The 57,671-nt window shown below is 35.2% G+C and carries 49 protein-coding genes, 3 other RNA genes and 2 riboswitches (2 of these 54 only partly in view); of the genes, 44 read left to right on the forward strand and 8 right to left on the reverse strand.

Annotated elements, in window-relative coordinates:
- The 7 genes from dinG to BGI23_RS07870 all read left to right on the forward strand — a co-directional run.
- A protein-coding gene (gene dinG / locus BGI23_RS07840; RefSeq protein WP_070805628.1) for an ATP-dependent DNA helicase DinG crosses the window boundary here: on the forward strand, window positions 1-386 show its 3' end. The gene continues 2,419 nt to the left of window position 1, outside the view; only the last 386 of its 2,805 coding nucleotides appear in the window; the start codon falls outside the window, past its left edge; its stop codon occupies window positions 384-386.
- 251 nt (window positions 387-637) lie between these two features.
- Window positions 638-808: a YpmA family protein gene (locus BGI23_RS07845; protein WP_000358352.1), complete on the forward strand. Its 171-nt coding sequence runs from the start codon at window positions 638-640 to the stop codon at window positions 806-808.
- Window positions 809-815: 7 nt separating this feature from the next.
- Complete coding sequence (locus tag BGI23_RS07850; RefSeq protein ID WP_070805629.1) at window positions 816-1,319, forward strand: cell wall elongation regulator TseB-like domain-containing protein; 504 nt, start codon at window positions 816-818, stop codon at window positions 1,317-1,319.
- Window positions 1,320-1,337: 18 nt separating this feature from the next.
- Window positions 1,338-2,525 carry an aspartate transaminase AspB gene (gene aspB, locus BGI23_RS07855; RefSeq protein WP_000761548.1) on the forward strand — a complete coding sequence of 396 codons (1,188 nt, stop codon included), beginning with the start codon at window positions 1,338-1,340 and terminating at the stop codon, window positions 2,523-2,525.
- A gap of 121 nt (window positions 2,526-2,646) precedes the next feature.
- Complete coding sequence (gene dnaD, locus BGI23_RS07860) at window positions 2,647-3,354, forward strand: DNA replication protein DnaD (RefSeq protein ID WP_000728538.1); 708 nt, start codon at window positions 2,647-2,649, stop codon at window positions 3,352-3,354.
- Between the two features lie 15 nt (window positions 3,355-3,369).
- Window positions 3,370-4,017, forward strand: coding sequence for an endonuclease III (gene nth / locus BGI23_RS07865; RefSeq protein WP_000933023.1), 648 nt, complete (start codon window positions 3,370-3,372; stop codon window positions 4,015-4,017).
- 3 nt (window positions 4,018-4,020) lie between these two features.
- Complete coding sequence (locus BGI23_RS07870) at window positions 4,021-4,539, forward strand: YpoC family protein (protein WP_000442681.1); 519 nt, start codon at window positions 4,021-4,023, stop codon at window positions 4,537-4,539.
- Between the two features lie 24 nt (window positions 4,540-4,563).
- Here BGI23_RS07870 and BGI23_RS07875 read toward each other — a convergent pair whose 3' ends face one another.
- Together BGI23_RS07875 and recU are read right to left on the reverse strand one after the other, a co-directional pair.
- The gene (locus BGI23_RS07875; protein ID WP_070805630.1) at window positions 4,564-7,260 is read right to left on the reverse strand and encodes a PBP1A family penicillin-binding protein; all 2,697 of its coding nucleotides are present in this window, start codon (window positions 7,258-7,260) and stop codon (window positions 4,564-4,566) included.
- 65 nt (window positions 7,261-7,325) lie between these two features.
- Window positions 7,326-7,928, reverse strand: coding sequence for a Holliday junction resolvase RecU (recU, locus tag BGI23_RS07880; protein ID WP_000155592.1), 603 nt, complete (start codon window positions 7,926-7,928; stop codon window positions 7,326-7,328).
- Between the two features lie 103 nt (window positions 7,929-8,031).
- Between recU and BGI23_RS07885 the strand changes: the two genes are divergently transcribed.
- On the forward strand, window positions 8,032-9,057 hold the full coding sequence (locus BGI23_RS07885) for a DUF2515 domain-containing protein (RefSeq protein ID WP_070807282.1): 1,026 nt from the start codon (window positions 8,032-8,034) through the stop codon (window positions 9,055-9,057).
- Between the two features lie 123 nt (window positions 9,058-9,180).
- Here the strand turns inward: BGI23_RS07885 and BGI23_RS28360 are convergent, their stop codons facing one another.
- The gene (locus BGI23_RS28360; RefSeq protein ID WP_002020884.1) at window positions 9,181-9,357 is read right to left on the reverse strand and encodes a hypothetical protein; all 177 of its coding nucleotides are present in this window, start codon (window positions 9,355-9,357) and stop codon (window positions 9,181-9,183) included.
- A gap of 85 nt (window positions 9,358-9,442) precedes the next feature.
- Between BGI23_RS28360 and BGI23_RS07890 the strand changes: the two genes are divergently transcribed.
- Window positions 9,443-9,685, forward strand: a complete 243-nt coding sequence (locus BGI23_RS07890) for a hypothetical protein (RefSeq protein WP_001252039.1) — start codon at window positions 9,443-9,445, stop codon at window positions 9,683-9,685.
- 15 nt (window positions 9,686-9,700) lie between these two features.
- Window positions 9,701-10,045 carry a YppE family protein gene (locus BGI23_RS07895; RefSeq protein WP_070805631.1) on the forward strand — a complete coding sequence of 115 codons (345 nt, stop codon included), beginning with the start codon at window positions 9,701-9,703 and terminating at the stop codon, window positions 10,043-10,045.
- 24 nt (window positions 10,046-10,069) lie between these two features.
- On the opposite strand, the gene BGI23_RS07900 is transcribed toward BGI23_RS07895, so the two are convergent.
- Window positions 10,070-10,261 carry a YppF family protein gene (locus BGI23_RS07900; RefSeq protein WP_000242664.1) on the reverse strand — a complete coding sequence of 64 codons (192 nt, stop codon included), beginning with the start codon at window positions 10,259-10,261 and terminating at the stop codon, window positions 10,070-10,072.
- A gap of 177 nt (window positions 10,262-10,438) precedes the next feature.
- Here BGI23_RS07900 and BGI23_RS07905 point away from each other — a divergent pair, with 177 nt between their 5' ends.
- The 13 genes from BGI23_RS07905 (at window position 10,439) to pbuX (ending at window position 21,921) form a co-directional block, all read left to right on the forward strand.
- Window positions 10,439-10,909, forward strand: a complete 471-nt coding sequence (locus BGI23_RS07905) for a YppG family protein (RefSeq protein ID WP_000487707.1) — start codon at window positions 10,439-10,441, stop codon at window positions 10,907-10,909.
- Window positions 10,910-11,064: 155 nt separating this feature from the next.
- Entirely contained in the window at window positions 11,065-11,490 is a 426-nt protein-coding gene (locus BGI23_RS07910) for a CotD family spore coat protein (RefSeq protein ID WP_000546265.1), read from the forward strand.
- Between the two features lie 56 nt (window positions 11,491-11,546).
- A complete protein-coding gene (locus BGI23_RS07915; RefSeq protein WP_000862920.1) occupies window positions 11,547-12,101 on the forward strand; it encodes an SLOG family protein in 555 nt (184 codons plus the stop codon).
- Between the two features lie 97 nt (window positions 12,102-12,198).
- Window positions 12,199-12,537, forward strand: a complete 339-nt coding sequence (gene gpsB / locus BGI23_RS07920) for a cell division regulator GpsB (protein ID WP_000622430.1) — start codon at window positions 12,199-12,201, stop codon at window positions 12,535-12,537.
- Between the two features lie 87 nt (window positions 12,538-12,624).
- Window positions 12,625-13,015, forward strand: an RNA gene (gene rnpB, locus BGI23_RS07925) — RNase P RNA component class B.
- A 180-nt stretch (window positions 13,016-13,195) separates the two neighbouring features.
- Window positions 13,196-14,335, forward strand: a complete 1,140-nt coding sequence (locus BGI23_RS07930) for a THUMP domain-containing class I SAM-dependent RNA methyltransferase (protein ID WP_000521234.1) — start codon at window positions 13,196-13,198, stop codon at window positions 14,333-14,335.
- Between the two features lie 61 nt (window positions 14,336-14,396).
- Complete coding sequence (locus BGI23_RS07935) at window positions 14,397-14,579, forward strand: DUF3921 family protein (protein ID WP_000376892.1); 183 nt, start codon at window positions 14,397-14,399, stop codon at window positions 14,577-14,579.
- 137 nt (window positions 14,580-14,716) lie between these two features.
- Window positions 14,717-16,654 (forward strand): ATP-dependent DNA helicase, encoded by a 1,938-nt coding sequence (locus BGI23_RS07940; protein ID WP_000493701.1) that lies wholly within the window; start codon window positions 14,717-14,719, stop codon window positions 16,652-16,654.
- 100 nt (window positions 16,655-16,754) lie between these two features.
- Complete coding sequence (gene ypwA / locus BGI23_RS07945) at window positions 16,755-18,272, forward strand: carboxypeptidase (RefSeq protein WP_070805632.1); 1,518 nt, start codon at window positions 16,755-16,757, stop codon at window positions 18,270-18,272.
- A gap of 45 nt (window positions 18,273-18,317) precedes the next feature.
- Window positions 18,318-18,791: a GNAT family N-acetyltransferase gene (locus BGI23_RS07950; protein WP_070805633.1), complete on the forward strand. Its 474-nt coding sequence runs from the start codon at window positions 18,318-18,320 to the stop codon at window positions 18,789-18,791.
- 138 nt (window positions 18,792-18,929) lie between these two features.
- The gene (locus BGI23_RS07955; protein WP_000628426.1) at window positions 18,930-19,676 is read left to right on the forward strand and encodes a type I methionyl aminopeptidase; all 747 of its coding nucleotides are present in this window, start codon (window positions 18,930-18,932) and stop codon (window positions 19,674-19,676) included.
- Window positions 19,677-19,792: 116 nt separating this feature from the next.
- Window positions 19,793-19,894: riboswitch (purine riboswitch) on the forward strand.
- A 107-nt stretch (window positions 19,895-20,001) separates the two neighbouring features.
- Complete coding sequence (locus tag BGI23_RS07960; RefSeq protein ID WP_000866490.1) at window positions 20,002-20,595, forward strand: xanthine phosphoribosyltransferase; 594 nt, start codon at window positions 20,002-20,004, stop codon at window positions 20,593-20,595.
- A 3-nt stretch (window positions 20,596-20,598) separates the two neighbouring features.
- A complete protein-coding gene (pbuX, locus tag BGI23_RS07965; RefSeq protein ID WP_070805634.1) occupies window positions 20,599-21,921 on the forward strand; it encodes a xanthine permease PbuX in 1,323 nt (440 codons plus the stop codon).
- Window positions 21,922-22,383: 462 nt separating this feature from the next.
- Here pbuX and BGI23_RS07970 read toward each other — a convergent pair whose 3' ends face one another.
- Window positions 22,384-23,547: a DUF418 domain-containing protein gene (locus BGI23_RS07970; RefSeq protein ID WP_070805635.1), complete on the reverse strand. Its 1,164-nt coding sequence runs from the start codon at window positions 23,545-23,547 to the stop codon at window positions 22,384-22,386.
- A gap of 549 nt (window positions 23,548-24,096) precedes the next feature.
- Between BGI23_RS07970 and BGI23_RS07975 the strand changes: the two genes are divergently transcribed.
- Window positions 24,097-27,756 (forward strand): dynamin family protein, encoded by a 3,660-nt coding sequence (locus BGI23_RS07975; RefSeq protein ID WP_070805636.1) that lies wholly within the window; start codon window positions 24,097-24,099, stop codon window positions 27,754-27,756.
- Window positions 27,757-27,759: 3 nt separating this feature from the next.
- On the opposite strand, the gene BGI23_RS07980 is transcribed toward BGI23_RS07975, so the two are convergent.
- Window positions 27,760-28,014: a DUF3931 domain-containing protein gene (locus BGI23_RS07980; protein WP_000369740.1), complete on the reverse strand. Its 255-nt coding sequence runs from the start codon at window positions 28,012-28,014 to the stop codon at window positions 27,760-27,762.
- 72 nt (window positions 28,015-28,086) lie between these two features.
- Here BGI23_RS07980 and BGI23_RS07985 point away from each other — a divergent pair, with 72 nt between their 5' ends.
- The 5 genes from BGI23_RS07985 (at window position 28,087) to ssrS (BGI23_RS08005) (ending at window position 30,188) form a co-directional block, all read left to right on the forward strand.
- Window positions 28,087-28,554, forward strand: a complete 468-nt coding sequence (locus BGI23_RS07985; RefSeq protein ID WP_044790378.1) for a GNAT family N-acetyltransferase — start codon at window positions 28,087-28,089, stop codon at window positions 28,552-28,554.
- A gap of 21 nt (window positions 28,555-28,575) precedes the next feature.
- Window positions 28,576-28,848, forward strand: a complete 273-nt coding sequence (locus BGI23_RS07990) for a YpbS family protein (RefSeq protein ID WP_000451811.1) — start codon at window positions 28,576-28,578, stop codon at window positions 28,846-28,848.
- 2 nt (window positions 28,849-28,850) lie between these two features.
- The gene (locus tag BGI23_RS07995) at window positions 28,851-29,684 is read left to right on the forward strand and encodes a sulfurtransferase (protein WP_070805637.1); all 834 of its coding nucleotides are present in this window, start codon (window positions 28,851-28,853) and stop codon (window positions 29,682-29,684) included.
- 116 nt (window positions 29,685-29,800) lie between these two features.
- A non-coding RNA gene (gene ssrS / locus BGI23_RS08000) (6S RNA) lies at window positions 29,801-29,983 on the forward strand.
- A gap of 21 nt (window positions 29,984-30,004) precedes the next feature.
- Window positions 30,005-30,188: non-coding RNA, 6S RNA (gene ssrS / locus BGI23_RS08005), on the forward strand.
- Window positions 30,189-30,242: 54 nt separating this feature from the next.
- On the opposite strand, the gene BGI23_RS08010 is transcribed toward ssrS (BGI23_RS08005), so the two are convergent.
- Window positions 30,243-30,692 carry a hypothetical protein gene (locus BGI23_RS08010; protein ID WP_001235515.1) on the reverse strand — a complete coding sequence of 150 codons (450 nt, stop codon included), beginning with the start codon at window positions 30,690-30,692 and terminating at the stop codon, window positions 30,243-30,245.
- 83 nt (window positions 30,693-30,775) lie between these two features.
- Here BGI23_RS08010 and BGI23_RS08015 point away from each other — a divergent pair, with 83 nt between their 5' ends.
- The 15 genes from BGI23_RS08015 (at window position 30,776) to BGI23_RS08085 (ending at window position 45,457) form a co-directional block, all read left to right on the forward strand.
- Entirely contained in the window at window positions 30,776-31,087 is a 312-nt protein-coding gene (locus BGI23_RS08015; RefSeq protein WP_000169020.1) for a hypothetical protein, read from the forward strand.
- A gap of 3 nt (window positions 31,088-31,090) precedes the next feature.
- Window positions 31,091-32,326 (forward strand): glutathionylspermidine synthase family protein, encoded by a 1,236-nt coding sequence (locus tag BGI23_RS08020; protein WP_070805638.1) that lies wholly within the window; start codon window positions 31,091-31,093, stop codon window positions 32,324-32,326.
- Window positions 32,323-32,709 (forward strand): DUF350 domain-containing protein, encoded by a 387-nt coding sequence (locus BGI23_RS08025; protein WP_000606864.1) that lies wholly within the window; start codon window positions 32,323-32,325, stop codon window positions 32,707-32,709. The genes BGI23_RS08020 and BGI23_RS08025 overlap by 4 nt, the downstream gene beginning before the upstream one ends.
- A gap of 183 nt (window positions 32,710-32,892) precedes the next feature.
- Window positions 32,893-33,058, forward strand: a riboswitch (M-box (ykoK) riboswitch).
- 343 nt (window positions 33,059-33,401) lie between these two features.
- Window positions 33,402-34,127 (forward strand): P-type ATPase actuator domain-containing protein, encoded by a 726-nt coding sequence (locus tag BGI23_RS08030; RefSeq protein WP_070805639.1) that lies wholly within the window; start codon window positions 33,402-33,404, stop codon window positions 34,125-34,127.
- 130 nt (window positions 34,128-34,257) lie between these two features.
- Window positions 34,258-35,124 carry a 5'-3' exonuclease gene (locus BGI23_RS08035; protein ID WP_070805640.1) on the forward strand — a complete coding sequence of 289 codons (867 nt, stop codon included), beginning with the start codon at window positions 34,258-34,260 and terminating at the stop codon, window positions 35,122-35,124.
- 513 nt (window positions 35,125-35,637) lie between these two features.
- The gene (locus tag BGI23_RS08040; RefSeq protein ID WP_044790374.1) at window positions 35,638-35,772 is read left to right on the forward strand and encodes an FbpB family small basic protein; all 135 of its coding nucleotides are present in this window, start codon (window positions 35,638-35,640) and stop codon (window positions 35,770-35,772) included.
- Between the two features lie 326 nt (window positions 35,773-36,098).
- Window positions 36,099-37,292: an acyltransferase family protein gene (locus BGI23_RS08045; protein WP_000376426.1), complete on the forward strand. Its 1,194-nt coding sequence runs from the start codon at window positions 36,099-36,101 to the stop codon at window positions 37,290-37,292.
- Window positions 37,293-38,036, forward strand: coding sequence for a YveK family protein (locus tag BGI23_RS08050; protein WP_000806895.1), 744 nt, complete (start codon window positions 37,293-37,295; stop codon window positions 38,034-38,036).
- Entirely contained in the window at window positions 38,023-38,643 is a 621-nt protein-coding gene (locus BGI23_RS08055) for a CpsD/CapB family tyrosine-protein kinase (protein ID WP_041184092.1), read from the forward strand. The genes BGI23_RS08050 and BGI23_RS08055 overlap by 14 nt, the downstream gene beginning before the upstream one ends.
- An 18-nt stretch (window positions 38,644-38,661) precedes the next feature.
- Entirely contained in the window at window positions 38,662-39,300 is a 639-nt protein-coding gene (locus tag BGI23_RS08060) for a sugar transferase (RefSeq protein WP_044790373.1), read from the forward strand.
- A gap of 37 nt (window positions 39,301-39,337) precedes the next feature.
- Complete coding sequence (locus BGI23_RS08065; RefSeq protein ID WP_000533790.1) at window positions 39,338-40,774, forward strand: oligosaccharide flippase family protein; 1,437 nt, start codon at window positions 39,338-39,340, stop codon at window positions 40,772-40,774.
- A 3-nt stretch (window positions 40,775-40,777) separates the two neighbouring features.
- A complete protein-coding gene (locus tag BGI23_RS08070) occupies window positions 40,778-41,992 on the forward strand; it encodes an O-antigen ligase family protein (protein ID WP_070805641.1) in 1,215 nt (404 codons plus the stop codon).
- On the forward strand, window positions 41,967-42,767 hold the full coding sequence (locus BGI23_RS08075; protein ID WP_000237688.1) for a glycosyltransferase family 2 protein: 801 nt from the start codon (window positions 41,967-41,969) through the stop codon (window positions 42,765-42,767). The genes BGI23_RS08070 and BGI23_RS08075 overlap by 26 nt, the downstream gene beginning before the upstream one ends.
- Window positions 42,764-43,816, forward strand: a complete 1,053-nt coding sequence (locus BGI23_RS08080; protein ID WP_001023695.1) for a glycosyltransferase family 4 protein — start codon at window positions 42,764-42,766, stop codon at window positions 43,814-43,816. The genes BGI23_RS08075 and BGI23_RS08080 overlap by 4 nt, the downstream gene beginning before the upstream one ends.
- Before the next feature lie 93 nt (window positions 43,817-43,909).
- Window positions 43,910-45,457 (forward strand): glycoside hydrolase family protein, encoded by a 1,548-nt coding sequence (locus BGI23_RS08085; RefSeq protein ID WP_070805642.1) that lies wholly within the window; start codon window positions 43,910-43,912, stop codon window positions 45,455-45,457.
- Window positions 45,458-45,568: 111 nt separating this feature from the next.
- On the opposite strand, the gene BGI23_RS08090 is transcribed toward BGI23_RS08085, so the two are convergent.
- On the reverse strand, window positions 45,569-57,671 hold the 3' portion of the coding sequence (locus tag BGI23_RS08090) for a DUF7507 domain-containing protein (RefSeq protein ID WP_070805643.1). The gene runs 2,951 nt beyond the window's last position; 12,103 of the gene's 15,054 nt are visible here — the last part of the coding sequence; its start codon lies beyond the right edge, outside the window; its stop codon occupies window positions 45,569-45,571.

Consider the following 57,671-nt stretch of genomic DNA (forward strand, 5'->3'; position numbering starts at 1 on the left):
TTGATAAATCAATTTTATTAGGAACAAGTAGTTTTTGGGAAGGGATAGATATACCTGGAGATGCCCTTAGTTGTCTTGTTATTGTCCGCCTTCCCTTTACGCCTCCTCATCAACCGATGATGGAAGCAAAAGGAGAGTGGTTAAAAAATCAAGGAGAGGACGTATTCGCTAAGTTAGCACTCCCGCAAGCAATACTGCGTTTCAAACAAGGATTTGGTCGTCTTATTAGAACAAGTACAGATACCGGAACGGTGTTTGTATTAGATCGTCGTTTGACAAGCGCTTCCTATGGAAAACGTTTTTTACAATCAATTCCAACTGTTCCGCTTTATGAAGGCCCTCTAGAAGAATTGTTAGAACAATTAAAGGAACGGCCAATTGAATAAAATTGGAAGGAAAAACACGCCTGAAGTGCATGTAAACTTCAGGCGTAAAAAATGTGGGTAGGAGGAATTTTATTTTTCTTACTTCTTGTATACAAAATGTATTGGTTTTCGACTTGAAACCTTTTTTTGCTGTACATGTCCTGCTATAATAGATGGGTGATGAAGCAGGGGTTGTAAAGAATGTACTCTTATTGTAACCGCATTGCGTTCTTCTATAATTAGAAATTTTTGTGTAACGGAGGAGTTTTTTCATGGATAAGAAAATCGAAGTCCTATCAACGACGCGTATTAAATATTCGTCTGACTTGTATAAAATCGTTGATAGTTTGAATCGTACGTTAAAAGAGCAGGACCTCATGTTCGGATTAGCATTAGACGAAAAAGATAAAGAAACAGCTGTATTTACGATTTACAGAACGTAGTGATACAATGAAAAAGTGGATCTTTGCAATCGTTATCGTAATCGTTGCTAGCGGAATATATGGGGCGTATGTTTATAATAAAGCAATGGAAAAGAAAATCCCTAAAGAGGCAAAATCTGTAGAAATTGCAAAAGAAAAAGCAAAGCTTATAAAAGTAAAATCTGTGGATTATTATAACGGAGAATCTTCATATACTGTCGTACAAGGTACAGATGAAAAAGGAGAACAACTTATCGTTTGGGTGCCTGAGAAAAAAGGGGAAACTATAGTAAGGAAAAAGAGTGAAGGTATTTCTGAAAAAGAGGCTTTACAAAGAACGATTGAACAAGTCGGAGATGACAGTAAAGAGCACAAAAGTAAGCCTAAAGAAATTTTAAAAATAAAATTAGGCTTTGAAAGCAATATACCATTATGGGAAGTTACATATATTGATGATGAAAATCGTTATAGTTATTACTATCTTGCATTTAAAGATGGGCAGTTTTTACGACGATACAGCATTGAAAAATAGATGTAGGGGGAACTACAAATGAAATTAGCAAAGCGAGTAGCTGCTTTAACACCATCTGCAACTTTAGAAATTACAGCAAAGGCACAAGCATTAAAAGCAGAAGGTCATGATGTAATTGGATTAGGGGCAGGAGAACCTGACTTTAATACGCCAGAACATATTATGGATGCTGCACATAAAGCGATGTTAGAAGGACATACGAAGTATACACCAACAGGTGGGTTACAAGCGTTAAAACAAGAAATTGTGAAGAAGTTTACTCGCGATCAAGGAATTGCGTATGATCCGTCTGAAATTATTGTATGTAACGGCGCAAAGCATGCATTATATACATTATTCCAAGTGTTACTTGATGAAGGTGATGAAGTTATCATCCCTACGCCATACTGGGTAAGTTATCCGGAACAAGTAAAGCTTGCTGGTGGTAAGCCAGTTTATGTAGAAGGCCTTGAAGATAATGAATACAAAATTACAGCGAAGCAGCTGCGTGAGGCAATTACAGAGAAAACGAAAGCAGTTATTATTAATTCACCGAGCAATCCAACAGGAATGATTTACAGCAAAGAAGAATTACAACAGCTTGGAGAAGTATGTTTAGAACACAATATTTTAATCGTTTCAGATGAAATTTATGAGAAATTAATTTATGGTGGAGCAGAATATACTTCGGTTGCCCAGCTTTCTAATGCATTAAAAGAACAAACACTTATTATTAATGGTGTATCTAAATCTCATTCTATGACAGGATGGCGTATTGGATATGCAGCAGGAAATAAGCAGCTTATTAAAGCGATGACGAACTTAGCGAGTCATAGTACGTCAAACCCTACTTCAATCGCTCAATACGGCGCAATCGCGGCATATGCAGGCTCACAAGAACCTGTAGAAACAATGCGTCAAGCATTTGAAGAGAGATTAAACATTATTTATGATAAATTAATTCAAATCCCTGGCTTTACTTGCATTAAACCACAAGGTGCATTTTACTTATTCCCTAATGTAAAAGAAGCAGTAGCTTTATCAGGATACGAAACTGTTGATGATTGGGCAAAAGCTCTATTAGAAGAGGAAAAAGTAGCTCTTGTACCAGGTACAGGATTTGGTGCTCCAAATAACGTTCGTTTATCATATGCGACATCTCTTGAACAAGTGGAGAAAGCATTAGAACGTATTCATACGTTTATGAAAAGTAAAGTGCAAGCTTAATTGTATATTTTATTAATGTAATACAAAAACCTTCCTACATAATAGGGAGGTTTTTTTTGACGAATTGTGGCAAAAAGAAATAGCGAAAGGTGTGTTATACTAGAGAGCGAGGTGTTTGGTGATGAAAAAGAAAATGATGTTACAGTGGTTTGAGCAGGGAAGCATTGCAATTCCAAAATTACTTATGATGCATTATAAAAAATTAGGGTTAAATGAAACGGAATTTATGGTTGTACTTCATGTACATACATTTTTAGAATCGGGCAATTCGTTTCCGACTCCGTCAGAGATTTCAGAACGGATGACGATTACCGAAATGAAATGTATGGAAGTCATTCAGGCATTGATTCAAAAAGGTTTTTTATCACTAGAAGGTGGACAAAAATCAGAAGCGATGATGTGTGAAAGTTATTCTTTACAACCGCTATGGGAAAAAATATTGCATTTCTTAATGAATGAATCAATAGAGGAAGAACAAAAAGAAATAAAGCAATTGCAAGTAAATTTATATACAGTATTTGAAAAAGAATTTGGAAGACCACTTTCTCCATTTGAATGTGAAACGTTGGGAATGTGGGAAGATCAAGATCAACATCATCCGAATTTAATTCAAGCGGCCCTCAGGGAAGCTGTAATGAGTGGTAAGCTTAATTTCCGATATATTGATCGTATTTTATTTGAATGGAAAAAGAATGGTATTAAAACAGTAGATCAAGCCCTAAACCAAGGACGGAAATTTAGAGCAAATCAACAACGAGCGCAGCAAACGACAAAACAAGAGACGAAATTTACTGGAAAAGTGCCTTTTTATAATTGGTTGGAGCAGTAATGTAGGAGGAAGTATATGTTAAATAAAACGCAAATTCGCTATTGTTTAGACACAATGGCGGATATGTATCCAGAAGCACATTGTGAATTAATTCATGATAATCCGTTTGAACTAGTAATAGCGGTAGCGTTATCTGCACAATGTACAGATGCACTTGTAAATAAAGTGACGAAAAATTTATTTCAAAAATATAAAACACCAGAAGATTATTTAAGTGTTTCTCTAGAAGAATTACAACAAGATATACGTTCTATTGGATTGTATAGAAATAAAGCAAAAAACATTCAAAAATTGTGCAGAATGTTATTAGATGATTACAATGGGGAAGTGCCGAAAGATCGAGATGAGCTTACGAAGTTACCAGGAGTAGGTCGAAAAACAGCAAACGTAGTTGTTTCGGTAGCGTTTGGTATTCCGGCAATTGCTGTTGATACGCATGTAGAGAGAGTGAGTAAACGGTTAGCGTTTTGTAGGTGGAAAGATTCGGTGTTAGAAGTAGAAAAGACATTAATGAAGAAAATTCCGATGGATGAATGGAGCGTTACACATCACCGTATGATTTTCTTTGGACGTTATCACTGTAAAGCGCAGCGACCACAATGTGAAGAGTGCCCTTTACTAGAAGTATGTCGAGAAGGAAAGAAGCGAATGAAGGGGAAATAAAGGATGGAGCGAGTGATAGAAATACCGAGAGAATTTCGGTGCTTACCATTTTTTAAAGAAAGTATAAATTCGATTGCGTATTATACAGAACAGTCATTTGAAGAAACAATACAAAAGACTTATTTTATATATGATATGGAAAGACAATATGAACCGTGGAATGAAATTGAAAACAGTATTCCTGTAATGTTGAATGTATGGAAAAATAAGCATGAGGACATTGCTACTTTATTTCGAAACAGAAAGAAACAAGAAGCTGAAGGTCCGATGATTCTTTTTGCAGCACATTTATTATCAATTGTATATTGGCTAAATGAGCAACCTGTTCATAGTTTGAATAAAATAGAAGATTTTACGAGTGAATTGGAAGTGCAACCAGTTAATTTTATAGAGCGATATTCGTTCATTATAAAGAAACCGAATAATTATCATTCTTATATTCAGTTAGCGCAGTTGTATATTGAAATAGAAAAGCTATATGTAAAGAAAATGATAACAAAAAAGAAGTCCTGTTCTCGTTAAGAGAAAGGACTTCTTTTTTGGGTATTAAGACTCTGTTGTAACAACATTTCCGTCTGCGTGAGGTGTATCTCCTCCGGTATTTTGTTGTTGTTCTTGCTGATGCTGTTGCTCTTGTTGTTTCTTAGCTTCTTCTTCAGCTTTTTTTCTAGCTTCCTCATCAGCTTTCTTTTGAGCCTCTTCTTGCTGTTTCTTAGCTTCTTCTTCAGCTTTTTTTCTAGCTTCCTCATCAGCTTTCTTTTGAGCTTCTTCTTGTTGTTTACGTTGTTGTTCTTGTTGTTTTTTAGCTTCTTCTTCAGCTTTTTTAGTAGCTTCTTCTTGTTTTAATTTATCTTCATTGGCCTTTTTCTGAGCTTCCTCATCAGCTTTTTTCTTAGCTTCTTCTTCAGCCTTCTTCTTAGCTTCTTCTTCGGCTTTCTTCGCGTCTGGAGTTCCGCCAGGCGCAGTGAAGGATGCTCCAACTGCAGGGCTTGTTCCAGTACCTTTTTTCGCTACTACAGAGAAGCTGTAAGTAACGCCTGGTTTAATACCACCAAGAGTAGCTGTCGTACCTTTTACTGATAAACTACCACTTGAACCGTCAGTCGCTTTATAGCTTGCTGCATACGCATCAACTTCTGCTGGTCCAGACCAGTTTAGTGTAACTGTGCTAGCGCCATCGAAAGTGACATTAAGACCACTAGGTGCATCTACTTTAATTTGTTTAATTGCATCTTTCTTCGCACCTTTTACATATAACTCTCCGTTTATTTCTTGTACAGAAGAAGGACGTTCGAAACGGGATTTATCTGTAGCAAATTTGCTCATCATTATTTGGAACATTTGCTGTGCAATTCTAGTATAACGATCACTAATGTAGTTTTCTGGGCCGTTTTTTTCGTAACCAGTCCATACTGCCATTGTATATTGCGGTGTATATCCAGCGAACCAACTATCTCTGTTTGCATCAGCTGGTATACCATATTTTTTTATAACGTCTTCATCAAAGTTTTGTGTTCCTGTTTTACCGGCAACATCAACACCTGAAACGTATGCTGTTGGACCAGTACCGCCAGAACCAGGTTTTACGACGTCACGAAGAACGTCAGTCACCATGTAAGCTGTGTAGTCTTGCATCGCACGTTGTTCTTTCGGTTTAAAACTTTTCTTTTTCCCATCTGGGAAGGTAACTTCTTTTACGAAATGCGGTTTATTGTAGTTCCCACCATTACCAAAGGCTGCATATGCACCTGCTACTTGTAATGGAGAACTATCGTTACTACCAATTGCTGTTGATTCAAATGTTTTGCCGTCTTTAAATGTCATACCTAAACCTTCAGCAAACGCTTGTGACTTAGGAAGACCAACCGCTTGGGCTGTTTTTAAAGCTGGGATGTTTAATGACTTTTTCAAAGCTTCACGTAGTGAAACGTCACCTTTGTAACTATTTGTTGCATTTCGTATTTTTTTACCATTGGAATACGTATACTCTGAGTCATTTAATTGATGGTATGTAGACCATTGTAAATTTTCAATTGCTGGGCCGTAGTCAAAAATTGGTTTCATTGTTGAACCGACTTGGCGTTTTAAATCGGTGGCCATATTATGACCTTTGAAAGTAGACTTACTTCCTTTACGCCCAGCTCCAATTGCTCGAACTTCACCAGATTGTGTATCCATAAATACGAACGATCCTTGGAATTGATCATTCGGATACTTAATAAGATTGCCATCCATAATTTTTTCAGCATAATCTTGAGCATTTTGATCAAGTGTTGTATGAATCGTTAAACCATCTGAACCAATATTTACATCAGGATATTCTTTTTCAACTTCTTTTACAACCGCATCTAAAAATGCTTGATACTTCATCTCAGTTATTTCTGAAGACGGTTGAAGACCCTCTGTTACTGGAATCTTAACTGCATTATTCATTTCTTCTTTTGTTATATAACCATGTCGATTCATTAATGACAATACGACATTACGACGATTTGTTGCTCGTTCAACATTTTCCTTTTTGGTTGGATCATAAATGTTTGGACCTTGGGGTAAACCAGCGAGCATAGCAGCTTCATGTAACTGTAAGTCTTTTAAATCTTTACCATAATATTTTTGCGCTGCTGTCGCAATACCATATGAACGGTTACCTAAATTAATCTTATTTAAGTACATTTCTAAAATCTCATGTTTAGAGTATTGTTGCTCTAATTTGTAAGATAGGTACCATTCTTGTACTTTTCTCTTTGCAGTTTTGTCCATCGTTAGAAAATAGTTTTTGACTACTTGTTGTGTAATCGTACTACCACCTTGAGATCCGAAACCTCCAGTGACATTTTCCATAACTGCTTTTGTAGTTCGTTTAAAATCAATTCCATTATGATCATAGAAACGTGAGTCCTCAGTTGCAAGGAATGCATTTTCAACTACTTTTGGAATTTGATCATACGTAACGTGGGTTCGTTTTTCAGCACCGTATTCATAGAAAAAGTTCCCATCTTTATCAAGAAACTTTGTTGATAAAGGATTGACGAGTTTTGATTTGTCTAATTTTGGAGCATCCTTCACCATAACAAAGAAAGCGGAAACGCCAGCTACAAGACCAACGATACCAAGAAGTAGACAACCTATAAGGAATTTTTTAAAAAAGGAGCCTTTTTTCTTTGGTTTTTTCTCTGTATTTGTTTCTTGCTTTTGATTTTTTACATGATTTCGTTCTGTACGAGAACGATAATTATCTGACATTATACTTTCTCCTACCTTTCATTCTCTCCCCAAAAGTCGAAAAAAGAGCCTTAGTGATGACTCTATCACGAAAAATAAACCGTGTCTAGTACACGGATATAATCAATCCGAGGGTGATAACCGCATGATAATAAAGATCCATGCTCTTCTATTTCTTCTTTCGTAATCGATTTTCTTCCACCTGTATTTTGACGATTCCAAAATGCAATAATATGTTTTGCATCTAATAAATAAAGTTCATCAAAAAGTGTAAATTTAATAATAACAAATGCAATTCCATTATGAGCGATTACTTGCTTCATATGCTCAATTTGATGAAGGTGGAAGTTTTGAAGTGGAAAACTCGTTTTATTTTTTGTTTCTTTCGCTTCAAAATCGATGTATTTCCCTTTATATACACCGTTGTAATCTGTTGTAGAAGGTTGTTTAAAATACGCTTCTTTTACCACTGCAGCACTTCGAGCGGGGTAATCTACTTTTACAATTTGAAGAGGGGTAGGTTTTTTATGTACGCATGCAATATTATGGGTTAAGTAATATTCATTCGTTTCATTCAATTCCTCTTCAAGGGACATACCTCTGTTACTATAAGTATGTTTTTTAATTGGTGTTTTATGAGGTTGTGAAGCTTGATTGTACCGTTTTCCATTTGGGTAACGAATGGTCATAGTGTGTCCACTCCCAACTTGCTAAGAATTACTTACAAAGGTGATTATAACAAAAAATGAAAAAAGATGTGACCTTTTTGCAGAAAGGTATGATGACTTATTCATGTTTACATGGAATGATTATGAAAAAATTAAACAATATCGTAAAAATACGGTCTGTACAGAGGAAGAAAAAACAATGGTTTACAACATGAAGAGGGAAATAGAAATAGCTAATATGGACAACATTTCTCGAACGCAGTGTTATCAAGAATATTATGTAAGAAATAGTGAAATTAGGTGGGCTTTTTTAGCAAGTATGGTCTCGAGAAATGCGGGGTGGAATATGACTGATTTACAAGGGAGGTATTATGCTACTGTTTTACCTCAAACAGTAAAAAAACATTTGTTTTTGACTTATGAAGAAGCGAATTGGATTATTTTTTTAGATGTATTTCCTCAGCTGTTGTTATACGAAGAAAGTAAGAGGAGGCAGATCCCACTATTCCATTTGTTACAATATTTTAATGTATCCATTTTTATGGAAAAAGAATGGATATATTTTTGGGAGAAAAAAGATATAAATAGACTTATGACAGCGCTTATTATAAATGAACAAAATAAAATTCAAAAACCAGTTATTGAGAATGCATACTTTAAAAAACATGTATTCCATACAGCCCTTTTTAAATTACAAGAAATGCTTCATATTAGTGCCGTTATATTCCCAACCGTTGAAGGGAAGGTGTATGGTTTTTCAGTTTATCAATTTGAAACGTTACAGAAGCGTATAGAACTAGGAAAGAAATTAGCAGCGTTACTGTTCCATCCGAATTACAAAAGTTTATTCCATAGATTTGCATCGCAAACGATACACACAGGATCAAGAGCAGATTATGAATGTTATGTAAGTGAAGCTAGAAAATCTTGTACACCAGCTCTTAGGGAAGTTTATCCTGCTGTTGCACATGATGAAATAAGTATGAGAGATTGGTTTTGTAGAGATACGGAAATAAATGAACTATTTTTACCAGAAGAGTATACGGGTGAAGTTGATATAACAGAATGGTATAAAAGAAAGAGGGAGCAAATCTATATTGCTTCCACCGTAAATCGTTTTGTTAAAAGGATAGATGAGTTCGTGATATAATAAAAAAGAAGTCCCGTCTTCATAAATGAAGACGGGACTTCTTAATGTGAAGTAACCCTACTATGCGTGCTAAACATTTAATCTCAAAACGTAATGAATATAAGAGATTAAAGAAGTTTCACTTTATGTAGCAGGGAAGTTTGGACCATCTAATTTTGGATTGCCAGTTTCGGGTTTATTTTGTTTATTTTGTTTTTTCTTTTTTTCGTTTTTGTTCTTTGTCATTTTCATGCACCTCCTTTTTGTATTGTTACCATTTCTATAAATGACATACAAAATGATTTCTTTGACGAATAACAACTAGTTTTGTCATGTGGGCAGGAGTGAAGAATCATTCGGCGAAATTACATGACAAAGGAAAAGCAAAGAAGGAGGCGTTTTGTATATGGCGATGGTTCAGAAGGAAGATGTAATGAAAACAATGGATCAAATGTTAAGTTCTCTCGATTTGCTGGAAATGAATATAGGGATTAGAATGAATCATGCATTAAAGGATAAGAGTGAAAAAATATGCAACAAGATAGAAATAACAGAAATGCATATTGAGCATATGGAAAATAAATTAGTGCATCACGAAGAAAAAGGGAATTGGGTGAAGGCATTTCAAAACGTCGTAGTGAGTGCATAATAAGGTGGGAATAAAATGAAGTATGAAGCATTAATAAAGTCTTCGGAAAAACTTATGCAACATAATAATGAAGCAAATGTGAAAAAAAGAGAAATGATTGAATACGATTTTTATAAGGATATGAAACCGTTTGTAGATATGGTAGATGAGGAATTAAAAGTGTGGAAAGAATTAGCTTATGAATGGATTAAGGAAGAAAAACCGAAGTATATACATGTACAGCAAATTGATCAAGTGTACGATAATTTACAAACAAATGTGTTGCAATGCTTTGTAAATAAAGGTAAAGGTAAGCGATTCTTTGAAACGCATCAAGCCATTTCGTATACTTTGCAAAATATAATTGAGCAATGTAAGTAACAAGAGGGGAAACCCTCTTGTTTTTTATGCTTCTGTCACTGTTGTAGGTTTTGTTGCCCCGTTTATTTCTAGTTCTTTTATTACTGTTCGGTAATCTGAAATACATATTTTCCCTTCGAGATACCAATGTCTCGCAAAGTCTAACAATTCATTTACATTCTCTGTGTAATACCCCTTTTTTTGAGAAAACGCTTGTTTTAAATCCCCTAATACCATGTTGATTCCTCCCCCATGAGAATCTTCTTCTTTTTTATCATAGCATGGAAGGGTTTTCTTTTATAATTTTTTAAAAATTTAAACTTCCGACAAAAATAGACACATACTCCGTCACACAAATTATTTTACAAGTACATATTATATATGTAGAAACTTATGTGAAGGAGGAGAGAATGCATGTTTCAACAATCTAACGTATATCAGCAATCTAATCCATATGCACAGCAAAATATGTACCAATATAATACGGATACATATTTACGTTACAATATGTATCCTTTCGAGCCTCATTATGGAAATCAAAATTATTACCAGCCATTTGAAGTATCGTTTATGAATCAACCGCAGCAACCGTATATGAATCAACAACCGCAACCTTATATAAATTCACAATACTATATGCCACCACCATCTCCCTATGGCAATCAACAAGCGATGTTTTATCCACCAAAACAACCGTATCCGACACAAAATAAACAAAAGCAACAGCAGCAACCAAGTCAATTTTCTAGTTTTGTTTCCCAATTTAAAAATTCAGATGGTAACTATGATGTAAATAAAATGATGAATACAGCTGGACAAATGATGAATGCGATGAATCAAGTGACAGGTATTGTAAAGCAAGTGGGAGGCTTTTTTGGTAAGTAATGTAAAAGGTTTGTCTATAAAAAGCATTGGATAGAAAATCAAAGACTAGACAAATTTCCTTAGAATAAATGGGTATATATAACAAGCGGCTTACCCTCTTTTCTCATACTGTAAAGTGTAATCAGATTTTTTTTATGAGAGAGGAGAGAAAAACTATGCATCATTGTCATCCTTGCTTTGGAGGGCATAAGCCTACAGGACCTATTTGTACAACTGCTCCTGTCATTCATCCGACGAAACAATGCGTAACACATTCTTTTTCAACAACGGTGGTGCCACACATTTTCCCGACGCATACAACACATGTACATCATCAACAAATTAAAAACCAAAACTTCTTCCCGCAAACAAATTCAAATGTAAATGTTGTGGACCCAATCGATCCAGGATTCGGCGGATGTGGACCATGTGGCCATGGTCATCATCATCACCACCACGGTCATCAAATATCCCCATTCGGACCAGGACCAAATGTATCGCCGTTTGGACCAGGACCAAATGTATCACCATTTTTACCAAACAATGTATCACCAGTAGGTCCGAATATTGGACCAAACGTTGGTGGAATATTTAAAAAGTAAATGATATGTTAGAACTAGCGAAATGCTAGTTCTTTTTTTGTAATTGGAGTGTTGATATGAAAGTTATTGCAGTAACAGGCTATAAGCCCTTTGAACTTGGAATATTTAAAAATGATCATCCAGGAGTAGAATGTATAAAAAAGGCGTTGCGTCGTAAATTAATTGCTTTTGTAGAAGATGGTTTAGAGTGGGTTATAATAAGTGGCCAGTTAGGTGTAGAATTATGGGCTGCTGAAGTTGTTTTTGAAATACAAGTAGAATATCCAGATTTAAAATTAGCGGTATTTACTCCATTTTTAGAACAAGAAGAAGGTTGGAAGGAAGATAACCGTGAATATTACGAATTTATTCTCTCTCAAGCAGACCATGTTGATAGTATCACGAAACGTAAGTACGAAAGCCCAGAGCAATTTAAATTAAAAAATCAATTTTTTATTGAAAAAAGTGATGCGCTTTTAGCTGTATATGATGAAGAAAAACCAGGGAGTCCTAAATATATTGTAGAAGCAGCAAAGAAAAAAGGAGAAATAGAAAATTATCACAGTTATTTCATTCTTTTTTCCGATTTACAAGATATAATAGAAGAGGAACAGTGGAATAATGCTGAGTAATATGTAATATAGTACTCGTATATATGATTGACAAAAAGCATTGTTTCTGAAAAAATTTAGTTAATGAAAGTTTTGGCAAAAATTTGAGGTGAAGAAAATGATTTCGGATAAAATTAAATTAACGGCGAAAGATATTTTAGAAAAAGAATTTAAAACAGGTATGAGAGGTTATCAACAAGAAGAAGTAGACAAGTTTCTTGATATGATCATTAAAGATTATGAAGCTTTTCACAAGGAATTTGAACAATTAAAGCAACAAAATGCTCGTTTAAAGCGTGAATTAGAAGAGCAAAAGCTAGCAGCAACGCAAGTTCCACAACAACCAGTTGTACAAACACCAGTTGCACAACCAGTATATAACAACACGAATACGGACATTTTAAAACGTTTATCGAATTTAGAAAAAGCTGTATTTGGAAGTAAGTTATACGAATAATTTCTGGTGATAAAAAGGTTACAGCATTTTACATAGAAAAAAACATTGCAAAATCTTTTTGTTTCCACTATACTAATGGATGTCATAACGTTTGGGTAATCGCTGCAACGCCAACGTTGTAGAGGAAAGTCCATGCTCGCACGGCCTGAGATGGCTGTAGTGTTCGTGCCTAGCCAATTCATAAGCTAGGGTATTCTGGCTGTAAGGCTGGTTTAACGGCAGGGAAAAAACCTAAGTCCTTTCGGATATGGTTTGACTACCTTTAAAGTGCCACAGTGACGAAGTCCTTGAAGAAATGATAGGAGTGGAACGAGGTAAACCCCACGAGCGAGAAACCCAAATAATGGTAGGGGAATCTTTTCCAAGGAAATGAACGATGGGAAAGGACAGGTTGTATAACCTGTAGATAGATGATTGCCACCGGAGTACGAGGCGTGGGCCGTTTGCAGTACAAAGGAACAGAACATGGCTTACAGAACGTTATGAACCAACTATGAAATAACTCAGCTCTCCTTTGTTAGAGGAGGGCTTTTTATTTGTATGAAGTTATAAATGATGAGTTAAAATGGTTAATGAGAAAATTCTTCGTAAAATGTAATAATTAATAGGAGAAATGGCTATTAATTATTGTTTGAATATACATAAGAGGTGAATGCAAATGGGAAAAGTTACTTTAATCGCAACAGCGGCAATGGGTATTGAAGCTTTAGTTGCCCGAGAAGTTCGTGATCTAGGTTATGAATGCCAAGTAGAAAACAGCAAAGTAACATTTGAAGCAGATGAAAAGGCGATTTGTCGCACGAATTTATGGTTACGTACTGCGGACCGTGTGAAAATTAAAGTTGGCGAATTTAAAGCGACAACATTTGATGAGCTGTTTGAGAAAACAAAAGCATTAAACTGGGGAGATTATATTCCAGAGAACGGTGAGTTCCCTGTTATCGGTAAATCTTTAAAATCTGAGTTATTCAGTGTTTCGGATTGCCAGCGTATCGTTAAAAAGGCTGTCGTTGAAAAATTAAAAACAACATATAAACGTACAACTTGGTTTGAAGAAGATGGCCCGTTATTCCGTATTGAGATTGCAATGTTAAAAGATATCGCAACATTAACAATCGATGCGAGCGGTGTTGGACTTCATAAACGTGGATATCGTGTGGATCAAGGGGAAGCTCCTTTAAAAGAAACATTAGCTGCGTCTTTAATTAAATTAACAAACTGGAAGCCAGATCGTCCTTTCGTGGATCCTTTCTGTGGATCAGGTACAATTCCGATTGAAGCAGCATTAATTGGACAAAATATCGCACCAGGTTTTAACCGTGGTTTTGCATCGGATGAGTGGGGCTGGGTTGGTAAACAAAACTGGCGTGAAGCTCGTCAAGAAGCAGAAGATTTAGCGAACTATGATCAACCATTGCAAATCATTGGATCAGATATTGATCATCGTATGATTCGAGTTGCTCAAGATAACGCAGAAGAAGTAGGTTTAGGTGATTTAATTACATTTAAACAGATGCAAGTAAAAGATTTCACAACAAAAGAGGATTATGGCTATGTTGTAACGAATCCTCCATACGGAGAGCGTTTAAGTGAAAAAGCACTTGTTGAACAACTGTATAAAGAAATGGGACAAGTATTCCGTCCATTAGACACATGGTCGGCATATGTATTAACAAGTTACGAAGCATTTGAGAAGTGCTACGGAAAAGATGCATCGAAGAAACGTAAACTGTTTAATGGATTTATCCGTACAGATTACTACCAATACTTCGGAAAACGTCCACCTCGTAATTCATAGTATAAAACTCCTCCAGCGCGCATATACTGGCTATTATGTAATGCGTAAAGGAGGAACTGATATGGATAGTTTCCAATTATCAATGATTCAAAAAGCTATTCACCGTACGTATGATGAGCTCGGAAAAGAAGTGGATAACCAAGGTGCGATTGTAGATGAAATACAAAAAGCACAAGAAGAATATTTGTTAGCTCTTTCGCATGAAACAGCGATAGATAAACGGTATTTAAAGTCATTAATATAGAAGAAAATTTTCCTTTTTCGAAAGGAAAATTTTTTTTCGTGTATTTCCATGTATTACAACAGGGGAAAGTGGCTGCGCACATATGAGTAGCAGTTGCTATATCTTTTATAGAAAAACTTTTTGGTTGGAGGCTAAGGATGTTTACTGAGAAGAGATTACCATTTGAAGTAGGGAAACAAGACAATTTTTATGATAAGTTGAATGAGTGGATTGGAGATGTGTTTTATGACATCCTTCCGGAAAAAGGTTTTGAAGAGCGTGATGAACAAATTTTTATGGCGTTTCAATTAGAGCGTGCTTTCCAAGAAAAGAAGGTAATGTTCGCAGAAGCAGGTGTAGGAACCGGGAAAACAATTGTATATCTTCTATATGCAATTTGTTATGCACGTTATACTGGAAAGCCAGCGATTATCGCTTGTGCAGATGAAACATTAATTGAGCAGCTTGTGAAAGAAGAAGGGGACATTGCTAAATTATCTGAGGCATTAGGCTTATCGGTAGATGTAAGACTTGCGAAATCGATGGATAATTATTTATGTTTACGTAAACTTGAAGATGTTATGAGTGGACGAGCTCCTGAAGTAATTGAAGATGTATACTACGAATTACCGCAGTTTGTATTTGACCATGGTACGATGCAAAACTTTACTCACTATGGTGACCGAAAAGAATTTCCGCTTTTAAATGACGAGGAATGGTCAAAAGTAAATTGGGATTACTTCCAAGATTGTTTCACTTGTGATTCTCGACATCGTTGCGGGCAAACTCTATCACGTGAACATTATCGTAAAGCAGCAGATTTAATTATTTGCTCTCAAGATTTCTATATGGATCATATTTGGACGTATGATGCTCGTAAGCGTGAAGGACAAATTCCATTATTACCAGAAAGTAGTTGTGTTGTATTTGATGAAGGACATCTTGTAGAATATGCAGCTCAAAAAGCTTTAACATATCGTTTAAAGCAAACGATGATGGAGCAACTTTTAACGAGATTATTACAAAATGATATTCGCGAGGAGTTTGCGCATTTAGTAGAAGAAACAATTTGGCAAACAGAGCGATTCTTTGATGTGTTACAAGAGAATAAAAAAGAAATTGCTGGTTCTGATCGTTTAGAAATTACTGTGACAGAAAAAGTAACGGCTGAAGCGAAGCGACTTTATGCGAAAATTGGTGAAGTCGGTGATGCATTAGTATTTGAAAGTGAAATGCATACAGTAAACACGTATGATTTAAATATCGTTGATGAACATTTAGATGTATTAGAGCATTCACTTCGTCTGTTTATGCACGAGAAAAATGTAATTACATGGGGTGAAGAAGGTGATGGAGCTTTCACGTTAGTAATTATGCCGCGTGCAGTTGAAGAAGTATTACAAGAGAAAGTATTCTCGAAGAAAATCCCGTATATTTTCTCTTCTGCTACATTATCTAACAACGATTCATTCGCATTTACAGCAAATAGCTTAGGGGTAAAAGATTACTTATCATTCTCAGTTGCCTCCCCGTTTGATTACGAAGAGCAAATGGCAGTAAACTTACTATCTCATACGAAAGAAAATGAATGGGAAAGAAAGTGTCAATATACACTTGAAAATATACAAAAAACAAATGGACGTACACTTGTATTATTCCGTACAACGCAAGAACTTGCAGCGTTTAAAGAATATGTAAGTAAAGAACAAATGTCAGTTCCGTTCCTATATGAAGGGGACCAAGAAATTAGTCAGCTTGTTTCTCGTTTCCAAAATGAAGAAGAGACTGTACTTTGTGCCGTTCATTTATGGGAAGGTTTAGATATTCCTGGTTCATCATTATCACATGTTATTATTTGGTCATTACCATTCCCTCCAAACGATCCTGTGTTTGAAGCGAAGCGTAAGCACGTAAATGATCCATTTTGGGATGTAGATGTACCATATATGATTTTACGTCTTCGTCAAGGGATTGGCCGTTTAATTCGTACGAGCGAAGATAAAGGTGCTATATCAATCTTCTTATCTGATACAGAAGATGAGAAAGTGGTAGAGGCAGTGAAAAACGTACTACCAGTAGAAGGTAAAGAATTATAAGGAGAAAGCTTGGCGCTTGCCAAGCTTTTTTCTATTATAAAAGGAATTTATATTTTCATGTCGAATTAAGTTTGAGGTAGAAAAAGGAGGTTTTTATATAATGACAGTAGCTACATATGAAGTAGAAAAACAATTTTTAACATATGTGAAGAAGATACAAAATTACGGAGAAGCATTAAGCTTAATGTTTTGGGACTTGAGAACAGGGGCGCCTAAAAAAGGTGTAGACCAGCGTTCAGAAGTAATTGGCATGCTTTCATCAGAAGTGTTTGCTATGTCGACTTCAGATGAAATGGGAAATTATTTAACAGAGCTTGAAGATTTAATACGTGAAGACAAGCTTTCTGAAACGACGAAGAAAATGGTGGAAGAGTGCCGTAAAGAATATGATAGAAATAAGAAAATTCCACAAGCGGAATATGAAGCGTATGTGAAATTAGAAGCGAAAGCAGAAAGTGTGTGGGAAGAAGCTCGCGAAAAATCTGATTTCGAAATGTTCCGTCCGTATTTAGAACAAATCGTTGAATTTAAAAAGAAATTTATTGCATATTGGGGTTATGAAACATATAAATATAATACATTATTAGATATGTATGAGCCGGGCATTACAGTAGAAGTGTTAGACCACGTATTTGGTCAACTTCGTGAGCGTATCGTACCGCTCGTAAAAGAAATATCGGATTCGCAAAAGAGATTAAAGACAAGTGCTTTATCAGAACATTTTTCAAAAGAAAAACAAAAAAACTTTACATTAGAGCTATTAAAGCAATTAAATTATGACTTTGAAGCAGGTCGTCTTGATGAAACGGTACATCCATTCGAGATCACATTAAATAGAGGGGATGTTCGTATTACGACACGCTATGACGAAAAAGATTTCCGTATGGCTGTGTTTGGAACAATTCATGAATGTGGTCATGCTGTATATGAACAAAATATTGCAGAGAAATTTGAAGGTACACCGCTATGTAGTGGAACATCTATGGGGATTCATGAGTCACAATCATTATTCTTTGAGAACTTTATCGGTCGTAATAAATCATTCTGGAAGAAAAATTATGATTTATTAAAAGAGTATAGCGATGGTCAATTCAATGATATATCAGTAGATGAGTTTTATGATGCAATAAATGAATCGAAGCCTTCATTTATTCGCATAGAAGCAGATGAGCTTACATATCCGCTTCACGTTATGGTTCGTTATGAACTTGAGAAAGAGTTATTTGATGGCACATTACAAGTGAAGGATTTACCAGCGGCTTGGAACGATAAAATGGAAGCATATTTAGGAATTCGTCCGGCTAACGATGCACAAGGCGTATTACAAGATGTTCACTGGGCTGGTGGTTCATTTGGATACTTCCCATCTTATGCGCTTGGTTATATGTATGCAGCGCAATTTAAGCAAAGAATGGTAAAAGACATTCCGAATTTTGATGCATTATTAGAAGAAGGAAACGTAACGCCAATTCGTGAATGGTTAACAGAAAACATTCACCAATACGGTAAAACGAAAAAGCCACTTGAAATTTTAGAAGATGTAACAGGTGAAGGATTGAATGCAAATTACTTAGCAGATTATTTAGAAGCGAAGTATAGAGAGATTTACGAGTTATGAAAAAGGGCTGCTTACTTGCAGCTCTTTTTTTAAGGGGATAGAAAAATGGAGTATACTTATACAGTAATGACGCAAGAAGAAGCAGAAGAAATTGCATACAACTGGCATTATGAAGGGAAATATTCCTTTTACGATATAGAGGCAGATGAAGAAGATTTAGCTGAATTTTTACATGATGAGAGTAGAGGGGATCATACATTTTCTGTGAAGGAAAATGGCACTCTCATTGGTTATTTTACTGTTTGTAAAATAACTGATGGGACGGTTGATATAGGTCTTGGAATGAGACCTAATATAACGGGGAATGGATTTGGTTTACAGTTCATAAATGCTATACTAGCTTTTAGTAAAGAAAAATATGGATGTAATTATATAACACTATCAGTAGCTACATTTAATAAAAGAGCGATTAAAGTGTATAAAAGGGCAGGGTTTGAAGCAGTTGGAACGTTTATACAGAAGACGAATGGTAGTTATTTTGAATTTTTGAAAATGAATTATATATGTAAAAATGATTAAAAAAACAGAAGAATCTCCTTCTGTTTTTTATGCAGAAATAAATCTTACTATTTGTAATTGGAAGTTTTGTAATTTTGGAAGAGGATGTGTATGATTGAAGTTTAATGGTAAATAGCAAGTTTAGTAAGGAGAGACAGCATGATTACAATTAAAACGAAAAATGAAATAGATTTAATGCATGAATCTGGAAAGTTACTTGCTTCATGTCATAGAGAAATTGCGAAGATAATGAAACCAGGTATTACAACAAAAGAAATTAATACGTTTGTGGAAGCGTATTTAGAAAAACATGGTGCAACGTCTGAGCAGAAAGGGTACAACGGATATCCATATGCGATATGTGCATCTGTAAACGATGAAATGTGTCATGCATTTCCGGCCGATGTTCCTTTGACTGAGGGTGATATTGTAACAATTGACATGGTAGTAAACTTAAATGGTGGTCTTTCAGATTCTGCTTGGACGTATAGAATTGGAAAAGTTTCTGATGAAGCAGAAAAGTTATTACTAGTAGCTGAGAATGCTTTGTATAAAGGCATTGAGCAGGCGATAATCGGTAATCATGTAGGAGATATTGGTTATGCGATTGAAAGTTATGTAGCTGCTGAAGGTTTTTCTGTCGCAAGAGACTTTACGGGACATGGAATCGGTAAAGAAATTCATGAAGAACCAGCAATTTTTCATTTTGGGAAGCAAGGACAAGGGCCTGAGTTACAAGAAGGAATGGTAATTACAATTGAGCCAATTGTCAATGTAGGTATGCGATATTCGAAAGTAGATTTAAATGGATGGACCGCGAGAACGATGGACGGGAAATTATCAGCTCAATATGAGCATACAATTGCGATTACAGAAGATGGACCAATCATTTTAACGAAGTTATAATTGGGAATGAAAGAGTTTACAAAACTCGAACGAAAATGATGTTTTTATAAAATTTGTACGTGTTTTATGAATAAAAGCTTTTCAAAGTATAAAAAGTGCGTTATAATCCTTCTATAAAATAAATAGTTAGCTACACTCATATAATCGCGGGGATATGGCCTGCAAGTTTCTACCGAAGTACCGTAAATACTTTGACTATGAGTGAGGACGAATATATTTGCTTGTTTAGCATTCTTTTTTGCGAAACTCCAAAAGCGCGTCTCTCACTTGTAACGAGTGGTGGCGGCTTTTGGAGTTTTTTTATTGCATAAGAGGGGGAACAAACATGAAAGTATTACAAGAAAAGATTTTGAACGAAGGAAAGGTTTTATCTGGTGATGTATTAAAGGTAGATGCATTTTTAAATCATCAAATTGATCCAGTACTTATGCAAGAAATCGGAAAAGAATTTGCTAAACGTTTTAAAGAAGAGAACATTACAAAAATCGTGACGATTGAATCTTCAGGTATTGCACCAGCAGTTATGGCTGCATTAGAGCTTGGTGTAAAAGTAATCTTTGCTAGAAAGCGTAAATCGTTAACGTTACAAGATAATATGTATGTTGCAAACGTATATTCATTTACAAAACAAGAAACGAATGAAATTTCGTTATCTCGAAATCATATTGATGAAAGTGATCGCGTTTTAATTATTGATGACTTTTTAGCAAACGGTCAGGCTGCTTTAGGTTTAATGAGCCTAGTAGAGCAAGCTGGAGCAAGTATTGCTGGACTTGGTATTGTTATTGAAAAAGCATTTCAAGATGGAGGAAAGAAGCTTCGTGAACAAGGCGTTCGTGTTGAATCACTAGCAGAAATTGCATCACTTGATAATAACGCAGTTACATTTGTACAGCAAGAAACTGCGGAGGTGAAATAAACGATGAAGCAACATCCAATTAAAATCGCATCGCTTGGTATGCAGCATATGCTTGCTATGTATGCTGGCGCAATTATCGTTCCGCTTATTGTGGGCGGCGGACTTGGTTTAAATCAAAAAGAGTTAACATATTTAGTCTCAATTGATTTATTAATGTGCGGCGTTGCGACAATTTTACAAGCATTATCAAATCGCTTTTTCGGTATTGGACTCCCAGTTGTACTAGGTTGTACATTTACAGCCGTTGGGCCGATGATTGCAATTGGAAAACAATACGGCGTGTCTTCTATTTATGGAGCAATTATTGCTGCGGGTTTATTCGTTGTTATTTTTGCGAAATTATTTGGAAAGCTTGTAAAACTGTTTCCTCCTGTTGTAACAGGATCTGTCGTTACCGTAATTGGAGTTACACTTGTTCCAGCAGCAATTAATGATATGGCTGGAGGGGTAGGAAGTAAAGATTTCGGTAGTCTTGAAAATTTAGCATTAGCATTTGGTGTGTTACTATTTATTATCATTATGTATCGTTTCTTTGACGGATTTATTCGTTCAATCTCTATTTTACTAGGTCTATTGTTTGGTACAATCGTTGCAGCATTTATGGGGAAAGTAAGCTTGCAAGCGGTTGGAGAAGCAGATTGGTTCCATGGTGTTCAGCCATTTTACTTCGGTACACCAACATTTGAATTAACGCCAATTATTACGATGATTCTAGTTGCTTGCGTAGGGATTGTAGAAGCAACAGGTGTTTACTTTGCATTATCTGATATTTGCAATAAAAAGATTGGTGAAAAAGAATTAACAAAAGGGTATCGTGCAGAAGGATTAGCGATGGTGTTAGGTGGTATTTTCAACGCCTTTCCGTATACAACATACTCACAAAACGTAGGGCTTGTTCAATTAACTGGAGTAAGAAATCGCGTGATTATTTACACGTGTGGTGGTATGTTAATCGTTCTTGGGTTCATTCCAAAAATCGCAGCTATTACTACAATCATTCCGAAATCAGTACTTGGCGGTGCGATGTTAGCGATGTTCGGTATGGTAATGGCATATGGTATTAAAATGTTAAGTAGCGTTGATTTTGGAAGACAAGAAAACTTATTAATCGTTGCATGTTCTGTCGGAATCGGACTTGGAGTTACAGTTGTTCCTACTTTATTCTCACAACTTCCAGAAAGTATTCGTATTTTAACAGATAACGGAATTGTACTTGGAAGTGCGTCAGCAGTAGTGTTAAATATCGTATTTAATATGGTGCCGCAGCGTAAAGTGAAAGTAAAAGAAGAGCCAGTGACTATGCAAAGTGCGGTAAGAGAAGCGTAAAAAGTGATAAAAGGTTCAAATCGTAAATGATTTGAACCTTTTATTTTTGCTTAATTTATATGGAAAAGAAAGAAGAACTAGAGATAGCCATAAATAAAAGCGTTGAGTTAAAAATTCTCTATAAATAAAAAGGAGGATTTTTATTTATAGAGAATAGATACTTCATGTTATGGAATTTGGGGAGGGTAAAATGATGAATGCTCGATTAAGTAATTCAAATCTAATGATTGATGTTGTCCAAAATGCAAATCATTCCCTAGATATTGAAGGATTTGAAGTGAAATATTCAATTTTAGTAATATCAAAAATAATGGAAAGACTTCATAGGATCATCAATTTGAAGTAACCTAAAATTAATAAATTAGTGTGTAATTTTAATTGTAAAATAAATATAAAAGAGGTGCTGAATTGCACCTCTTTTTGAATAGTTAATTATATAATTTAAAACAAACCCTGATAGGATTACGAGACCTTGCTTTTCTTTTTAAGTGGCATCATTTTCCCGTACGTACCAAGACGCCAAATGTACTCAAGTGGCCCGTATTGATAACGTGACAGCCACCAGCGGCTAATAAAGATTTGTAACGTGTAGAAACCGATGCAGAATAATGGTCCTACCCATAATGGAGCAAGATAATCATTTTTGAACAATAGTCCGAATACAAGCAACGTAACAATTGTATGCGAGATATAATTTGTTAATGCCATGCGACCAACGTACTGGAACGGACGTAATATCTTTTGCCATTTTTCTTTTTGTAATAAACGCATGAGCGTGAAAATGTAGAATATGAATAATGTCTTTCCGCTTATCATCGTAATACCCATAAGTGAAAATGGTGTGTATGGTTGATTGTTCATAAAGAAGTAAACCATAATAAACCACATCGGTAATGTTAAAATGAACATAATGATTTGACATTTCTTTAGTTTTGGATCTAATTCTTTCGCACGGCGGAAAATATCTTTTTTACCGGCATATAATCCGAGTAAAAACAATCCTAGTGTTTCAGGAAGCATAATAAGACTGTTACTTATTGCTTCAGAGTAGAAAGAATAGAATCGGTCTGTGATTTGTAAGCCCCAGTTTTCTAACGGCATAATTGCTGTGGAAAGGCCTAACTCCTCTACTGGCACGATTAACATGACAAGAGAACCTAATAATGTGAACAATTGCATGAAACTTAATAGTACAACTGACCATATTAAAATAGTACGTGGCTTTCTTTTGTAAAATAAAAATAAGAAAAACCCGGTAATTGCATAAGTATGTAAAATGTCTCCGTCCCATAAAAGAACGTAATGTAAGAAACCAAATAATAATAAAATAAGTAAGCGACGAACAAATAAAGTTTTTGGTCGATCTGTTTTCGCCTCAGCACGATTCATAAAAATATAAAAACCTAATCCGAATAAAAACGAAAAAATGGTATAAAATTTCGTTTGAATAAACATATCGTAAAATAGGCGAATGTAGCTGTCTATCCCTTCGTAAATTCCTGTAATATCACGGGAGTCGACTCCGGCGATAACAGGCCAGTTAACAAGAAAAATACCAAGTACAGCTATTCCTCTAATAATATCGATGGAGTGTATCCTCTCGCCTTGTGAAATATTTTGTGTCATTATTTTCCTCCTTGTTAAGTAATTCCCTTTTATTATACAAAATGTAAGATGGAGGGTATAGGGTGGATTTCCATTTTTTTTAACTATTAAGTTATGTAAGATGAGATATAATAAGAGTGCACAACAAGTTTTAATCTTCTTCAAAACAGGCAGTAAAGCTCCTTCTTATAAGGGGCTTTCTTTATGAAAAGTGTTGATAATGATTCTCTTTAATGATAAAATGTATTCAAAAGTGATAATCATTATCAAAAAAAGGTTGGTGCACGAGTATGGTATATGCATTAGTAGCAGGTACAGTCGCTGTATATGCAGTTATTGCAAAGTATGTTTTAAATGGAGTAGGAACGGCAAAATGAGTGATATTACATAAAATCCCTTTCATTTGTAAAAAGAATGAAAGGGATTTTTTATTTTTAATGAGAATATGCTGAAAATTTAGTATGATAGTAAAGTGAAACGGTAATCAATGAGGGATGTATCTCCTGTTGATTATGTGCTCGCAAATAGCGGGGAAAAGTATATACATCTTGGATAAAGGGGAACAAGGGGATGACAAACATAGTACAGACAAACGGTATGAAAAAACTTGTTTGTTTTTATGAAGAGTGGCAAAAACACGGCGATGCAGAGAATAGTTTAAAGTTATTTGAGGTGATTCAAAAATATAAGCAAGAGCAGCTTATGATTGCGTTCTGCGGTCACTTCTCTGCAGGGAAATCAACGATGATGAATCATCTATATAAAGCGCAGTTGTTACCGACAAGTCCAATTCCGACAAGCGCTAACGTTGTCAAAATTGAAAAAGGAATGGATCGTGTTGTTGTAACGGTTAAATCTGGAGAACAGTACGAATATGACGGTGCATATTCAGCGGAAGAATTAAAACAAATTTGTAAAGACGGTGACGAGGTAATTGGTGTTCATATTTATCGGAATGATGCGCCAATTCCTGAAGGTGTTATGTTAGTTGATACACCAGGGATTGATTCAACAGATGATGCCCATCAACTAGCGACAGAATCAACGCTGCATCTAGCAGACGTAATTTTTTATATGATGGATTATAATCACGTCCAATCGGAAGTGAATTTACAATTTGTTAAAGAATTGAAACAACGTAATAAAACGGTTTATCTCGTTGTCAATCAAATAGATAAACATAAAGAAAATGAATTATCATTTGAGGATTATAGAGACAGTGTAAAACAATCGTTCTCTAACTGGGATATTGAAGTAGATGGAGTTTATTATACATCATTACGAATGATGAACCATCCACATAATGAAATTGGAAACTTGGAAACATTAATTACTTCTATTATGAAAGAAAAAGAGCAGTATGTAAGAGCTGGAATGGAGCGAGAAACAGAATATTTAATGGGAGAACATGTCTCGTTTATTCTTTCTGAAAATGAAAAAACTCTTTTGAAATATGAGGAAGAGTTAGCATCACCGCTTTCCATTTCAGAAATAGTTGAAAAGAAAGAAGAGCTAACGGAAATGAAACATCGCGAGGCTAATAAAGAGTCTCAAATGAGAAATGAATTTATAAAAGGCTTACAAGCTATATTAGATAACGCGTATTTAATGCCGTTTGAAATGAGAGAATTGGCAAATGCGTACTTAGAAACGAAATTAACAAAATTTAAAGTTGGTTTGCTATTTGCGAAAGGAAAGACTGAGCAAGAAAAACAGAGACGTTTAGATGCTTTTTATTCAGCTTTGCAAAAGACGGTTGAAACGCAACTTGATTTTCATGTGAAAGAATTTATTGTTGCCTTCTTAAAAGAAGAAGGGTTGTTTACAGAGGAAATTGGGAAAGACATATATGATTTAGAAATTGCTTTTGGACCAGAAATGTTAGCAGAAGTAATTAAACAAGGTGCAGGTTTCACAGGTGATTACTTACTTCTTTATACAGCGGATGTAGCGAATGAATTAAAGAAACGTTATTTTATAAAAGCACAGCAAATTTTTGATAAAAGTGCAGTCGTTTTAAAGCAAAAGGTAAAAGAAGCAGTTGATCGTATTGAAGAAGAGATTGAAACATATACGATGTTGCAAACGGCGAAAGAAACGAAATTGCAATACAGTAACAATTTGGAGGCATATGAAGGCTATTTACAAAATGTTTGGCATGATCGTGTTGCTACACCAGAAGGGTTGCAAATAGAAGAGATATTGCAAAGTAAAAAACAAATTGTTAGTGAGAAATTCACACTACAAGAGCAGGAAATTGTAAATGATAACGTAGCGGCTCGTGAGGAAGAGATAAAAGGAACGGCAGCTTTAAATATTCAGCGTATATTAGAGAAAGTGAAGAAAGCTGAAACGATATTAGAACCATTGCCAGCGCTAAAACATGTACAGCAAGAGGTAATAGAAAAAAGGCGCCGTGTGGAAACGAAACAATTTACAGTAGCGTTATTCGGAGCTTTTAGTGCTGGGAAATCATCATTTGCCAATGCATTGCTTGGTGAGAAAGTACTTCCAGTGTCACCAAATCCGACGACGGCAACGATTAATCAAATTTTGCCAGTTACAGAGGAAAAACCACACGGAACAGTAATGGTTCAATTTAAATCAAAGCAAGCCTTATTAGAAGATATGAAAGCTGTTTATAAGCTGTTTCATTATGAGATTACTACGTTAGATGAAGCGTTAGCACAGATTGATAAAGTTATGAAATACCCTTCACCAACTGGGAAGCAAAAAACAACATTTAGCTTTTTACGAGCAGTACAAAAAGGGTATGATACAGTTTCTGCACATTTAGGTGAGAAAGTACAAGTTACATTAGAAGAGTTTTCTGATTATGTAGCGAATGAAGAAAAATCTTGTTTTGTTGAGTACATGGAGCTTTATTATGATTGTGCATTAACAAGGCAAGGAGTAGCGCTTGTAGATACACCTGGAGCGGATTCTATTAACGCCCGCCATACAGACGTTGCGTTCCAGTATATTAAAAACGCAGATGCTATTTTGTTTGTCACGTATTATAATCACGTGTTCTCTCGTGCTGACCGTGAATTTTTAATTCAGCTTGGTCGTGTAAAGGATACTTTTGCTCTTGATAAAATGTTCTTCTTAATTAATGCGGCCGATTTAGCAGAGTCTGAAGAAGAACTTAAAATGGTAAAAGGTTATATCGCAGACCAGCTACTGCAATACGGTATTAGAAATCCACGTTTATTTGCAATTTCAAGTTTATGTGCGCTTGAAGAGAAACAAGGAAAAAATATTGAGAAAGAGAAGTACGGTATTTTACAAAACTCTGGGATTGCTAAGTTCGAGAAATCATTTACATCCTTTATGATGAGAGATTTAATGCTCGTATCTGTTCATGCTTTATATGGTGCATTGCAAGGGGCAGATCAGCTGTTAGTAAATATGATAAATGGTGCAAAGCAGGGGAATGAAGAGAAAGAGAAGCAAACGAAAAAATATGAAGCAGAGCGTGATCAACTACTTCATATTATTTCATCATATAGTGTGCTTGCTGAAGAACAGGCGATGCAAAATGAAGTGAAAGAATTGCTTTATTACGTGCAACAACGTCTATTCCTACGCTATAACGATGTGTTTACTGAATTTATTAATCCAGCATCGCTTCGAACGGATGGAAATGTGAAAGTGCAGTTGCAGCAGTGTGTTATGGAATTAGTAGCATTTATTCAGCATGATTTATTACAAGAAATGCGTGCGACATCATTACGCCTTGAAAGATGGATAGATGAAGCGATGAAGCGTGCAAAGAATGAAATTGTGGTGAACTGTAAAGTAGAAAATGAATCAATTTCTATGAATGGAACAGTGGAATATGAATATAAAGATATTACACATAAAGAACCGTTCCCTTCAGTTGAAATAAAAGATTTCAAAAAAGCATTGGCACACTTTAAAAACGAGAAAAGCTTTTTTGAAAAGAATGACAAAGCCTTTATGCAAGAAGACGCTAAATCTGTATTAGAACCTCTCGTATCAAACTATGTAGCTGATGAAAAAGATTTATTTGTTCATCATTATAAGCAAGAGTGGGATTTGAAATGGAACTTATTCCAAAAAGTGATGCAGCAAGATGTGATGAATTATTATGAAAGTGTATTATTTGCATTGGCTGAAACGATTGATGTATCACTATATGAACAAAGTAAAGAACAATTGCAAAAGCAATTAGTAGAGATTGAAAAAGAAATGTATGTGATGTAGTCGTTATGAGAAAAAGATTCGTTCGATTTTCTTTTGTAGTACCGTATCTAAAGATTTGACAAATCCAGCAAATTCATCGGTAGAAATCATATGAGTAAGAACGAGTCGTCTGCCGTCTGGTGTTTCACCGCATAAGACGAACGAAGAAAATTCATATGTTTTATTTTCTACTACTAATTTTGGATAGGAATATGTGTCGCTCTTCTTCTTCTTTCCATCAATAGAGATGACGTTGCATTTTTTCTCATTGTTGTCCATGGTGAATCCCTCCTTTCTATTACTTATGGTAGACAAGGAGGGTTTAGAACAATAGAGAAGGGGGAATTTTTTATGACTGTTGTAATAGAACGTATTTCAAAAGAAGCTATACCGAAGTCTTTATTACTACTTGCTGATCCAAGTGAACAGCAAATTGGTGCATATGTACAAAGAGGATTAACATACGTAGCTAAGCAAGAGGATAATGTAATCGGTATATATGTAATTTTGGAAACAAGGCCGAAGACGATGGAAATTATGAATATTGCGGTTGTAGAGCATTTGCAAGGAAAAGGGATTGGAAAGAAGCTAATAAGTCATGCTATAGAAACTGCTAAAGGATATGGTATGTCAAAACTTGAAGTTGGTACAGGCAATTCTAGTGTTTCACAACTTGCTTTCTATCAAAAATGTGGATTTCGTATTTTTTCTATTGATTTTGATTACTTTTCGAAGCATTATGAAGAAGAGATTATTGAAAATGGGATTGTATGCCGTGATATGATTCGGCTTGCAATGGAATTAAATCAGAACGTATAACTTATTTAGGGGGAAGAGAAGATGGAAGTACATAAAGCAATTACAGCACATTCTCGTAAACAAAATGAAAGTGTAAAAGCATGTTTACAATTAGATGCGCAGCGTGAAGCAGCTATTGAAGCAGCCGTATCTCTTGCGTCAAATGGGAAAGAATTTTCGGTTGATGTCATTAATGTTGTAACGAAGCAAATTAATGCTCTTGCAAAAAATGGTGTTACACTAGAGCGTAAATATGTTACAAAAGAAATGGTTATGGAGTATGTAAGTCGTTTGAAAGAGAAAGAAGGTCGTTAAAGATGTTAGTTACAGTCGAATGGTTACGTGAGCATATAGAAGATGAGAACGTCCGTATAATCGATTGTCGTTTTGATTTAGCGAATCCTAATTGGGGTAGAGAAAAGTATGAGGAGGAACATATTCCTCATGCATTATATTTTGATTTGAATGTAGATTTATCAAGTCCTATAACAGAACATGGTGGTCGCCACCCGTTACCAAATATTGAGGAGTTTGCAGACAAGCTGTCGCGAGCTGGTATTGATGAACATACGACAGTGATTGCATATGACAGTGAAGCGGGTGCAAATGCTTCTCGTCTTTGGTGGTTATTAAACTATGTAGGACATGAGGAAGTATATATATTAGATGGTGGATTTCCAGCATGGAAAGAGAATGGACTACCGGTAACAACAGAAATTTCTGTTGCTAAACGAAAAGCATTCAAAGCAAATGTACAAAATCATATGCTTGTAACGATGGAAACGGTGAGAGAGAATATCTATGCAGGTGCAGATGTTACGTTAATTGATTCTAGAGAGCCAAAACGTTATGTTGGTGTAGAGGAACTTGTTGATCCGAAAGCAGGACACATTCCAACAGCAGTAAATTATTTTTGGAAGGATGGAATGCTGCAATCAGGACAATTTAAGAATGAAGCTCAGCAACAAGAACGATTCCAAAACCTTTCGAAAGATAAGGAAACAATTGTATATTGTGGTTCTGGTGTTACAGCATGTCCAAATATCGTTGCATTGAAATTAGCTGGATTCCAAAATGTTAAATTGTATGCAGGTAGCTGGAGTGATTGGATTTCTTATCCAGAAAATCAAATTGCAAAAGAAGAAGATTAATCACTTGCATGCAAAAATAATTTGTATTAAAATAAGGTCACAAGCAAGAGATTGCTCGAAAAACTTTGTATTTTACACATTGGAAACAATGTGATAATATAACGACAAGTAAATAATACATCCTGCGGTGTGCGTAACTTATTTATGTCTAAAACCGATGTTAGTTATACGGAAGCTCAATATTTAGCGACCATCATCAAGCCTTCTTTGTGGAGGAAGATGTACGGTAACTGTGAGGGCATCCACCTGCGAGTAGCGGGTTTTTGGACATTTACGAGGAGCGGCACGTGCGGGGGTCTTATTTCAACTAACATTATATAAAATTCCTACGGTGTACGTAGCTTATGCATGTCTTAAACCAATAAGTTTAATATGGAAGTTCAATATTTAAATGTAGCTAACATGCCATCTTTTTAAGAAGGAAGTTACAAACATTTGTGAGAGCATCCACCTGTGAGAGCAGGTTTATGGACATCTAGAGAGAACGGCATATGTGGGGCTATATAAAAACCTTACGTTTTATACGTAAGGTTTTTTTGTTGTATACATATATCCATGTTATCTTGATTCACCTGTGAAGTTTCCGTAATAAATATAGCATTTTCTGTCTTCATCAATCTCTCTTGAATCTAAAGCAAACTCCATATGCTTGCCGTCTTGTTGAATATATATAATATCTGAATGCAGATATGGCAAGATTTCTTCATAGTTCCATACATCTTTACTTTCAATCAAGTTTGAACTTGTATCCTTTAGCTCTCTAATTTCAAAACCGATGTGGAAGTAAGTAGGATCTGAAGGATCGTTAGAGAAAGTTTCTTGTTGAATATATATAACTGCTGTTCCGTCTGGATCTACTGAGGTTGCAGTGACAACATATGTATTTTTATCTTTTATAAAATATTCACAAGTCATGCGTGCAATGATTTCAGAATTAGAAATATTTGCATAGTTCCATAAAGCTGGATACCCTTTCGTCTCATCATTAAGTCGGTATTCTAAGCGCATTTCATCACTCTTCTTCCTTTTTCTTCTACTTTATCATGCCATCCTATATAATAGGAATAGAATTTAAAAAGGGGAGTGCGAAGGTGACAAAAACGAAATGGTTAGTAGGTGGTGTCGTAACGTCTTTAATGACTGGCACCTTATTTGGCTGCGCACAAGATCTTCCCCCAAAACCGAATGATAAAAGTTGTGCAGATTGGGATTGGGATGATGAACTTGGGGTATGGCAGTGTGATGATAGTAGTTCAGGATATCGTGGGCATTATTTCTATGGCGGGAGATACTATCAAAATAAATCCACTTTCAAAAATTCATCTGCGTTTAAATCTTATCAATCGTCTGCGGAATTTAAAGGTGGAATTGGAAGCGGTTCAAAGGGAGGATTTGGGGGCTAACATATGTCGCAGTACATAAGAGAGCGAAAAGAGTTTTATTCGAAATATCCGGATTTCTGGTCGGATCTATATGAATGTGAGTATAGTTTATTTCATGTTTTCTCTATAACAAATGAGACTATGAAACAATTACAGTTAGCAACTGAACGAATGGGAAAAATATTTTTTAAGACTGCTAGACTTCTGCGTAATTTAAGTGACGAACAGCTTCTTGAACTTGGATTTCCTCCTGCGAGCTTATCGTTCATTAGAATGAAAGGATTATATCCTGAATCTGTTATTTCGCGGTTTGATTTCGTTTTAACAGATGATAACCAAATTAAAATGCTCGAATTTAATAGTGATACGCCAACATTTATTATGGAATGCTTTCAAATGAATGGAAAAGTTTGTGAGAAACTAGGCTATGATAATCCAAATTCGGATCAAGAACGACTACTATCTTCTGGTATTACAAAAGCCGTTATGGAAGCGACAAAGGGAATAGACAACCCGAATGTTATTTTTACAGCACATCATGAACATATTGAGGATTGGAATACGACTATGTATTTGAGTCAGCTATGCCATGTTGAAAATAAAGTAGTGCCAATGTCAGAACTTAGAATTACAAAAGATGCTTTAGTGGATAGGGATGGAGTGCAAATTGATGTTTTATACCGCCAAACATATCCGATAGAAGATTTAATTGAGGATCAAGATCCTGAAACAGGAGATTTGGTAGGTGTGGAGTTGTTGCAACTCGTAAAAGCCGGAAAGCTTTTTATCATCAATCCTTTGTCAGCATTTTTACTTCAGCCAAAATCAGTTCAGTGTCTTATTTGGGGGTTAGCAGAAGAAGAGGCCTTTTATACAAATGAGGAACAACAGTGGATTAAAGAATATATGCTACCTACATATTTAGAACCAGATTTATTTTTAGGAAAAGGTTCTTTCGTTCAAAAACCTTCATTTGGTAGAGAAGGAGATACAATTACGATTCGCGATAAGGACGAAAATGTTTTACTTCAAAATATACACCAAACGTATAAAGCGTCGCTGCCGATATTTCAAAAGTATACAGAACTTCCAGTCGTATCGTTGGAAACAGAAAAAGGGATGGAGAAATTGTCGTATGTGTTTGGTTCATTTTTAATTGCAGGAAAAGCAAGTAGTATTGGTATTCGTGCTGGTGAAAAAATTACGGGGAATGAATCGTACTATTTACCGGTAGGTATAAAAAAGGAGGAAAGTATATGATTAATTTTTTATTATATTTAGCAGTAACACTTGGCCTTTTATGCATAGGTCTTCTCCTGATGGAAGTGACAACGAAAGTAAAAGAATTTAAGCTAATGGCCCAAGGAAATAAGGCGGTAAGCTATGTACTTGGAGGGCGATTACTTGGTTTAGCTATTGTTTTATATTCGACAGCAGCTAATTCCATTTCACTTCTTGATATGGTTTCGTGGGGAGCGGTTGGGATTTTGGCTCAAATTATCGTCTTTTATTTAGCTGAGTGGCTTACACCACGCTTTAATATAAATAAAAGTCTTGAAGAAGATAATCAAGCGGTCGGTCTTTTTCTTATGTTTTTATCGCTTTCAATTGGGATTGTAATTGCTGGTTGTATAACTTATTAAAAACTTTACGTTTAAACGTAAGGTTTTTATTTTTACTAATTTTAAAATATGTGCTTCATTCATTTGATACGTAGAAAGAGAAATCGTATGTATATGAGAGGGAGTTGTTGTAATAAGGAAAAGATTCCATTCAAGGTGTTGACATCTATTTTAAATAAGAGTAACATTTTCTATGTAATAAAAATAAGTCTCTGTTAGGTGAGGCTCCTGTATAGAGAAATGCTACTGCCCAAAAATGTCGAGAGACGCCAATGGGTCAACAGGAATGATCGAATTAAGGTTTTTCTTAACGTAGCTGGTAATGTACCTATGCTATACAGTGCTAAAACTCGGCGAGGGAGAGGTCCGTAGATTTCTAATTGTATTAGGAATCGTTTATTTGTGTATGTCATGGCCTTTACTCTTTTCGGAGTAAGGGTCTTTTTGTTACAAAGCTATGAGTAATTTCATAGTATAAACTATAAAATAAAACGAGGAGGTGAGGAGCATGTCAAATTCTGACTCGGTTCCGTTACCCATATACTTCAAATCAAAAATATATGATGTAGGCAGGAAACGACTTGTTCCTCCCTCTATATTTATCATCATGTAGCGTTTATATGTATGTTTAGGCGCTAGACACTTTCACTGTAAAGTGGATAAATTGAGAAACAAAGCGTTTCTTCCTACGTTGTAAAGGAGGAGACGATAATATGTTATATGCAAACAAAAATGTGGGTAACACGTCATATAAATTAAGCAAAAAATCAATGAAAGAACAAACGATGCTTCAAAAAAATAAAGATTTATTAATTGAAATCGCAACGAGAGATGTAAAATCTGTATTTGCGTATTTTAAAACAACAAGAGATGGATTATCTATGAAAGAGGCACAAAAACGTATTCAAGTATACGGCCGAAATGAATTAACTTCAAAAAGAGCTCGTATTGCAGAAGTGATGATGAAGCTAGGTGGAATGATCCCAGGTTTTTCAAAACAACATGTGAGAGATGGATTACAATGTGAGAAGATTACTGTGTCTCGAGTAGAATGTTCTAGTATAACAGGTTTAAACGGTGAATTAAAAATGATGGATTTGCCAGTACAAGAGCTTGTTCCAGGAGATATGATTTTCCTTTCAGAAGGTGATACAGTACCAGCAGATGTACGTATCATTTATGCAAATGATCTATTAGTAAATGAATCTGTGCTAACAGGAAACGATGCAAGTGTTGAGAAATTTGAAAGTTGTTATCATCTTGAACGCAAACGATTTATTCCTTTGAAAAGAATGAAAGACTATAATCCACTTGAACTTGAAAATGTATGTTTCAAAGGGACGTATATTGTTAGTGGAAATGCAAAAGCTGTAGTAGTTTCAACTGGGAAAAATACGTATACAGGGATTCTTCATACTTGTTGTAGTAAAACGTCTTAATGTGTAAATGATGCTAAATATACAAAAACAATGTATAATAGACAAAGTTGAAAAACGTAGAATGGTAATCTATTTATATAACCTTACGTGATGACGTGGGGTTATTATTTTTTTTGGTAGGAGAGGAATTATGAAAAAAGTATTATTAGTTGATGGTATGGCACTATTATTTCGTGCTTTTTATGCAACAAGTGTCTACGGGCAGTTTATGAAACGACAAGATGGTACCCCTACAAACGGGATTCATGGTTATATGAAACATTTATTAACGGCAATGCAAACAATTGAACCGACACACATCGTAACATGCTGGGATATGGGAAGTACAACATTTAGAACAGAGTCGTTCTCAAATTATAAAGCGAATCGTGCAGCGCCACCTGAAGAATTAATTCCGCAATTTGATCTAGTGCAAGAAATGACTGCGAAATTATCTGTTCCAGTTATCGGCATGAAAGGGTATGAAGCGGATGATTGTATCGGTACACTAGCAAAACAATACTGCAATGAAGCGGAAGTTTATATTTTAACAGGTGATACGGATTTACTTCAACTTGTTGATAAGAACGTTACAGTTATGCTTCTGCGCAAAGGAATTGGAAATTACGAGTATTACACACCGGAGAAAATTATGGAAGAAAAAGGTGTAGAACCGTGGCAAATCGTGCATGCGAAAGCTTTCATGGGAGATACGAGCGATAATTACCCAGGTGTAAAAGGTATCGGTGAAAAAACAGCGTATAAGCTTATTCAAGAACATGGTACAGTAGCAACTGTACTAGAAAATGTGGCATCATTAACGAAAGCGCAACGTACGAAGATCGAAAGTGATTTAGAGAATTTAAATATTTCATTACAATTAGCGCAAATTCATTGTGAAGTTCCTATTTCATGTTCACTAGAAGAAGGATTACACACAATAGATGAAGAAAAATTACGATTCGTTTGTGAAGAAATGAATTGGGGAAGACCTGAAATATTAATCAATATGCTGTAAATAGTTTAGAAAGAAGGATGTTGCATGAGTCGAACTTTGACTAGGTGGCACCTTCTTTTTTATTTTGGAACACAGTATGTAAGTTAGCGAAAGTATATGAAACTGCGCTAGAAATATATATAAATATTTCGACAAGGTAATTGATATAAGATGGCGTAAATGGCGAATTATGTAATGAAATAAAGCGATTAGAAAACTGCTTTAGAAGGAGCTCTTTTTTCGTGTTCACAAAGTTGTCAGAAAATAAATGTAATTTTCATATGAAGTTCAAATGGAATTCACAACAATCAATTATTATAAGAACAACCAGATAATTCTTTATCTTTTATCCCACTTTAATGGGCAGTAAGACCCCCCACTTCAAAATTCAGCGAAAGCAAAGAAGTTAGGTGGGGGATTAACTGCCCATAAAAGTCCGATTGGTTCAACTAATAATCAGTGGGGGATGAAGAAAACCCCCACTGATTAAAGTTTCACTTTATATAAACCATCCCCCAAGGAGGACAATAAAAAATGAGAAAAAAAGTGAGAAAATCTTTTAAACAACTATTAATTGAAAATAAACAATCACTATTAAATAATAAAGAAAATATGAAAGAAATTGAGGAACGAATTGAGAAACGACATGTCACATATAGTGGTAAATAAGGTAAAAAAAGATAGCCGATAAAGGCTATCTTTTTTTGTTTTATATTGAAATAAATATATTCTCTTCTTTAATTTTTGTAAATATACAACATATTTTCATAGTGTTTTTCTACCAATTTTTTTCATTTTTCGAGGTTGAAATTGGTATATATCAATTAAAAAGATTAACTATTCATAATATTGCAAAAAATGTTACAATACATTCAAAATTACGCTATAAATCATTTTAATATGAAAAATTGGAATGAAAAGAAAGGAGAGGAATATGAATAATGGTGTCGCTTTGAAATGATTATTATCATTTCATTAGGAGTTGATATAAAACGATGGATAGGTATGAAGAACTGGATTCAATTCGAGGAATTTCCTCATTGGTAGTAATGATTGGTCATCATTTAATGATTTTTTCAGTATTTCAAAATTACAGTTATGAAGATAATAAACCATTTGTTATGTATCTATTAAAAGAAACACCTGCTCGTCTAATTTTTAGTAGTGGTAACGAATCTGTTATTATCTTTTTTGTTTTGAGTGGATTTGTTTTGTATAGATCCATTCAAAACAACTACGATAGTTATAGGTCCTTCCTTTTAAAGCGTATATGCAGAATTTATATTCCATATATCGTAGCAATACTGATAGCTATTTTATGTCAAACTACAATGAGTAAATATGGAATTTCTGATTTAAGTGAATGGTTTAATCGCTCATGGACGCTTGAAAGTTCTTTAAGCCTAATCGTGCAGCATATATTATTGGTTGGGAAATATAATACAGATGCATATAACGGCGTAATTTGGTCACTTGTTCATGAAATGCGAATATCAATAATTTTCCCGTTAGTTTTGATGGTTTGTTTACGAAAAACGTTGAGGGATTCGTTATTGACATTGTTTAGTTTTAGTATATGTTCTGTCGTGATTCTATTGTTATTTCATTCAAGTTTAACATTAACAAGCTATGCATTAACCCTGCATTACACAGTACTGTTTTTACTAGGGGCACTAGTTGCGAAGTATAAAAATAATGTAATAGTTTTTTATAGTAATCGTACTAAAAATGAGAAAATTGCATGGTTTTTATTAGCGATTTTACTTTATATGTATGAAGGGCTTATCGGAGAAATTAAAGTGCTCAATAATTTTATATTGCGAGACTACGTAGTAGCGATAAGTGCATGTTTATTTGTCATATTAAGTTTAGCAGTATCAACTTTGTCATCGTTGCTGCGTAATAAATACTTGTTATATTTGGGAAAGATTTCTTACAGTCTTTATTTATACCATATCATATCGTTATTTTCCCTTATATACATGCTTCATGAAATATTGCCGTTGCCTATCATTTTAATTTTTTCACTCGTTTTTTCATTTATACTTGCAATGCTTTCGTATATATTTGTAGAAAAATTTGCATTCAGAGTCGGAAAGTATGTAACAAAGCAAGCGAATAGAAAGAAGAAAGAGTTATCTGTAAAGAATGATGTGCAGAATATGAATCAGACAAAGGCGGTGAAATAATTGAAGCAAGAAATTAGTATGAAGGATTTTCAACAGTTATTGAAAAGAAGGATAGTAACAATTATTTTGACGATGTGCTGTTTAACTGTTTCTCTAATTCTTATCTCTATGTACGTATTAAAGCCTTCATATCAATATTCAACACAAATTCTCGTTGGGAATTTAGATGAGTTTAATAAGGAAAATTCAGCAAATAAAACACAAGAAAATAAGCAACTCGTAACTTCGTATGTTGATATTTTAAAAAGTCCACTTATTATTTCAACCGTCAAAAAAACTTTGAAATTAGAGCAATCAAGTTACGAATTAGCTCAAAAGATTTCAGTAGTGAATATGGACAATTCACAAATTGTTACTGTTACAGTAAAAGATTCGGATCCTCAAATTGTAAAAGAAATTGTAAAGTCACTGGCAGAACAATCTCAAAAAAGCTTTCAGCAGTATACGAATGTACAGGGAGTAAAAATATTAACTGACCCTGAGTTACAGGAAAAAGCTGAAAAACTGTTTCCGAAATTTCAACTTATTATCCCTATTTCTTTACTTGTTAGTTTTTTTGTTGGGGTAGGTTTAGCTGTATTTCGAGATTATTTTGATGAGCGTATATACGTCGAACAAGATTTGGAGAAAATAACAACAATCCCTGTTATTGGTTACATAAATATGAAACCGAAAAGAAAAAAGAAATCTACAGAAGTTGATCCGCAATCATCTATATATCGAGGTGAACATGTCGATGTTTAAGACAAAGAAACGGCTTCCATTTGACCCGCATGATACTTTAATGAAAGAGCAGTTTTATACGCTGTATCACGAGTTAAAAAAATCGGGGAAACAAGTGTTCACAATTAGTTCAACGAAGGATAGAGGCGTTGTTGCCTCGTTTATAGTCAATATAGGGCTAGTATTTGCAGAAATGAAAAAAAAGGTGTTACTTATCGATGTGAATTTTTCCGATCCTAAGCTACATCTATTATTACAAAGCAACCATACGAAAACAGTGAATGATATAATAAGCGATCCCTCCTGTAGTTATGAAACTTTCTCTAGTAACTTATCTAAATACTTATATTGTATTCCTGCAAAAAAAACAGTACACACCGGTACACCTTTAGTTGCTACAGATGAATTTGATGATGTAATTGCAAAATGGAAGGAAGATTTTGATTACATTTTCTTGTATTCCTCTGAAGTATTTGAGCTTCCTGCTACGCACATGATTGCAGGGAAATGCGATGGAGTGGTCTTAGCAGTTAAAAAGAGAAAAGATTCCCTACGTACTGTGCAAAAAGTGATAGCAAATATAAAGAAGAAAGAATGTGAATTAATAGGTATAGTTTTATATTCTTGAATGTGGGGGTAACGATTTATGATTCGTGAAACAAATCAAGCCAAGTTGTATACGATTCCGGCCCAAGAAAAGACCAGTATTTTGAATCGAAGTATAAAGCGCTTGTTTGATATTATATTTTCACTCATATTGTTACTAGTTACGCTGCCAATTATGTTGTTTTTTTGTATTATAATTGTTTTCGAAACAGCAGGAGCTCCAATTTATTTTCAAGAACGTTTAGGCATGAATGGGAAGAGATTTAATGTATTTAAATTAAGGTCGATGGTAACAGATGCTGAAATAAATGGACCACAGTGGGCAGACGAAAATGATCCAAGAATTACTAAAGTTGGGTCATTTATAAGAAAAACGAGAATTGATGAATTGCCGCAACTTTTCAATATTTTAAAAGGCGATATGTCTTTTGTTGGACCTAGGCCAGAGAGAGAGTATTTTTATAAACAATTTGATACGTATATTCCAGAATTCAAAGACCGCTTAATCGTGAAACCAGGGTTAACAGGATGGGCACAAATAAATGGAGGGTATAATCTTGATGCAAAAGAAAAATTGAAGTTGGACATGGAGTATATTGAAATGAAAACGATCAGGATGGATATTCGTATTTTATGTAAAACTGTTTTAATTGTATTGAACCGTAATGGTGCAAGATAAATATATGTAAGTAGGTTGCTTGCAAAGGAGAACAGGTATGGGTAGATCTGTTTTAAATAATATTATCCATCTATTTTATAGCACAATTTTAGCTAATCTTCTTCAGGCTGTGAGTTTAATTGCTTTAGCAAATTTTTTTAATGCACAAAATTATGGGATGTTTAGTGTTGCTATAGCAGTGACGTTTTTTATGTTATTTTTTACAGATTTAGGACTAACGAATACGTTTCTTCGAGAAGGGGCAAAAGATGGAATAGACTTAGAGATGATTTTATCGTCGTATATAAAGGTAAGGATGATTCTACTTATTTTTATTTCTATAATCGGCTATATTGCTATTCATTATATGTATGCGGATAGAAATTTGATTTATATGATGATAAACGTAATGTTTTTCATGTTAATAGGATTAACTTGGCAAAATATAGGGATTGCCTACTTTCAGCTAACGGAGCGTATGAAGTATATAGCACTTATTAAAGTTGTATCAGCGGCAGTTGTCATTATCATTACATGTTTTTGTATTTTCGGAGAGTTACCAGTTTATATAACTGCGCGTTTATATGGATTTGGTTATATGATTGGTGGTATATGCAGCATATATGTAATGAAAAGAAAGACGAATGTGAATATGAAAGTTGTAATTCATAAAGCGTTGTTTTGGCAAGTGACACCTTTTATTATTAGTGGTTTTTTAATAATGAGTACGCCACAATTAGCACCTATCTTACTTAACTATACATTGCCATTAAGTATGGTAGGTGTTTTCGCGGTGGCTTATCGGATGCCAGCAGCTTTATATCAAGTACCAGGGGTGATTGCAGGGGCGTTTTATCCAGTGCTCTTTAAGCATTATAATCAGAATAAATTAGAAGAGCATACGAAATTAAACTTACTTCAAATAAAATTAATGGCGATCGTGGGAATATGTATGACAATAGGTTTATATTATTTAGCTCCATACTTTATTTCTATATTTTTTCATGAGGAATGGAGAAATACAGTAGAGCCACTCCAAATATTATCATTTCTCATTGTGCTGCAAAGTTTAAATATTGCTATAGCTGACGGCTTAACAACGAGTGGATGTCAAAATAAAAGAACAGTTGTGCAATGTATAGCATTAGTGATAGGTGGGATTATGCTTTATAGCTTTAGTAGTATTGGTGGGGTGATAGGAGCTGCTTATGCTATGGTTTTATTTGAAATTGTAGCTTTAGTTGGGTATATAGCAGTAAGTGTAGTGAAGGGGGAAATTGTATTTCAAATTGTCATACCTTATACGATTTATTTTGGCGTAACTTTTATTGGGGTGCAATATATGTTGCATACATATCATTTCATTGCGCTCGTTCTGAATACGTTAATCGTAGTAGTTGGTATATTCCTATATGATTATGAGCTAAAAAAACTTCTTCTTTCGTTTATAAGAAAAACACGCAAAAAGGATTATATTACGAAACAGGGGATATAGCCTATGGAAAATAATATGAAAATATCGATGAAATGGATCATGCTCTTAATATTATTTGTCATGTTAAGTAAATACAACATATATATTGGATTTTCGCTGAAGATATATATGATTTTTTTAGTCATATATTTTTGTGCAACAGTTAAAAACTTTCGTATTCAAAAGCTATATTTTCACGAAGTTGTATTTTTACTATTTTATTTCATCTATTGTTTCAGTGGAATTCTTTCTATATATTTACATGCTAGTATTCGTATGATTTTTGGTGTGCTACTTGTTTTAGGTTGTTATTTTATAATGAGAAATTTAGTAGGAAATGTTGAAATAGCAACACTTGAATCATCTATTGTCTATGTAGGAATTCTATTTAATATTGTAAGTCTAATACTGTATATAGTCGGTTTACAGCACTTTGGATTGTACGGTGGAGAAGAAAGAGAAATTTTTGCCGGACTATTAGTTGATAGAGGGTACCCAAGATTAATTGGTTTGCTAGATGATCCTAACATTTTTATTTTTTATAATACAATATTTTTTATGTATTATATGACAAACCTACATAATATGACGAACATTTTAGGATTGATTTTATGTGTTACGACAAGTTTATTAACTTTCTCAAGGGGAGGGATATTAGCACTTGTGCTCGTCGTTTTTGTATATGTATGTACATCTAGTTTTGCAAAAAAAATAAAAATAATAATGAGTTTACTATTGTTTGGTGTAGTGATCTTCAGTTTATCGAATAGTGTAATGGGTGGCCAATTGGATGATATATTGAATAAACGAATTTCTGATTTTTCGCATGATAATGGAAGTGGAAGATTTATATTATGGGAAGCTGCTTTTAAATATTATGTATCCAATCCATATATCGGAATTGGTGCGTTTAATTTTTCGAATTATTATGAGTTTCAATTTAATGAAAAATTATATGTGCACAATACATTTTTAGAAATTTTGTCTGAATCGGGTACAATTGGTTTTCTTTTATATAGCGCTTTTTTATGCATATTAATGTTTAAATTAAAGCAGTATACTCTGTTTCGTGAAAAACCGTATCTTTTATTGACTATGATTGCATTTTTATTTCAGATGATGTCATTGTCACTCATTATTAACGAAGCGTTCTTTTTATTTTTAGCAATGGTTGTGAAGTACATTTCAATATATGAAGGAAGGGGAAAGGTAGATGGTAAAATGTCTATCAGCACATAATAAGGCGCCTCATGTTTCTGTAATAACACCTTCTTATAATAGTATACGATTTATAGGTGAGACGATTTTATCAGTACAAAATCAATCATATGAAAATTGGGAAATGATTATCGTTGATGACGCTTCAACTGACCAATCTGCTGCAAAAATTAAAGAGATAATAGAAGGGGACTCGCGTATTAGGCTAATATCGTTAAAAGAAAATGTTGGTGCTGCGAAAGCTCGGAATTTAGCGATTGAAGAGGCGAGAGGAAGATATATTGCTTTTTTAGATAGCGATGATATATGGTTGCCAAATAAATTGAAGACGCAATTGTTATTTATGGAAGAAATGAATGCGGCCTTTTCATATACATCGTATAGTTTAATTGATGAAAACGGTAACGGACTAAATCGAGAAGTGAATGTACCAAAATTTGTTGACTATCATCGTTTGGCAGGAAATACAATTATCGGTTGTTTAACAGTAATGATTGATCGGGAAAAAATTTCGCATATTGAAATGCCTAATGTACAGCCGGAAGATACAGCACTATGGCTAAACTTATTACATGAAGGGCATGAAGCGAAAGGAATACAGCAAGTGTTAGCGAAGTATAGAATTGTAGAGAATTCTGTTTCGAGAAATAAAATGAGAGCGGCTTTTCGGTATTGGAAATTATTAAAGGAACAAAAACGATTGAATGCAGTGCAAATTTTTTACTATTTTAGTAAGTATGCTTTTCATGCCTATAGAAAAAATAAAATCAATGTAGTTGGGAAGACGCAATTATGAATATATTGTTGATGACAGACAAATTGATAACTGGAGGAGCTGAAAGTTATTTCTGTAAATTGGAAAGCAATTTGCGTGATGAGAACTTTACAGTTTATACAGCTGCAGGTGATGGAGAACTATATGAATCTCTTACTAGAAAAGAAAATTTCATGTTGCTTAGTCGATGGAATCATTTGAGAAATATTTATTACTTGCGAAGAGAAATTTGTGATCGAAAGATAGAAATTATTCATGCAAATAGTTTACGAATGGTTTTATATTCATTTCTACTTCAAAAGTCTATGAAAAAAAAGATAAAAGTCGTGTATACGAAACATAATGTAACGATATTAGAAAAGAAAATGCCAATTCTTTTTCGTTATTTCATGAATAAATATGTGAACAATATTATTACAGTAAGTGAGTTTGAAAAAAATAATTTAATTTCAATGCATGTAGCTGCAGAAAAAATAAAGACGATTTATAATGGTGTGGATATTGAAAAGTTTTTATTTCGGCAGAAAAAGACAGAATCTACTTATCATGTAGGGATATTAGCCAGATTATCCAAAGAAAAAAACCATCAACTATTTGTAAAAATTGCAAATGTGTTGAGAAAGAGAGATGATTTTAAGTTTTATATTGCTGGTGATGGACCAGAGAAAGAGTCTATTATGAAAGAAATAGAAAAGTATGGATTGCAGCAAAATGTAAAGATGTTAGGGAATATTTCGGAACCACATAGATTTATAGGGAATATGGATGCCCTACTTTTATTATCTTTTCGTGAAGTGTTTCCGATGGTGGTAATTGAAGCGATGGCCACAGGAACACCAATTATTTCAATAGATGTCGGCGGAATAAATGAAGCAGTAATAGATGGAGAATCAGGTGTTTTGATATCTGAATATTGCGAATCAGGATTTGTAAGTGCGCTTGAGGAACTAAAAGAGAATGAAGAAAAGGTGAATGGTATTAGACTGAAAGCACGAGAGAAAGCAGAGAGATATTTCTCGTTAACGAAAATGATAGAAGAAACGAAAGATTTATATGAATTAAACAAATGACTGTAGAAGTCGTTTGTTTTTTTTTATTATAGAAACTTTTAAGATAAAACTCACATATTATATGAAAAAGGTAATATGAGGAGTGAATTTATTTTGTCAGAATATATTTCTTCCCAAGAAGATTGTGCACCAGAAAATAGCGTTCATATTGATTGTTTTGGAGCAGTTCCAAACTCGGGAAATGATAGTTCATTAGCAATTCAGCAAGCTATAAATTATTGTGTAGCGAATCGAATTTCGACGGTTAGAATTACAGGGGTAAATACGTACAAAATTGTAAAGCCGGTTGTTGTTAAATCAAATGTAAGATTAGAGCTAGATCCTACTGTAACACTACAAATCGATGGAGATTTTAATGCGTTCGAATTGCAACAAAATGCGTCTATAACAGGTGGTACAGTTCAAGTTATAAATCCACTGTTTCAATCTGCAGTTATTTATGTTTCCGGTTCACAACAAATAGAAGTTCCTAATCACTCTCTTATATCAAATATAAATATAATAAATGCAACGTCGTCATATAAAGGAAAGGCTATACACTTTTATTGTCAAAAAGCATGGGACTATATTAGTTTTTTTCAAGTCAACTTTATTCAAATTAAAAACTTTCAAACTGCAATACATTTAAAGACAGAATTTATAGATGATATAAATACCCCTTGCTGGATTAATGCAAATGTATTTCAATCTATATTTATTGATGGATGTCAGTATGGGATAGAAGTAGATGGAAATAGTGATTTGCCAAATGAAAGTTCAGGTAATACATTTCATGATATTCAAGTACAATGTAGACAGCAAACGAAAAAAGTAATTCGTTGTACGGGCGCTTATAATACATTTGATTGTATGATCTGGGATACGTACCGGATGAGTAGCGAACAGATTGTCATTGAATTTTCTTCTAATTCGCATCGTAACTACCTTTTTTCGAATTTACTTTCCACAACTATTGTAGATAAAGGACAATACAATGTTTGTAAGTCTACCTATGAAGAATCTCTTCGGATTCAGTTGCCGATTACGTTAAATAAACCACATTTAATAGGGAACCAAGATGATATATTAGTAAATGCTCAGCAGAAGTATACTGTTAAGCAAGTAAGTGGGAAATTACCTTACGGGGGGAATCTTGCAAATTGTTTTAATTTAATAGATGAACAAAGTGTAAACTATATCGATGTTCCGGATAGTAATCCAGTTGTGATTGAATTAGATTTTACGAAAAATCCAATCCAAATGTTGAATTGTTTTGGCATGTATTTTGGATGGGGAGAGAGCCCGAAGAAAATTAAAATTGAGTATGCATTAAGTGCAACTGGAAATTGGGTTGTTGCATCGGATGTTCCATTAAATGTAGGCGACACAATTATATCGAATATGAAGGCGAGTCAACTATATAAAGCGAGAATTACACTGAGTGGTTATGTTCAAGACCATAAACGTTTTCGAATTAATCGTATATTTGCGAGATCTTCTATGGAAAATGGGAATGCTTGGTTAGCAACAACAGGCGGAAGAATGTTTGGAGATATTGAAATAGAAGCAAGTAAAGGTATCATTATGAAGACTGTTAGTGGAGCGAAATGGAAAGTAACAATTAATGAGGCAGGCCAACTTATTACGACTAAATTAACTTGAGATGATGCTCGGTTATAAATGCTTGGACGAGTTATTAAGTAGTACGATAAAGAGAATGAAAAAGAGATTGTAATTTGGTTTCAACCAAACTACAATCTCTTTTTGTTTCATTTAATCCCACCAAATCCAAGTCCAAAGGTAATTTCGTACATTTCGAGGAGTAATCCGTATGAAGCGTTCACCGTCAAAGAAGCAATTAAAATTTGGAAGTGTCTCATCTGGATTTTCTGGAACAAAGGTGACCGTATTTTCATTACTCGTAACGGTTACTGTAATTGGTGGATCGGTAGGTGAGGCTTGAAGTTGTAACGAAATATTAGCCGTATTTTTAAACTCATTAGTAACAGGTGGACTTATCACTTGTACGGTGAATAACACGATAATTGTTTCGCTTGGTTCTAAATTAGTAGCAACTAGGAAACCGATATTCGGATTCGCTAGTGGAGAGCGTTCTCCGTTAATGGAGACGGTGCCGTTCATAAATTGTAAACCTACTGGAATAGTATCCTGTAACGAAATATTTAAGAGTGAAATCTCGGAAGTATTCGTAATACGCACCGTATAATCAAAATATTGATTTAAATAAGCTGAGCTGACGGAAGCGTTTTTCGTGACTGTCGCAGTTACAAATTGAACTGGTATACGAACAATATTCGAATTAACAACGAAAGTAATAATCGGATCCTGTGGTGTCAATTGGAAAGCGGCTGTAACTGTTGCAGAATTTATAATTGTACTGTTTGAAGGAATAGAAGTTACAAGAACTTTAAATGTTATCGTTGCTACTCCATCTGCAGGTAAAGAGCCGATATTCATACCAGTGTCTGGACGGATATTTGGAACTTGAGTACCATTAATTGATACGCTGTTTTCTATAAATGTTGTACCGGCTGGAATTATATCTAGGACGGAAGTACTGATTGTAGGAATTGGTGAATGATTTATCACCTCTAATGTGAAAGTTATGATGTCCCCTGTCGCCACGATAGATTTATCGGCTGTTTTTTCAATACTAACCATTGGATCAACTATTATTGTTGTAACAGTATTTGTTTGCTTTGTAACGGTATTTATTTGCCTTGTAATCGTAATAGGAGGTTCGGTTGGACCGACAATAGGTGTATAGGAAATAGTAGCATCGTTATTGATTGTAGATTGAAGAGTAGAAGAAGATATTGTCACTTGGAATGTAATAATAAAAGATTCGTTTGGAGCAAGGTTGCCTAGCGTAATACCATTTTCAGGATTCGCATTAGGTTGATGGATTCCGTTAATCGTAACACTACCAATAACGAATGTCGTATCTACTGGTGCTGTGTCTACTAGAAGAAGATCTTCAATAGTGATATTACCATTATTCGTAATGGTAATGGTGTACGTTAAAGTTTGACCAGGTAAGGCGCTCGTGAAATCAACAGCTTTTATCGCAATGACATCATCATTTTGGACAGTTGTTGTGACAGTATTTGTTGTAATTGTATTTGTAACAGGTACGTTATTTGGATTGACTATATAGTTAAAAGTAGTGATTGCTTGGTTGGTGAGTTCATTTGGTGTCGGAATAGAAGTTACAGTTACTTGGAATGAAGTGATAGCATTTCCGCCAACAGTTATAGGACCAATTGGTATACCACTTACTGGATTAACTCCCGGAAGAGTTTCTCCGTTTACAATGACGCTATTTTCTATAAATGTAGTACCTTGAGGAATCATATCTTGAATGACTACATCATTTGCTGCAACATTACCAGTTTGATTGAGCGTAATCGTATACGTTAACGTATCACCGACTGTTGCAAATGCTAGGTCAACAGTTTTATTACTATTCAAAGTCGCATGATTAATTGTTGTTATGGCAGCTGATGAAATAATAGTTTCGGTAATAGGTGGTCGATTTGGTAACGTGTATTGGTATTCAATTGTACTCGTGTTAGAGATTGGATTTGTTTGCGGAATTGAAGTAATCCGTACTTGGAATAGAATAGTTGCTGTTGTATTAGGCGGAATGTTATCAATTTGTATCCCGCTAAGTGGATTGTCATTTGGACGAGCGTTGCCATTCACAATAACACTGTTCTCTATAAAGCTCGTATTTGCTGGGATGATATCTGTAACGATAATGTTTTCTACTTGAATATTCCCATTGTTTGTAATGGAAATTGTGTAAGGGATAATCGTTTGTAGGTCAGCATATTGGATAGGCGTTGTTTTTATAGCGAGTACATTAGCAGAAATAACTTCAGTGAAGGTAATATTACTAGTTGATATTTGTTCCTCGCCATTAATTGTATAACGAGAAGTTGATTGGTTTTGGATACGACTGCTAGCTGGAAGAGATACCACGGTAACGGAAAACGTGACTGGGATAGAAATGTTAGGAGCAATCGTTCCTACAAGTATACCGGTACTTGGATTGGCGTTAAGCTGCGGAATGTTATTTACTAAAACGCTACCGTCAATAAAGGTAGTTCCACCAGGAATGTTGTCTGTAAATACAACAGCAGTGGCATCTGTATTCCCTGTATTCGTTAAAGTTGTTGTATAAGTTAAAATGTCACCAATTGTTACAGAAGTCAAATCAACAGTTTTAAGTGAAACGATATCAGCATCATTAATTTGAACGAAAGTAGTGTTGGAAGTAGTCGATTTTTGAATTGGTGCAAAATCAGGGTTGAAAACAAAGTCGTAGATGATGTTTGCAGTATTAGGAGTTGGGTTTACAGTAGGTAAATTCATAACGGAAACTTGGAAGGTTATTGTAGCCATTTGACCTGATGCGATATTAGGAATGGAAAAGCCGATATTCGGATCCGCTGCAGGAAATGCAGTATTGTTAACTAATACACTTCCCGGGATAAATATTGTTCCATCCTCTATCGTATCTGTAAAAAAGATGGAGTTAGTTGTAGTGGATCCGTTATTTTGAATGAGTACTGTATATTCAATAGTTTCATCAATATTAGCTAATATTGTATTAGCAGATTTTGTGGCGATAAGAATCGCATCAATAAATTGTATATTTGTAGTATTGGAAGATGTCGTTTCTGAAATTGGTGGTAAGCTTGGGTCTGGCTGATACTCATAGTGGATGACGGCGATATTATTAATGTTATTTTGAGGAGGTATAGAGACTACATTTACTTGGAATGTAACGATAATTGTATTGTTTGGAAGGATAATATTAAGGGTGATTCCAGTAATTGGATTTTCGTTAGGTCTTGGTATGCCATCTACAAGAATGCTATTTGGAACGAATGTAGTGCCAGCAGCAATTGCGTCAATTAGGAGAGTATTTGTAATAGGTACTGTACCAGCGTTTGTAACTGCGACTGTATATGTGATGATTTGACCGATGCGTGTAATAGATCTGTTAGCGGATTTAATTGCACTAATATTTGCTGTACGGATTTCAGTATTTACTGCATTTGATAATGATCTACGCTGAATAACCGGAGAACTAGGGTCAATTTGGTATTCATACGAAGTGTCTGAAATGTTAGTGACTGTGTTGCCCTCGGGTATATTTGTAAGTTGTACTTGGAATGAAATAGTGACTGTTTCATTTGGTTGTATCGTGTCAAGCGTTACGCCAATTTCAGGATTCGCACCAGGCTGAATGACATTATTTATTGATAAGCTATCTTTAATGAATATCGTACCTTCTGGAATATTGTCAATGAACACTGTATTGTTAGCCGGAACAGTTCCGATATTTTGTAGTGTATTTGTGTAAGTAATATTTTGCCCGATGGATACGAAAGTAACATTCGCCTGTTTAACAGAAATAATATTTGCATTTTGAAGCGATGTTGTAACGATATTAGAAGTTACAGAACGATTCACTGGGGGAGCTGCAGGAATACTTACATATTGGTACGTTGCTGAAGATTGATTTACAATTTCGGTTTCAGTAGGTGGATTATTTGTTTGGACTTGAAATAGTATCGTTTTGGAACTGTTTGCTGGAATTGTTCCAATCGGTATTCCGTTTTCAGGATTTACACCTGGCTGAAGGACACCGTTAATTGTGACACTGTCGGGAACGAATGTAGTCCCAGCTGGAATCGAATCTGTAAAAATAATATTTATTGCGTCAACATTTCCGATATTTTTCACTTCAGAAATATAAAGGATCGTTCCACCAATATCTACAGTTGTTGGATTGGATGTTTTTGTAATTGTCAATTGTGCTTGCACGAAATTTGTAAAGACGATATTACTAGTAGATGTTTCCGTAATAGGCGGTTGCCCTGGATCCGGTTGAATTGTATATGTTGTATTGGAGTGATTTGTAATCGATTGTTGCGAGAATGAATCATTAATAAGAATTTGGAACGAAATTAGGTGCGTAGCGTTTGCAACTAGGTTAGGCAAAGTAACACCTGCGTTTGGATTTGCACCAAGTATAGCTGTTCCGTTAAGTGTAAAACTATTGTCTACGAATGTAGTCCCTTCTGGAATAGTATCTGAAAAAGTAAGATTAGTAGCTGGAATATTTCCGGTATTCTCTAGCGTTATCGTGTAGGTTAAAATATCTCCTGTTGTTGCTTGTTGTGCATTGACTGCTTTTAAAGAAAGAACATTCGCATCCGAAATTTGTGTGAAAGCTGGGTTAGACGTAATTGTTCGAGAGATGATAGGAGCGGTTGGATCCGCGATAAAAGTATAGTCAATACGAGCTATATTAGAAATTGGATTCACGCTTGGAATGGATTGAACGATCACTTGGAATGTTATGGTGATAATGTCTGAAGGCGCTATGGAGTTTAATGGTATCCCTACGTTTGGATCGGCACCTGGAGTTGAAACGCCATTAATGGTTACGCTATTCGGAATAAATGCAGTTCCTTCTGGGACCAAATCTGTTAAAGTAACTGTATTTGCAGTTGTATTCCCGTTATTTTGAACGACTACAGTGTAAGTGATTGTACCGTTAGTAGATTGTACGAGAGAATCTGTATTTTTAATTACAGACAGCGATGCATCAACGACAGCTGTACTAACCGTATTAGATGAGGAGGTTGCTGTAACTGGAGGTTGACTCGGGTCGACATTATACGTGTAACTTGTAAGTGCTTGATTTATAATTGCTCCTTGCGGTGGAATAGAGCTTGCACGAAATTGGAACGTAATAGTAGCAGAATTACCTGGTGCGATAATACCAACGGGAATGCCAAGAGTTGGACTTGCATCTGGAAGTGAAATCCCGTTAAGTGTAACACTATTTGGAACAAATAATGCTCCTTCAGGAACTCCGTTAATGAGTAATACAGAGTTTGCAGGGAAGTTTCCAGTGTTTGTTAATGTTGCTGTATACGTAATGACATCGCCGATAGATACGATTGTTCGATTTGCCTCTAAAATAGTTGTAACAGTCGCGTTATTAATTTGTGTTGAAGCGCTATTAGAAGTTATTGTGCCGGTAACAGGAGGAGCCGCCGGATCAACGATGAATGCATATTGAATAGATGCAACGTTTGTAATTGGATTTGAAGGTGGAGTAGATGTAACTATGACTTGGAAAGTAACAGTTAAGGAACTACCCGCGCTAACGGTCCCGATAGTAACTCCACTATTTGGATTTGCACCTGGAATGGTATTTCCATTTACAGTAAAACTATTTTCAACAAAGGTCGTTCCTGCTGGAATGAGGTCTGAGAAATTTACATTCGTAGCATTCGTATTGCCGCTATTTTGAATTAAAACGGTATAAGTGATCGTGTCGCCAATATTTGCAAAGGCTGTACTAGCAGTTTTTACAGCTGAAAGTATTGCTGTATTAATAGAAGTAACAAAGACGTTCGTTTCCACGTTGCCAGGCTGAGCTTGTAATGCATTGCCTACGTTATATTGGAAGTTCACAAATGCTAAGTTTTGGAGTTCAGGAGTGAATGTTGTTGGATTGCTTACAATTTGAACTAGGAATATGATTGTTACAGTTTGATTTGGAATGATTGTATTTATGCCGATACCGTCAATGATAGAAGCGGATGCTAATGGAGTGCCATCTACAATAACTGATCCTGCAACAAATTGTGTCCACGATGGTATCGGGTCTGAGAAAATAACGTTATTAGCAGGAATATTTCCTGTGTTCGTAATCGTAGTTGTATACGTAATCGTATCACCAATCGTTGCAAAAGCTTTATCTCCGATTTTAGTAGTAGTTAAAATAGCACTTTCAATTGATGTTGTAACACTATTTGAAGTAATGTTTTTTGAAACAGGAGGATTAGCTGGATTAACGATATGCTGGAAGCTAACGCTAGCTTGATTGGTAATTGGATTTATAGGCGGAATTTCATCGGCACTAATATGAAATGTTACGATGACAGATTGGTTTGGCGCGATATCACCAATTGGAACCCCTGTAACGATATCTGCATTTGGGATGCTAGTGCCGTTAAGTGTAAAACTATTCGGTTCAAAGGAAGTTCCGTCTGGAATAAGGTCGGTGAAAATAACATTTGTTGCACTAACATTTCCGCTATTTGTAATGGTAACGGAGTAGACAATATCTTGCCCAATATCTACTGTTGACACATTTGAATTTTTTTGTGCAGTAAGGATAGCGCTATTAATTTGTGTAGTCGTTGTATTAGATTGATTAGAAGTTGTAATAGATGGCTGGCTAGGATCAACGACATAATGATATGTGATAGAAGCAGAATTAGAAATAGGATTAAGTGTAGGAAGTGTAGTAACAGTTGCTTGGAATGTGACGATTGCCGCATTACCACCATTAATGGAACCGATATTTACACCAGTAGATAAATCAGCATTTGGAATGGTTTGCCCATTAACTGTGAAACTATTTGGAACGAAACTTAAATTGCTATCAAGAATATCGATAACAGTTACGTCCGTTGCAGCCACATTCCCGGTGTTAGGGAGGTTAAGTGTAAATGTTATTGTATTACCAACATCCGCAAAAGTAAGATTTGCTGTTTTTGTACTAATAATAGTTGCATTGTTTATTTGAAGAAGTGTCGTGTTAGAATTAGCTGTACTTGAAACGGGAGGGTTATTTGGATCAACAGTAAACTCATAATTCGTGGATGCGGTATTCGGTGCTGGATTAATAGGTGGAATGTTGTTCACCGCAACTTGAAATACGATACTATATATTTCATTAGGCGGAAGTGCTGCAAGTAATACACCGTTATTTGGATTCGCGTCAGGTTGTAAAACACCATCAACAGTTAATGTGTTAGGAACAAATGTGAGTCCGCTCGGTAATACATCCGTGAATACAATGTTGGCTGCATCTGTATTTCCTATATTCGAAATAGAAGTAGTGTAAAAAGCAGTTTGCCCAATATCTGCAAAGGAGACACTTTCATTTTTCGTCATGGATAATATAGCTTCTTTAATTTGTGTTGAAACAGGATTACTAATTGAAGTTTCTGCATCAGGCGGTGAAACTAATTGATACGATGTTGATGAGAAATTTACAATTGGGTTTTCGATTGGTAATGACGTTACAGTAACTTGGAACGAAACTGTTACTGTAGTCCCAGCTGTTATAGTCCCAATATTTACACCGTTCGATGGGTCCGCACCGCTTTGGGGAATGCCATTAATAGAAAAAGAGTTTGTAATAAATGTAGTTCCGCTTGGCATAGTATCTGTGAAAATAACATTTTGTGCAGATGAATTTCCATTGTTTGTTAAAGTGACCGTATAAGTGAGTGTATCTCCGATGTGGCTAAATGCTTTATCAACTTGTTTAGATGAAAGAATGGTAGCTGTATTAATTGTAGTAAATGTTGTGTTTGAAGTAACATTTCTTGAAACAATTGGTGCATTTGGATCAGCGATAAATGTGTAAGAAGCAGTAGCGGAATTGACAATAGGATTTTGGGCTGGTGTAGAAGTAGCGGTAACTTGAAATGCTATAGATATTGAGCTGTTAGGAGCAATTGATCCAATTGTTATGCCAGTATTAGGATTGAGCCCGATTTGTGTAATGCCACCTATTGTAACGCTATCAGTAATAAACGTTGTACCATTTGGTATAAGATCAGTGAAAGTAATATTCGTAGCGTTTGTATTACCGGTATTTGTCAAAAGTGTCGTATAGGTAATGGTATCACCTAGTGTTACAAGTGTTTGATTTACAGATTTCACCATCGTTATCATAGCATCTAGTACCGGGTTTGTAACGATATTCGTTGAAGTAGAAGTTGTAATAGGAGTTACGTTTGGATCGACAGTATAAGAATATAAAATTGTGTCACTACCCATAATTGAACTTGAAGGGGGAACAGAAAGAACAGTTGCTTGGAAAGTAACGGTTACTGTTTCACCAGGAGCGATATTTGGTATAGTTACTCCAAGTGCTGGTTTCGCACCAGATTGCTGAACCCCATTTATTTTGACTGAGTTTGGTATAAAGGTAGTGTTAGCTGGAATTGCGCTCGTGAACGTTATATTCGTTGCAGTCGTATTTCCTGTATTTGTAATAGTTGTTGTATACGTAATCGTATCTCCAACAGAAATGATAGATTTATCAACGCTTTTTTGGGTCGTTAATATTGCACTATTAATTGTTGTCGAAACAGAATTAGATACATTCGTTTGTGTTATGGCAGGTTGGCTAGGATCAACCACATGTGCAAATTGTACTGAACTAAAATTAGAAATTGGATTTATACTTGGAATGTTTGTAACAAGTACATTAAGAGTAATCACGGCCGTTCCATTTGGGTTTATATTTCCAATCTGAATCCCGTTAGATGGATTTCCGATTTGCTGTGTACCAGAATCGTTCGTAAGAGTGCCAGATATGAATGTCGTCCCATCAGGTAAAGTATCCGTGAAAATTATATTTTGTGAAGTGACATTTCCAGGGTTACTTAATGTAATTGTATAAGAAATTGTATCGCCAATCGTAGCGAAAATCTTATCTACAGATTTGATTGCCACAATCTCCCCAGAATTTATTTGTGTCGAAACAGAATTAGATGTCGAATTTCGTGAAACAAGTGGTAAATTAGGTCCTGTCATAAATTGATAATCAATAGAAGCGCCGTTTACAACTGGTGAGTTTGGTCCTCCAGGTCCGATTGTAAAAATTGGATTTGGAATGCTAACTACTTGCACACGGAAGGTAACATTTATAAAATCTCCTGCAATAATATCCCCAATTGGTATCCCGTTCGCTGGATTTACTCCAGGTAATAAAACCCCACCTACTCGAACGCTATCTTCTATAAATATTGTATTATTTGGAATCGTATCTGTAAAAATGATATTCGTAGCAGTTGTGTTCCCTATATTTTCTAATAAAACAGTATACGTTAAAAATGAATTTCCAGGTGCAATGTCAGAAAATAGTCGATCCACACTTTTCGTTGCTTGAATAATCGCTTCGTTAATTTGAACTAAAGTTGGATTACTTGTAGCTGTTTCTGTCACCGGCGGCTGGTTCGGATCAACAATGATAGAGTATGTTGTGCTAGATTGGTTCAATGTTGGATTTGTAGCTGGTATTGAGCCAACAATAGCCTGAAAGCTAATTGTTATCGTTCCTCCAACTGGAATTGCGTCTAAAGAGATTCCGCTATCTGGTCTAAATCCAAGTTGTGGGATGGAGTTAATTTGTACACTATCAGGAACGAATGAAAGTTCGGGTGGTAATATATCGATAAAAACAGGTGTGTTTGCGGTAGTATTTCCGCTATTAGTGAGGGTAGTTGTATACGTAATTGCATCTCCAACAGCAGCAAAATCACTGCTTGCAGTTTTTGTTGCGATAACGGAAGCAGTATTTACTTGTGTAAAGGTTTTATTGGATTGAACTGTTCGGGAAACAGGCGGCTCATTTATATCAACAATAAAGTTATATTGAAGCGATGATTGGTTCGGAATTGGATTCGGGTTTGGCAGCGTTGTAATGTTTACTTGAAAATTGAGTGTAATCGATGCATTTGCATTCAAGTTACCAATATTGATACCGTTTTGCGGATTTGCATTTGGGACGGTTACACCATTTATCTTAAAGCTATTTGGGACAAAGGTAGTACCATTTGGAATGGAATCTGTAAACACAATGTTGTTCGCAGTAGTATTTCCTGTGTTTGTAATAGATGAAGTGAATGTAATCGTATCACCAATTGTAGCGAAAGTTGTACTCGCATTTTTATTTAAAACTAAAGTAGCATCAATAATTGGAGTAACCGTCGTATTCGTAATTGTGCTATCAACAGCAGGTGATTGGTTTGGGTTCACGGTATACTCATAATTTACAAGAGCATTATTTGTTAATGTGCCACTAGGTGGTATCGCTAAAATTTGTGCTTGAAAAGTAATGAGTATAGTATCTCCTGGGGGAATATCTGCTAAGTGAATACCAAGTGATGGATCTAACCCCGGCTGCGGAATATTATTGATAGTTACAGAGTTTTGGACAAATGAAGCGCCTGCGCCGAGTCCATCTGTTAAAACTGTAGCACTAGCAGGAATATTTCCTGTATTCGTAACGGCAATCGTATAAGTAACGATATCCCCAATTGCAGCATTCGGTGTGTTCACTGATTTTGTTGCGATAATCGTAGCGTTGTTAATTTGAGTTGTTATTACATTACTTGATGCATTGGCGGATGCTGGAGGTAAGTTCGGGTCTACGACATATTGGTACGTAGTGTTACTCTCATTTGGAATTGGATTCGGATTCGGTATAGAATTTACTATTACTTGAAATGAGATTGTTGCACTTGTATTAGGGTTTATTGGATCAATTGCAATCCCACTTGCTGGATTTGTATTAGGGAGTGTATTTCCATTTACTGTTACACTATTAGGGATAAATGATGTTCCGTTTGGAAGTACATCTGTAAAAATTACATTTGATGCAAGTGTGTTCCCGTTATTCGTTAAAGTAGTCGTGTACGTAATCATATCATTTACGTTAGCAAACTGTTTATCTGCCGATTTTACAGCGGCAATTGTAGCATTATTAATAGTCGTCTGTACGGTGTTAGATGCCACCATCTGCGTTACAATTGGTTTGGATGCGTCGTACATGTATTGGAATGTAGTGCTCGATTGATTCGTAATCGGATTTGGACTAGGAATAGTTGGTACAGAAACTTGGAATGAGACAGTACGTGATGAATTCGCTCCTATTGTACCAATTAAAATGCCATTAGCAGGGTTTGCATTAGCTATAGGGACACCGTTAATCGTTACAGTGTTAGGAAGGAAGATGGTACCAGCTGGAATGATATCTGTAAACGTTACATTGGAGGCAGGGATATTGCCGTTATTCGTTAAAATTGTTGCATAAGTTATGACATCGTCAACATCAGCGAAATTTGTACTTGTTAGTTTCGTAGCAACAATATTAGCAGTATTAATTTGTGTCGATACTATATTGCTAGTAGCATTTCTAACAACAGCAGGTAAATTTGGGTCAGCAATAAAGTTATATTGTAGTGCAGCACTATTTTGAACTGGATTTTGTGTAGGTAAACTACTTGCGCTTATTTGAAAAACAATCGTTGTAAAACCGCCAGCAGGAATTGTCCCGACTTGAAGACCTGCACCTGGATCTGCGCCTAGCTGTAAAGTACCACCTATAAAAATACTATTTGGTACGAGTGTGGTGCCAGAAGGGATGATATCGGTAACGACTACATTATTAGCGGGAGTGTTGCCAAGGTTAGCTAAGGAGATTGTATATGTGATTGGTTGCCCAACATCAGCAATAGTTAAATCGACCTGTTTGACAATCACTACATTTGCTATGTTAATTTGCGTACTTACAGTATTACTTAAAGAGGTTTCTATAGTTGGTGGATCACCTGGGTTTAAAATGAAACTATATTGTGTACTAGATGAATTTATTGTTGGATTTTGTGTTGGTAAAGAGGTGACAGTTACTTGGTAAGAGACGGTAAGGGAGCCGTTAGCAGGAATGGAAGGCAACGGAACACCAACGTTCGGATCTGCATTGTTTTGTAGCACACCATTAATAAGGAAAGTGTTTGGAATAAAGGTAGTACCATCTGGATTTGTATCCACAAAAGTAGGATTATCAGCAGTAACACTTCCTGCATTCGTCAAAAGAATGCTATAAGTTAGTACATCCCCAACAGTGGCAAACGTTCGGTCCACTGTTTTTGCTGAAATGACATTTGCGTCATTGACTTGAGTGAGTGTAGTGGTTGAAGTTGTGTTCTTACTTACAGGAGATGTATTTGGATCCACG

Origin of the sequence: Bacillus sp. ABP14 (assembly GCF_001831375.1) — a bacterium.
GTDB classification, from domain to species: domain Bacteria; phylum Bacillota; class Bacilli; order Bacillales; family Bacillaceae_G; genus Bacillus_A; species Bacillus_A paranthracis.

Coding starts and splice junctions, on each gene's coding strand:
- BGI23_RS07845 (WP_000358352.1), top strand. CDS start 638: ATGGATAAGAAAATCGAAGTCCTATCAACGACGCGTATTAAATATTCG.
- BGI23_RS07850 (WP_070805629.1), top strand. CDS start 816: ATGAAAAAGTGGATCTTTGCAATCGTTATCGTAATCGTTGCTAGCGGA.
- aspB (WP_000761548.1), top strand. CDS start 1,338: ATGAAATTAGCAAAGCGAGTAGCTGCTTTAACACCATCTGCAACTTTA.
- dnaD (WP_000728538.1), top strand. CDS start 2,647: ATGAAAAAGAAAATGATGTTACAGTGGTTTGAGCAGGGAAGCATTGCA.
- nth (WP_000933023.1), top strand. CDS start 3,370: ATGTTAAATAAAACGCAAATTCGCTATTGTTTAGACACAATGGCGGAT.
- BGI23_RS07870 (WP_000442681.1), top strand. CDS start 4,021: ATGGAGCGAGTGATAGAAATACCGAGAGAATTTCGGTGCTTACCATTT.
- BGI23_RS07875 (WP_070805630.1), bottom strand. CDS start 7,260: ATGTCAGATAATTATCGTTCTCGTACAGAACGAAATCATGTAAAAAAT.
- recU (WP_000155592.1), bottom strand. CDS start 7,928: ATGACCATTCGTTACCCAAATGGAAAACGGTACAATCAAGCTTCACAA.
- BGI23_RS07885 (WP_070807282.1), top strand. CDS start 8,032: ATGTTTACATGGAATGATTATGAAAAAATTAAACAATATCGTAAAAAT.
- BGI23_RS07890 (WP_001252039.1), top strand. CDS start 9,443: ATGGCGATGGTTCAGAAGGAAGATGTAATGAAAACAATGGATCAAATG.
- BGI23_RS07895 (WP_070805631.1), top strand. CDS start 9,701: ATGAAGTATGAAGCATTAATAAAGTCTTCGGAAAAACTTATGCAACAT.
- BGI23_RS07900 (WP_000242664.1), bottom strand. CDS start 10,261: ATGGTATTAGGGGATTTAAAACAAGCGTTTTCTCAAAAAAAGGGGTAT.
- BGI23_RS07905 (WP_000487707.1), top strand. CDS start 10,439: ATGTTTCAACAATCTAACGTATATCAGCAATCTAATCCATATGCACAG.
- BGI23_RS07910 (WP_000546265.1), top strand. CDS start 11,065: ATGCATCATTGTCATCCTTGCTTTGGAGGGCATAAGCCTACAGGACCT.
- BGI23_RS07915 (WP_000862920.1), top strand. CDS start 11,547: ATGAAAGTTATTGCAGTAACAGGCTATAAGCCCTTTGAACTTGGAATA.
- gpsB (WP_000622430.1), top strand. CDS start 12,199: ATGATTTCGGATAAAATTAAATTAACGGCGAAAGATATTTTAGAAAAA.
- BGI23_RS07930 (WP_000521234.1), top strand. CDS start 13,196: ATGGGAAAAGTTACTTTAATCGCAACAGCGGCAATGGGTATTGAAGCT.
- BGI23_RS07935 (WP_000376892.1), top strand. CDS start 14,397: ATGGATAGTTTCCAATTATCAATGATTCAAAAAGCTATTCACCGTACG.
- BGI23_RS07940 (WP_000493701.1), top strand. CDS start 14,717: ATGTTTACTGAGAAGAGATTACCATTTGAAGTAGGGAAACAAGACAAT.
- ypwA (WP_070805632.1), top strand. CDS start 16,755: ATGACAGTAGCTACATATGAAGTAGAAAAACAATTTTTAACATATGTG.
- BGI23_RS07950 (WP_070805633.1), top strand. CDS start 18,318: ATGGAGTATACTTATACAGTAATGACGCAAGAAGAAGCAGAAGAAATT.
- BGI23_RS07955 (WP_000628426.1), top strand. CDS start 18,930: ATGATTACAATTAAAACGAAAAATGAAATAGATTTAATGCATGAATCT.
- BGI23_RS07960 (WP_000866490.1), top strand. CDS start 20,002: ATGAAAGTATTACAAGAAAAGATTTTGAACGAAGGAAAGGTTTTATCT.
- pbuX (WP_070805634.1), top strand. CDS start 20,599: ATGAAGCAACATCCAATTAAAATCGCATCGCTTGGTATGCAGCATATG.
- BGI23_RS07970 (WP_070805635.1), bottom strand. CDS start 23,547: ATGACACAAAATATTTCACAAGGCGAGAGGATACACTCCATCGATATT.
- BGI23_RS07975 (WP_070805636.1), top strand. CDS start 24,097: ATGACAAACATAGTACAGACAAACGGTATGAAAAAACTTGTTTGTTTT.
- BGI23_RS07980 (WP_000369740.1), bottom strand. CDS start 28,014: ATGGACAACAATGAGAAAAAATGCAACGTCATCTCTATTGATGGAAAG.
- BGI23_RS07985 (WP_044790378.1), top strand. CDS start 28,087: ATGACTGTTGTAATAGAACGTATTTCAAAAGAAGCTATACCGAAGTCT.
- BGI23_RS07990 (WP_000451811.1), top strand. CDS start 28,576: ATGGAAGTACATAAAGCAATTACAGCACATTCTCGTAAACAAAATGAA.
- BGI23_RS07995 (WP_070805637.1), top strand. CDS start 28,851: ATGTTAGTTACAGTCGAATGGTTACGTGAGCATATAGAAGATGAGAAC.
- BGI23_RS08010 (WP_001235515.1), bottom strand. CDS start 30,692: ATGCGCTTAGAATACCGACTTAATGATGAGACGAAAGGGTATCCAGCT.
- BGI23_RS08020 (WP_070805638.1), top strand. CDS start 31,091: ATGTCGCAGTACATAAGAGAGCGAAAAGAGTTTTATTCGAAATATCCG.
- BGI23_RS08025 (WP_000606864.1), top strand. CDS start 32,323: ATGATTAATTTTTTATTATATTTAGCAGTAACACTTGGCCTTTTATGC.
- BGI23_RS08030 (WP_070805639.1), top strand. CDS start 33,402: ATGTTATATGCAAACAAAAATGTGGGTAACACGTCATATAAATTAAGC.
- BGI23_RS08035 (WP_070805640.1), top strand. CDS start 34,258: ATGAAAAAAGTATTATTAGTTGATGGTATGGCACTATTATTTCGTGCT.
- BGI23_RS08040 (WP_044790374.1), top strand. CDS start 35,638: ATGAGAAAAAAAGTGAGAAAATCTTTTAAACAACTATTAATTGAAAAT.
- BGI23_RS08045 (WP_000376426.1), top strand. CDS start 36,099: ATGGATAGGTATGAAGAACTGGATTCAATTCGAGGAATTTCCTCATTG.
- BGI23_RS08055 (WP_041184092.1), top strand. CDS start 38,023: ATGTCGATGTTTAAGACAAAGAAACGGCTTCCATTTGACCCGCATGAT.
- BGI23_RS08060 (WP_044790373.1), top strand. CDS start 38,662: ATGATTCGTGAAACAAATCAAGCCAAGTTGTATACGATTCCGGCCCAA.
- BGI23_RS08065 (WP_000533790.1), top strand. CDS start 39,338: ATGGGTAGATCTGTTTTAAATAATATTATCCATCTATTTTATAGCACA.
- BGI23_RS08070 (WP_070805641.1), top strand. CDS start 40,778: ATGGAAAATAATATGAAAATATCGATGAAATGGATCATGCTCTTAATA.
- BGI23_RS08075 (WP_000237688.1), top strand. CDS start 41,967: ATGGTAAAATGTCTATCAGCACATAATAAGGCGCCTCATGTTTCTGTA.
- BGI23_RS08080 (WP_001023695.1), top strand. CDS start 42,764: ATGAATATATTGTTGATGACAGACAAATTGATAACTGGAGGAGCTGAA.